This is a genomic window from Vibrio nomapromontoriensis (assembly GCF_050337205.1).
GTDB lineage: Bacteria > Pseudomonadota > Gammaproteobacteria > Enterobacterales > Vibrionaceae > Vibrio > Vibrio nomapromontoriensis.
In genome coordinates this window covers 1-57,671 of record NZ_JAKJSS010000017.1, presented here as the reverse complement: position 1 = coordinate 57,671, position 57,671 = coordinate 1, and the positions used below count along the sequence as shown (strand labels likewise).

The 57,671-nt window shown below is 41.3% G+C and carries 55 protein-coding genes (1 of these 55 running past the window's edge); 7 read left to right on the top strand and 48 right to left on the bottom strand.

All coding sequences use genetic code 11. The features are described from left to right. The 3 genes from hslU to rraA form a co-directional block, all read left to right on the top strand. Positions 1 to 798, top strand: the 3' portion of a protein-coding gene (hslU, locus tag L4D05_RS20190) for an ATP-dependent protease ATPase subunit HslU (RefSeq protein ID WP_428754067.1). The gene continues 537 nt to the left of window position 1, outside the view; 798 of the gene's 1,335 nt are visible here — the last part of the coding sequence; its start codon lies off the left edge, out of view; its stop codon occupies positions 796 to 798. 179 nt (positions 799 to 977) lie between these two features. Further along, positions 978 to 1,907, top strand: a complete 930-nt coding sequence (locus L4D05_RS20185; protein ID WP_428753975.1) for a 1,4-dihydroxy-2-naphthoate polyprenyltransferase — start codon at positions 978 to 980, stop codon at positions 1,905 to 1,907. Between the two features lie 79 nt (positions 1,908 to 1,986). After that, positions 1,987 to 2,502 (top strand): ribonuclease E activity regulator RraA, encoded by a 516-nt coding sequence (gene rraA, locus L4D05_RS20180; RefSeq protein WP_428795110.1) that lies wholly within the window; start codon positions 1,987 to 1,989, stop codon positions 2,500 to 2,502. A gap of 157 nt (positions 2,503 to 2,659) precedes the next feature. Here rraA and L4D05_RS20175 read toward each other — a convergent pair whose 3' ends face one another. The 27 genes from L4D05_RS20175 to rfbB (L4D05_RS20045) all read right to left on the bottom strand — a co-directional run bounded on the left by L4D05_RS20175 (position 2,660) and on the right by rfbB (L4D05_RS20045) (position 31,556). Next, positions 2,660 to 3,826, bottom strand: a complete 1,167-nt coding sequence (locus L4D05_RS20175) for a nucleotide sugar dehydrogenase (protein WP_428795109.1) — start codon at positions 3,824 to 3,826, stop codon at positions 2,660 to 2,662. Positions 3,827 to 3,867: 41 nt separating this feature from the next. Next, positions 3,868 to 5,766: a polysaccharide biosynthesis protein gene (locus tag L4D05_RS20170; RefSeq protein ID WP_428795108.1), complete on the bottom strand. Its 1,899-nt coding sequence runs from the start codon at positions 5,764 to 5,766 to the stop codon at positions 3,868 to 3,870. Between the two features lie 39 nt (positions 5,767 to 5,805). Beyond that, positions 5,806 to 6,357: a sugar transferase gene (locus L4D05_RS20165; protein ID WP_428795107.1), complete on the bottom strand. Its 552-nt coding sequence runs from the start codon at positions 6,355 to 6,357 to the stop codon at positions 5,806 to 5,808. A 32-nt stretch (positions 6,358 to 6,389) separates the two neighbouring features. Further along, the gene (locus L4D05_RS20160; RefSeq protein ID WP_428795106.1) at positions 6,390 to 7,322 is read right to left on the bottom strand and encodes a UDP-glucose 4-epimerase family protein; all 933 of its coding nucleotides are present in this window, start codon (positions 7,320 to 7,322) and stop codon (positions 6,390 to 6,392) included. A gap of 8 nt (positions 7,323 to 7,330) precedes the next feature. Next, complete coding sequence (locus tag L4D05_RS20155; RefSeq protein ID WP_428795105.1) at positions 7,331 to 8,461, bottom strand: glycosyltransferase family 4 protein; 1,131 nt, start codon at positions 8,459 to 8,461, stop codon at positions 7,331 to 7,333. A 103-nt stretch (positions 8,462 to 8,564) separates the two neighbouring features. Continuing rightward, positions 8,565 to 9,476 (bottom strand): glycosyltransferase family 2 protein, encoded by a 912-nt coding sequence (locus L4D05_RS20150; protein ID WP_428795104.1) that lies wholly within the window; start codon positions 9,474 to 9,476, stop codon positions 8,565 to 8,567. Then, entirely contained in the window at positions 9,460 to 10,575 is a 1,116-nt protein-coding gene (locus tag L4D05_RS20145) for a DegT/DnrJ/EryC1/StrS family aminotransferase (RefSeq protein WP_428795103.1), read from the bottom strand. The genes L4D05_RS20150 and L4D05_RS20145 overlap by 17 nt, the downstream gene beginning before the upstream one ends. Beyond that, on the bottom strand, positions 10,565 to 11,011 hold the full coding sequence (locus L4D05_RS20140) for a dTDP-4-dehydrorhamnose 3,5-epimerase (protein ID WP_428795102.1): 447 nt from the start codon (positions 11,009 to 11,011) through the stop codon (positions 10,565 to 10,567). The genes L4D05_RS20145 and L4D05_RS20140 overlap by 11 nt, the downstream gene beginning before the upstream one ends. Next, entirely contained in the window at positions 11,008 to 12,102 is a 1,095-nt protein-coding gene (gene rfbG / locus L4D05_RS20135; protein ID WP_428795101.1) for a CDP-glucose 4,6-dehydratase, read from the bottom strand. Before rfbG ends, L4D05_RS20140 begins: the two co-directional genes overlap by 4 nt. A gap of 3 nt (positions 12,103 to 12,105) precedes the next feature. After that, a complete protein-coding gene (rfbF, locus tag L4D05_RS20130) occupies positions 12,106 to 12,876 on the bottom strand; it encodes a glucose-1-phosphate cytidylyltransferase (RefSeq protein WP_428795100.1) in 771 nt (256 codons plus the stop codon). A gap of 50 nt (positions 12,877 to 12,926) precedes the next feature. After that, entirely contained in the window at positions 12,927 to 14,780 is a 1,854-nt protein-coding gene (locus L4D05_RS20125; protein ID WP_428795099.1) for a TIGR04326 family surface carbohydrate biosynthesis protein, read from the bottom strand. Between the two features lie 148 nt (positions 14,781 to 14,928). Next, positions 14,929 to 16,431, bottom strand: coding sequence for a lipopolysaccharide biosynthesis protein (locus tag L4D05_RS20120; protein ID WP_428795098.1), 1,503 nt, complete (start codon positions 16,429 to 16,431; stop codon positions 14,929 to 14,931). Then, positions 16,424 to 17,545, bottom strand: coding sequence for a hypothetical protein (locus L4D05_RS20115; RefSeq protein ID WP_428795097.1), 1,122 nt, complete (start codon positions 17,543 to 17,545; stop codon positions 16,424 to 16,426). The genes L4D05_RS20120 and L4D05_RS20115 overlap by 8 nt, the downstream gene beginning before the upstream one ends. Before the next feature lie 49 nt (positions 17,546 to 17,594). Next, positions 17,595 to 18,296 (bottom strand): acylneuraminate cytidylyltransferase family protein, encoded by a 702-nt coding sequence (locus L4D05_RS20110; protein WP_428795096.1) that lies wholly within the window; start codon positions 18,294 to 18,296, stop codon positions 17,595 to 17,597. Next, positions 18,293 to 19,357 (bottom strand): nucleotidyltransferase family protein, encoded by a 1,065-nt coding sequence (locus L4D05_RS20105; RefSeq protein WP_428795095.1) that lies wholly within the window; start codon positions 19,355 to 19,357, stop codon positions 18,293 to 18,295. Before L4D05_RS20105 ends, L4D05_RS20110 begins: the two co-directional genes overlap by 4 nt. A gap of 27 nt (positions 19,358 to 19,384) precedes the next feature. Next, on the bottom strand, positions 19,385 to 20,548 hold the full coding sequence (gene neuC, locus L4D05_RS20100) for a UDP-N-acetylglucosamine 2-epimerase (protein WP_428795147.1): 1,164 nt from the start codon (positions 20,546 to 20,548) through the stop codon (positions 19,385 to 19,387). Continuing rightward, positions 20,548 to 21,549, bottom strand: coding sequence for an N-acetylneuraminate synthase (gene neuB, locus L4D05_RS20095; protein ID WP_428795094.1), 1,002 nt, complete (start codon positions 21,547 to 21,549; stop codon positions 20,548 to 20,550). Before neuB ends, neuC begins: the two co-directional genes overlap by 1 nt. Before the next feature lie 8 nt (positions 21,550 to 21,557). After that, positions 21,558 to 22,550 (bottom strand): GNAT family N-acetyltransferase, encoded by a 993-nt coding sequence (locus L4D05_RS20090; RefSeq protein ID WP_428795146.1) that lies wholly within the window; start codon positions 22,548 to 22,550, stop codon positions 21,558 to 21,560. Continuing rightward, on the bottom strand, positions 22,550 to 23,701 hold the full coding sequence (locus tag L4D05_RS20085; protein ID WP_428795093.1) for a LegC family aminotransferase: 1,152 nt from the start codon (positions 23,699 to 23,701) through the stop codon (positions 22,550 to 22,552). The genes L4D05_RS20090 and L4D05_RS20085 overlap by 1 nt, the downstream gene beginning before the upstream one ends. 12 nt (positions 23,702 to 23,713) lie before the next feature. Then, positions 23,714 to 24,904, bottom strand: coding sequence for a UDP-N-acetylglucosamine 4,6-dehydratase (locus L4D05_RS20080; protein WP_428795092.1), 1,191 nt, complete (start codon positions 24,902 to 24,904; stop codon positions 23,714 to 23,716). A 1-nt stretch (position 24,905) separates the two neighbouring features. Further along, entirely contained in the window at positions 24,906 to 25,646 is a 741-nt protein-coding gene (locus L4D05_RS20075; protein ID WP_428795091.1) for a 3-deoxy-manno-octulosonate cytidylyltransferase, read from the bottom strand. Between the two features lie 2 nt (positions 25,647 to 25,648). Beyond that, positions 25,649 to 26,308 carry an HAD family hydrolase gene (locus L4D05_RS20070; protein WP_428795090.1) on the bottom strand — a complete coding sequence of 220 codons (660 nt, stop codon included), beginning with the start codon at positions 26,306 to 26,308 and terminating at the stop codon, positions 25,649 to 25,651. After that, entirely contained in the window at positions 26,292 to 27,911 is a 1,620-nt protein-coding gene (locus L4D05_RS20065) for an aldolase catalytic domain-containing protein (RefSeq protein ID WP_428795089.1), read from the bottom strand. Before L4D05_RS20065 ends, L4D05_RS20070 begins: the two co-directional genes overlap by 17 nt. A gap of 166 nt (positions 27,912 to 28,077) precedes the next feature. Beyond that, on the bottom strand, positions 28,078 to 28,626 hold the full coding sequence (gene rfbC, locus L4D05_RS20060; protein ID WP_428795088.1) for a dTDP-4-dehydrorhamnose 3,5-epimerase: 549 nt from the start codon (positions 28,624 to 28,626) through the stop codon (positions 28,078 to 28,080). A 12-nt stretch (positions 28,627 to 28,638) separates the two neighbouring features. Continuing rightward, entirely contained in the window at positions 28,639 to 29,520 is an 882-nt protein-coding gene (gene rfbD, locus L4D05_RS20055) for a dTDP-4-dehydrorhamnose reductase (protein ID WP_428795087.1), read from the bottom strand. An 8-nt stretch (positions 29,521 to 29,528) separates the two neighbouring features. Continuing rightward, a complete protein-coding gene (rfbA, locus tag L4D05_RS20050) occupies positions 29,529 to 30,416 on the bottom strand; it encodes a glucose-1-phosphate thymidylyltransferase RfbA (protein WP_428795086.1) in 888 nt (295 codons plus the stop codon). Between the two features lie 78 nt (positions 30,417 to 30,494). Then, positions 30,495 to 31,556 carry a dTDP-glucose 4,6-dehydratase gene (rfbB, locus tag L4D05_RS20045; RefSeq protein ID WP_428795085.1) on the bottom strand — a complete coding sequence of 354 codons (1,062 nt, stop codon included), beginning with the start codon at positions 31,554 to 31,556 and terminating at the stop codon, positions 30,495 to 30,497. 513 nt (positions 31,557 to 32,069) lie between these two features. Between rfbB (L4D05_RS20045) and L4D05_RS20040 the strand changes: the two genes are divergently transcribed. Beyond that, complete coding sequence (locus L4D05_RS20040; protein WP_428753937.1) at positions 32,070 to 32,351, top strand: hypothetical protein; 282 nt, start codon at positions 32,070 to 32,072, stop codon at positions 32,349 to 32,351. Between the two features lie 229 nt (positions 32,352 to 32,580). Continuing rightward, a complete protein-coding gene (locus L4D05_RS20035) occupies positions 32,581 to 32,811 on the top strand; it encodes a hypothetical protein (RefSeq protein WP_428795084.1) in 231 nt (76 codons plus the stop codon). Between the two features lie 188 nt (positions 32,812 to 32,999). Here L4D05_RS20035 and proX read toward each other — a convergent pair whose 3' ends face one another. The 6 genes from proX to L4D05_RS20005 all read right to left on the bottom strand — a co-directional run bounded on the left by proX (position 33,000) and on the right by L4D05_RS20005 (position 39,330). After that, entirely contained in the window at positions 33,000 to 34,007 is a 1,008-nt protein-coding gene (gene proX / locus L4D05_RS20030) for a glycine betaine/L-proline ABC transporter substrate-binding protein ProX (protein WP_428753934.1), read from the bottom strand. Further along, a complete protein-coding gene (gene proW, locus L4D05_RS20025; RefSeq protein WP_428795083.1) occupies positions 34,008 to 35,084 on the bottom strand; it encodes a glycine betaine/L-proline ABC transporter permease ProW in 1,077 nt (358 codons plus the stop codon). 3 nt (positions 35,085 to 35,087) lie between these two features. Then, positions 35,088 to 36,275, bottom strand: coding sequence for a glycine betaine/L-proline ABC transporter ATP-binding protein ProV (proV, locus tag L4D05_RS20020; RefSeq protein WP_428795082.1), 1,188 nt, complete (start codon positions 36,273 to 36,275; stop codon positions 35,088 to 35,090). A gap of 488 nt (positions 36,276 to 36,763) precedes the next feature. Continuing rightward, positions 36,764 to 38,158, bottom strand: a complete 1,395-nt coding sequence (locus tag L4D05_RS20015) for an MBL fold metallo-hydrolase RNA specificity domain-containing protein (protein WP_428795081.1) — start codon at positions 38,156 to 38,158, stop codon at positions 36,764 to 36,766. Between the two features lie 448 nt (positions 38,159 to 38,606). After that, positions 38,607 to 38,930, bottom strand: a complete 324-nt coding sequence (locus L4D05_RS20010) for a nucleotidyltransferase family protein (RefSeq protein ID WP_428795080.1) — start codon at positions 38,928 to 38,930, stop codon at positions 38,607 to 38,609. Further along, on the bottom strand, positions 38,920 to 39,330 hold the full coding sequence (locus tag L4D05_RS20005; protein WP_428795079.1) for an HI0074 family nucleotidyltransferase substrate-binding subunit: 411 nt from the start codon (positions 39,328 to 39,330) through the stop codon (positions 38,920 to 38,922). Before L4D05_RS20005 ends, L4D05_RS20010 begins: the two co-directional genes overlap by 11 nt. Before the next feature lie 513 nt (positions 39,331 to 39,843). Between L4D05_RS20005 and wecA (L4D05_RS20000) the strand changes: the two genes are divergently transcribed. Further along, a complete protein-coding gene (wecA, locus tag L4D05_RS20000; protein ID WP_428795078.1) occupies positions 39,844 to 40,971 on the top strand; it encodes a UDP-N-acetylglucosamine--undecaprenyl-phosphate N-acetylglucosaminephosphotransferase in 1,128 nt (375 codons plus the stop codon). A 232-nt stretch (positions 40,972 to 41,203) separates the two neighbouring features. Next, positions 41,204 to 42,283 carry a UDP-N-acetylglucosamine--undecaprenyl-phosphate N-acetylglucosaminephosphotransferase gene (gene wecA, locus L4D05_RS19995; RefSeq protein WP_428795077.1) on the top strand — a complete coding sequence of 360 codons (1,080 nt, stop codon included), beginning with the start codon at positions 41,204 to 41,206 and terminating at the stop codon, positions 42,281 to 42,283. 157 nt (positions 42,284 to 42,440) lie between these two features. On the opposite strand, the gene L4D05_RS19990 is transcribed toward wecA (L4D05_RS19995), so the two are convergent. From L4D05_RS19990 to L4D05_RS19920, 15 genes are all read right to left on the bottom strand, one after another. Next, complete coding sequence (locus L4D05_RS19990; protein WP_428795076.1) at positions 42,441 to 42,731, bottom strand: type II toxin-antitoxin system RelE/ParE family toxin; 291 nt, start codon at positions 42,729 to 42,731, stop codon at positions 42,441 to 42,443. Then, positions 42,724 to 42,945 (bottom strand): TA system antitoxin ParD family protein, encoded by a 222-nt coding sequence (locus tag L4D05_RS19985; RefSeq protein ID WP_428795075.1) that lies wholly within the window; start codon positions 42,943 to 42,945, stop codon positions 42,724 to 42,726. Before L4D05_RS19985 ends, L4D05_RS19990 begins: the two co-directional genes overlap by 8 nt. Positions 42,946 to 43,027: 82 nt before the next feature. Then, complete coding sequence (locus L4D05_RS19980) at positions 43,028 to 44,053, bottom strand: transposase (protein ID WP_428795074.1); 1,026 nt, start codon at positions 44,051 to 44,053, stop codon at positions 43,028 to 43,030. Between the two features lie 289 nt (positions 44,054 to 44,342). Further along, positions 44,343 to 45,431: a glycosyltransferase gene (locus tag L4D05_RS19975; protein ID WP_428795073.1), complete on the bottom strand. Its 1,089-nt coding sequence runs from the start codon at positions 45,429 to 45,431 to the stop codon at positions 44,343 to 44,345. After that, positions 45,412 to 46,521 (bottom strand): hypothetical protein, encoded by a 1,110-nt coding sequence (locus tag L4D05_RS19970; protein ID WP_428795072.1) that lies wholly within the window; start codon positions 46,519 to 46,521, stop codon positions 45,412 to 45,414. The genes L4D05_RS19975 and L4D05_RS19970 overlap by 20 nt, the downstream gene beginning before the upstream one ends. Then, positions 46,512 to 47,135, bottom strand: coding sequence for a hypothetical protein (locus tag L4D05_RS19965; RefSeq protein ID WP_428795071.1), 624 nt, complete (start codon positions 47,133 to 47,135; stop codon positions 46,512 to 46,514). The genes L4D05_RS19970 and L4D05_RS19965 overlap by 10 nt, the downstream gene beginning before the upstream one ends. A gap of 56 nt (positions 47,136 to 47,191) precedes the next feature. After that, a complete protein-coding gene (locus L4D05_RS19960) occupies positions 47,192 to 48,343 on the bottom strand; it encodes a polysaccharide pyruvyl transferase family protein (protein ID WP_428795070.1) in 1,152 nt (383 codons plus the stop codon). Continuing rightward, positions 48,321 to 49,412 (bottom strand): hypothetical protein, encoded by a 1,092-nt coding sequence (locus L4D05_RS19955; protein WP_428795069.1) that lies wholly within the window; start codon positions 49,410 to 49,412, stop codon positions 48,321 to 48,323. Before L4D05_RS19955 ends, L4D05_RS19960 begins: the two co-directional genes overlap by 23 nt. A gap of 23 nt (positions 49,413 to 49,435) precedes the next feature. Continuing rightward, positions 49,436 to 50,821, bottom strand: coding sequence for a Coenzyme F420 hydrogenase/dehydrogenase, beta subunit C-terminal domain (locus tag L4D05_RS19950; protein WP_428795068.1), 1,386 nt, complete (start codon positions 50,819 to 50,821; stop codon positions 49,436 to 49,438). A 22-nt stretch (positions 50,822 to 50,843) separates the two neighbouring features. Then, complete coding sequence (locus tag L4D05_RS19945) at positions 50,844 to 51,623, bottom strand: glycosyltransferase family protein (RefSeq protein ID WP_428795067.1); 780 nt, start codon at positions 51,621 to 51,623, stop codon at positions 50,844 to 50,846. Beyond that, positions 51,620 to 52,165, bottom strand: coding sequence for a dTDP-4-dehydrorhamnose 3,5-epimerase (gene rfbC, locus L4D05_RS19940; protein WP_428795066.1), 546 nt, complete (start codon positions 52,163 to 52,165; stop codon positions 51,620 to 51,622). The genes L4D05_RS19945 and rfbC (L4D05_RS19940) overlap by 4 nt, the downstream gene beginning before the upstream one ends. Before the next feature lie 12 nt (positions 52,166 to 52,177). Then, positions 52,178 to 53,050 (bottom strand): dTDP-4-dehydrorhamnose reductase, encoded by an 873-nt coding sequence (gene rfbD / locus L4D05_RS19935; protein WP_428795065.1) that lies wholly within the window; start codon positions 53,048 to 53,050, stop codon positions 52,178 to 52,180. After that, positions 53,047 to 53,943, bottom strand: a complete 897-nt coding sequence (gene rfbA / locus L4D05_RS19930) for a glucose-1-phosphate thymidylyltransferase RfbA (RefSeq protein ID WP_428795064.1) — start codon at positions 53,941 to 53,943, stop codon at positions 53,047 to 53,049. Before rfbA (L4D05_RS19930) ends, rfbD (L4D05_RS19935) begins: the two co-directional genes overlap by 4 nt. Beyond that, the gene (rfbB, locus tag L4D05_RS19925) at positions 53,943 to 55,040 is read right to left on the bottom strand and encodes a dTDP-glucose 4,6-dehydratase (protein WP_428795063.1); all 1,098 of its coding nucleotides are present in this window, start codon (positions 55,038 to 55,040) and stop codon (positions 53,943 to 53,945) included. The genes rfbA (L4D05_RS19930) and rfbB (L4D05_RS19925) overlap by 1 nt, the downstream gene beginning before the upstream one ends. Positions 55,041 to 55,350: 310 nt before the next feature. Then, the gene (locus tag L4D05_RS19920) at positions 55,351 to 57,516 is read right to left on the bottom strand and encodes a polysaccharide biosynthesis tyrosine autokinase (protein ID WP_428795062.1); all 2,166 of its coding nucleotides are present in this window, start codon (positions 57,514 to 57,516) and stop codon (positions 55,351 to 55,353) included. Positions 57,517 to 57,671 lie beyond the last annotated feature (155 nt).

The following is a 57,671-nucleotide window of genomic DNA, read 5'->3' as shown; positions in this document are numbered from 1 at the left end:
GCCTCGCAAATGGGCGTGGAAATCATGGCGCCTCCTGGTATGGAAGAAATGACCAACCAGCTACAGAGCATGTTCCAAAACCTAGGTGGTGATACCACTAAAAAGCGTAAGCTGAAAATCAAAGATGCCTTTAAAGCTCTAACTGAAGAAGAAGCGGCAAAACTGGTTAACCAAGAAGAACTGAAAGAACAATCCATCTATAACGTTGAAAACAATGGTATTGTTTTTATCGATGAGATCGACAAAATCTGTAAGCGCGGCGAAGCTTCAGGCCCTGACGTATCACGTGAAGGGGTGCAACGAGACCTGCTTCCACTCATTGAAGGCAGTACGGTGTCAACAAAACACGGCATGGTAAAAACGGACCATATCCTATTTATCACCTCGGGCGCATTCCAAGTGGCTAAGCCATCTGATCTGATCCCTGAGCTACAAGGCCGCTTGCCAATTCGTGTTGAACTTGAAGCACTAAGCAGCAACGACTTTAAACGTATCCTTACCGAGCCAAAAGCGTCGTTAACCGAGCAATATACCGCGCTAATGAAGACCGAAAACGTCGATGTTTCGTTTACCGAAGACGGCATCCAGCAAATTGCCGACGCGGCATGGAAAGTTAATGAAACCACAGAAAACATTGGTGCTCGCCGACTGCATACAGTAATGGAACGCTTAATGGATGAGATTTCATTCGATGCAACAGAAAAATCTGGCGCAAGCTTAGTCATTGACTCCGCTTACGTCACCTCACGCCTTGGCGAGTTTGTTGATGATGAAGATCTGAGCCGATTCATTCTTTAATCTCAAATATCGACCATGCGCACGGTATCTAAATTTATGTAGATCCCTGCAAGTGCAATAAATAAATGGAGTGAGGTTAACGGCATACTGTTAACCTCACTTTTTATTTGTCGCTGAGAATTTGGTGCTCTGCCAAAATTGCGTATACTCCTTTGTACGCGTATCAGAAATAAGCAATTATGAATAAATCAGTCCAAATCTGGCTCGATGCAGCCCGACCAAAAACACTGCCCCTCGCTTTGGTTTCCATCGTCACTGGCAGTACCCTCGCCTTTTCAACGGGTAGCATGTCTTGGAGTATCGCCTTACTGGCGCTCGTCACCGCCACCTTGTTGCAAATACTGTCGAACTTAGCCAACGACTATGGCGATGCTGTTAAAGGGACAGACAACGAAAATCGCTTAGGACCGGTGCGTGCGATTCAATCTGGTGAAGTGACACAGCAAGAGATGAAAAAAGCCATCATCTTTAATATTGTGCTCACGGTATTCGCCGGTCTTGGGCTCATCTTTCACGCCTTAGATTCACTGCAAAACATTCTCGCCTTTATCGCCCTTGGCGTACTGGCCATCATTGCTGCCATTGCTTATACCGTTGGCAATAAGCCCTATGGCTATGTCGGCCTTGGGGACATCTCTGTTTTTATCTTTTTTGGCTTGCTCGGCGTTTCTGGTACCTATTTTCTACACACAGGTCACATCGACTCGTTGTTAGCACTGCCAGCCATTGGCTGTGGGTTGCTCGCGGTCGCAGTGTTAAACGTCAATAATATGCGCGATATTGACAATGATAACGCATGTGGAAAGCGCACCGTGGCCGTTCGCTTGGGCGCACAACGAGCTAAGCGCTACCATACCTTGCTACTCAGCAGCGCCATCATTGCCTTTGCTCTGTATTTAATCGCCCAATCCCTGACACATTCTGCCCCGCTTTGGGTGATTCTGCCCTTTGCGCTGAGCGCTATCGTTGTTGGGCGCCATGCCAGTGCCGTATGGCGTGCCACTGAGCCTGCTCAGATCGCCCCCATGATGCCAGTCGTGGTAAAATGTTCACTTGTCACTAATATCTTGTTTTCTGGAATTGTTATAGCTCAAACTCTGATGACTTAATTGCGCCTTGTCATTGCATTGACTTAGTCACCCGATATACTCGAAACATACCCTTTGCTAACTGAACAGAAGAATCGCCATGGAATACAGTACTTCAGCACTATGTGATATCTACCTAGACCAAGTCGACGTGGTCGAACCTATGTTCAGCAATTTTGGCGGTCGTGCCTCCTTTGCTGGTCAAGTAACATCGGTAAAATGTTTTGAGGATAATGGCGTGATCCGCGACATCCTAGAGCAAGATGGCGTAGGTCGAATCCTATTAGTCGATGGCGGTGGTTCACTGCGTAAAGCACTCATTGATGCAGAAATTGCAGCGCTGGCGGAAGATAACGAGTGGGAAGGCATCATTGTCTATGGCTGCGTCCGTGAAGTCGATGAACTTGAAGAGATGAACCTTGGCATACAAGCCCTAGCGTCTATCCCTGTTGGTGCGGCGCAGAGCGAAATTGGCGAGATTGACGTACCAGTTAACTTTGGTGGGGTAACCTTCCTACCGGAAGATTATGTGTACGCAGATAACACGGGGATCATCCTGTCTCAAGAGCCGCTTGATGTAAATTTAGAGATAGACGAAAAAGACGCGGAAGAGTAAGCCGTAAAGCTAAGTACAAGCTGACAAGCTCCCTGCCTACGCAGAAATGATAAAAATTGAATCAAAAAAAACGAGAGCACATTGCTCTCGTTTTTTATATCAGTCGAAACTAGCCACTCATCTCTGTAGCAATAGCTAGTCGTCTCTTTAGCAATAACTAGTCGTTACCAAACAAGTCTCGCGTGTAAACCTTCTCAGCCACATCCTCAAGCTCTGGCAACATACGGTTAGAGATGATGACATCGGCCTCTTGCTTAAACGCCGCCACATCACGAATCACACGTGAATGGAAGAAATGATCTTCTTCTAACACCGGCTCGTAAACAATCACTTCAATGCCTTTGGCTTTTAACCGCTTCATGATGCCTTGAATGCTCGACGCGCGGAAATTGTCCGAACCCGACTTCATGATCAAACGATACACGCCCACCACTTTTGGATTACGCTTCATAATCGACTCTGCGACAAAATCCTTGCGGGTTCGGTTAGCGTCTACGATGGCGCCGATAATGTTATTTGGCACTTCTTGATAGTTCGCCAGCAGCTGCTTGGTGTCTTTTGGCAGACAATAACCGCCATAACCAAACGAAGGATTGCAGTAATGCCCGCCAATACGAGGGTCTAACGCCACCCCTTCAATGATTTGGCGAGTATCTAAGCCTGCCGCTTCTGCGTAAGAATCCAGCTCGTTAAAATACGCCACACGCATCGCAAGATAAGTGTTAGAGAACAGCTTAACCGCTTCCGCTTCGGTGGAGTCAGTAAACAGCACATCGATGTTTTCTTTCTGCGCGCCTTCAACCAGCAGATCAGCAAAGACTTTCGCGCGTTCGCTGCGCTCACCAATGATGATGCGAGACGGATTCAAGTTATCAAACAGCGCACTGCCTTCGCGTAAAAACTCTGGCGAGAAAATGACGTTTTCTGTGCCTAGTTCTTCGCGTACCCGCACTGTGTACCCAACAGGCACCGTCGACTTAATCACGATAACCGCGCTTGGGTTCACCGCAAGCACATCTTTAATCACCGCTTCTACGGAACCGGTATTAAAGTAGTTAGTTTGTGGGTCGTAATCCGTAGGCGTCGCGACAATGACATAATCGGCATTCGAGTAAGCCAATGTTTTATCCAACGTCGCGGTAAAATTCAGATCATCACGTTTCAGAAACGCCTCAATTTCAGTATCGACGATTGGAGACTGACCGTTACATAACAGCGCCACTTTTTCTTCATTAATATCGACTGCCACTACCTCATGATTTTGAGATAGGAGCATCGCATTTGATAGGCCTACGTAGCCAGTTCCTGCAACAGCAATTTTCATAGTTTCATCTTACACATTGGTTTGGACTACATTAAATCCAGTTATAGTTGATTCGCTTGATTCCAGACTAAATCACCAATGCCATCCGTTGGCACAAAGCCAGTGGGCGCCTCTAGCATCAAGCGTCTTAATTTTTCTTGGTCGAAATTGTCTGCGGCAAGTTGAATTTCGTCAAGTAACGCTTTGTATTGCTTGGTGTCCATAGAAACCTCTTGCGCCATCATTATTCGATCGTGACTCGTTTTGGAAACGTTATCGCCAATCAATAACTCCTCAAACAGTTTTTCGCCAGGTCTCAACCCTGAATAAATCAACTCAATGTCACCATCCGGATTTTGCTCATCTTTGACTTCAAGACCAGATAAATGAATCAGGTTTTTAGCCAGGTCAGAAATTCGAACTGGCTCGCCCATATCAAGTACAAAGACATCGCCCCCTGTTCCCATCGCCCCTGCTTGGATAACTAACTGCGCTGCTTCAGGAATCGTCATGAAATAACGGATAATATCCTTATGCGTCACCGTAACGGGCCCCCCACCTGCAATTTGAGACTTAAACAATGGGATCACAGACCCAGATGACCCAAGTACATTACCAAAACGTACCATAGAAAAAATCGTGTTATGCGATATTTGATATTCTTTTGCCAACGATTGAAGGCCTAATTCAGCCAAACGCTTAGTTGTTCCCATAACATTAGTCGGACGAACCGCTTTATCTGTAGAGATCAATACGAAAGACTCTACATCCGCTTCAATCGCAGCCAACGCCGTACGATAGGTGCCAAGGACGTTATTCTGCATCCCTTCAGCCACATTGTATTCCACCAAAGGCACATGCTTATATGCCGCTGCATGATAAACCGTTTTAACTTGATACGCAGACATAGTACGAACCAATCTAGCTTGATCTTGTACGTTACCTAGGATCGGCACAATATCAATGTGTGGCGCTAATGCACGTAGTTCACGCTCGATACGATATAAAGAGTACTCTGACAACTCAAATAAAACTAAAGCCGTAGGTTGATGCTTGACGATCTGACGACAAAGCTCTGAGCCAATTGAACCACCAGCACCCGTCACCATCACCACTTTGGTTTTATTATTTTTTTCCAAGAGATCTTGATTTGGCATAACAGGATCTCGTCCAAGTAAATCTTCAATCGCCACTTCTTTAAGCTGGTCAATTTGATACTCACCATTAACGATATCCGCAAGGTTAGGAATGGTCATCACTTCTACGGGGTACTGAGACACATTTTCAATAACACGTTTACGTTCATTTTTTGATGCCGTTGGCATTGCCAACAGTACTTTTTCAACTTTTTCCTTTTGAATGAGCTTACTCAAATACTTATGCCGAAAAACCGTTACTCCTTGGATCGTCGTCTTATGCATTTTTCGGTCATCATCGATAAATGCGACAACGCGGTACTCTTCTCCCTGCGAAATTAAATTATACAGTTGCCTTCCGGCATTTCCTGCTCCGTAGATAAGGACTGGTGTTCGCCCTCTAACAATCAAATCAGAGACCAACATTCGAACCAGTAATCGAGCGCCTCCGCTCAATGACACTAAAAAAGTCGCATAAATAATTGGCACGGAACGAGGCAAAAACGCCTGGAAATAATGGGAAAAAAGGACAATTGACAGCGATGAAATGATGGCACCAAATGCAATGGTAACAACAGCGTGTAAACTCAAGTATCGTAAAACTGCGCGGTATAAACCCGTATTGATAAAAGTTAGAACGGTGACTCCAGAAACGGCAGCTAAAACGAACCAATAGTCGGCATCAAACAAAAACTCATCGAGATAGCCCATACGGGCGTAGAATGCGCCCCAAAACGAGAGAGAAATAAACAATAAATCACAGGCAACACTCACGACTCTTTTTAATGGTCTTGGCATCGCCCATATTGGGTTAAGAGAAAGCACTGAGGCTCCTTACTATAAGTGTATAACCAAAAGTATGGTCTACTTAGAAACGCGATCGCCCATGCCTTTACCTGTTGCCGTCGCTAAAATATAACGGAAGTAATGTGATAGCGTTAAAGTATCAATCATTTCCTTATCCGTTTTAGCTAACAACTCTGGTGTCGACATATCAATGTTACTCACCTGCGCTAATCCAGTCACACCGGGCAATACCTCATAAACCCCCAAAGCATCTCGCGCTGAGATGAGCTCCTCTTGATTAAATAAATTTGGCCGTGGGCCTACTAAACTCATCTCACCTTTCACGACATTGATGAGCTGTGGTAGCTCATCAATTTTAGTTTTACGTAAAAATGCGCCAAGCTTAGTAATAGAACTACGACTTGCCAAGTGACTAGCGACGGACTTGGTTTCCAGCGACATAGTTCGAAACTTGATCAGGTTAAATGGCCTTTTATTTCTACCTACACGCTCTTGGATAAAGATCGGGGAACCTGTATCAAATAAGCCAATGATCGTAACAATCACCAAAATTGGCCATAAAAATACCAACCCAAAAAACGCGATTAAAAAATCTAAAAGACGTAACATCACTTTCTCGCAAAATGTTGTGTGCGTAATAATTAAAGGCTCTTACTCATTAGAGCAAGGCTTTGCTCCATAGAAAAAGGAGGCGTCCAGTCTAACATACGTTCATTTTTATGAATATCGACTTGTAACGAACCTGCAAGCCGCTCTATTACCGCTGACTTCCCTGTTAATCGACCTACTAATTTAAATAAACTCATTGGCACTGGAAGCATCAAAACCTTACGGCCTTGAGCACTCGCAAGTAGCTCAATCAGTGTACGAGTCGATACGTCTTGCCCGTCAGAGACTAGGAACACCTGGTTAGCTGCATTAGGGTGCTCAAGACAAACTTCAATAAAGCTCAATAAATTGTATACAGACACTAAACTACGACGATTTTCGGTCACACAACCAAGAGGTAAAGGCCAGCCTTTCCCTGCAAGTTTATATAACGAAGCAAAGTTAGCCTTCACTCCCGGCCCATAAACTAAGGGAGGACGAATGATCACAATCTCCATGCCTGTTTGATCTCCCAGCTCTAAAAGCTGAGTTTCCGCTTCTGATTTTGATAATCCGTAATCATCTTGTGGAGCTCGAACCCCATCAGCAGTAAAAGCCTCTGACGTGGTGGCTTCACCGCTCACTTTAATCGAACTAATGAAGATAAAACGCTTTACACCCTGAGAAGCGGCTTGTTGAGCAAGTTCCAGCGTGCCAACGGTATTAATCTTTCGGTATTCATCCAATGAGTTACTGGAATTGTCTTGCATGACATGAGCGCGTGCGGCGCTATGAACGACAACATCAACGTTAGTAAGTTCTAATTTTTCCGTTTCAATATCTTGCAACTGTCCTTTTACATATTTTCCTTGCCAACCGATTGGGCGCTGACGACCAAAGCAGGTTACTTCATGCTTAAGACTAAATGCAGAAAGAATATGGTGGCCAACAAAGCCACTTGAGCCTGTAAGAAAAACTTTCATCATATTCGCTATTACTCCCTAGGTTCTTCGTAAATGACGTCAAATGATGCAAGCACACTTTTATAATCAAATTTCGCTTGGGCCATGATGCGACTACGTTTCCCATACAGGCTTCTTAACGCGCGGTCTTCAGATAGTTGCTGGATAGCATCAGCAAGCGCACGGGAATCTTTGACAGGCACGAGTAAACCATTTGGTTCTCCACTGTCAATCAACTGCCGACATCCTGGTGTATCACTGGTGATGATCGCTAAGCCACATGATGCGGCCTCAATGAGCGATTTTGGCAGTCCTTCCCGATAAGATGGCAAACAAGCGATATCTGCAGCTTGATAGATATTTTTTATATCTGTTCGATGCCCAAGAAATTCAATTAAACCAGCGTCATGCGCAGCAATAAGCTCAGACTCTTTAAGTGAGGAAATGTTTTCATCGTCAACACCACCCACCATACGTAGCAGCACATCAACTTGACGCTCTTTCACCAATTGAGCTGCTTCAATAAACTCTCGAGCCCCTTTATCTTTGAGCATTCTAGCTAAAAAAACGACAACTGGTTTATCATTTTTTGAGTCAACTGGCGCAAAGTACTGGGTATCGATACCAGCTCCATTAACCAGAGCGGTACGCGACATAGGGACGATACCATCACTAATAAATAAATTACGGTCATCATCATTTTCAAACACGACGGTCGCTTGAGGCTGTGAAAGAACAAACCGATATATTGACTCTACAACGCGCCACAATACACGAGCCTTTGAGCTTTCCGCTAAAGATAGAGACCCAAGCCCGGTAATTGAAAATACGGCGCGACTTGGTCGAATACTATTGACGATTTTCGTCAAAAAGCCACTATAGAGAACCGGTTTTATTGTGAATGCATGAAGGAGGTCAGGTTTAATTTGCTTGAACAGCTTAAATAATGTCCATATGACTTTGATCTCGTTAAGTGGATTAGTGCCGTCACGAGTCACACCATAATTGTGATAACGAAAACCTAGGGCTTCATATTCTTCACGCTTTTCTTCATCACCGGTAATGATGTGAACCGTGTAGCCTTTCTCTAAATTATGTTTTGCCAAGCGGAAAAAGTGGGAATGGAAAAACCAAGAGACGTTGACGACATATACAAGCCTCATTCGTTTACCTCATGAAATTTTAAATAAATTATGAGCAGCGGAAAAATAACCACTGCCTAGCCACACATTCAAATTTACAAACAAATAGAGCACGAGTCTGCTCCTACTTTATCAAACCTGCAAATTTAAGAAGAAACAAATTACATTGAATACCTAAAAATGAAGAAATATATAAAATAAAAACTCTCGTATCTTTCAATATATAAGGCTTAAGTACTGCTCGCTTTAGCATATGTTCTTTTAATCCACCTAAATACAAATAGTATGCCGATTTCTTATCTAGAGTCTGTAGTTGCTCAACAGTTGCAAGTCCCTCATCAAACATTTTTGATGATAACAAAGCAAATTCTTGCCCCCAACGACCTGTTTTTGACCACGTCATACTCCCTGCATGCTCACGCCAAATACATACATTTTCATGGCAGTACGCTATCTGCCATTGCTTTGCAATTCTTAGGAAAAAGTCATACTCTTCAACCATTGAAAATCGAGTATCAACCCAATGTCCTAGAGTACTCAAACATTCACGCCGAAACATCACACTAGGAATCATAACCTTATAACTTTGTAGCCAGAGTTTAAAAACACTCCCAGATTGCTGAATATCGTTATAAAACAGTGAACGCTTCCCGGAGTTCTCAATCTCACCATTCGTGTAGACAAGGCCAATTGTATTATCGGTAAATGCATTTACACAAACTTCTAGACGGTTTGGAGAGTAAGCATCATCGGCATCAAGAAAAGAAACAAACTCACCTCTAGTCTTAGCTAAAGCAAGATTTCGCCCTTCCCCTAACGACGTATGAGCGGCTGCATAGAAATACTTAATTCGATCATCATCGTAACTTTTCACTATATCTGCGCTAGCATCCGTTGATTGATTATCCCAAAATATCAACTCAAAGTTTTCATAAGATTGGCTTAGTACACTTTCAATCGTCTCTCTCAAGTAGGTCGCGGAGTTAAAACAATTAATAATAATCGAAACTAAAGGTTTGTTAGTTAAAGAATTCATAAATACTATCTATTACGTAATCTTGTTCTTCATCCGTAAGATCGTTATGTATCGGGAGTGTCAGTAATTGCTCATATATGGCTTCTGTCAATGGAAGCGATGCACCCGTTGAAAACTTACTAAGCAAATGATTCGGCTTGTAATGGATGCCAACTTCAATATTTTTGGCCAGTAAAAAGTTTCGTAGCTCATCACGACGCTCTACTAGAACTACAAAAATATGTGAGACTGTATTTTCATAATCAAGCTTTAAAGGTATCATTTCTGATACGTTTTTTAACGCTGAAAGATACTTATTTGAGATGGCTTGGCGATTCGCCGTGAATTCATCAATACGAGATAGCTGCGCCAACCCTATTGCGGCATTAATGTTACTCATATGATAGCGGAACCCTGGTAGCTCAACATCAAAATCCCAACTACGCTGACCAGCATAACGTTGCTCGGTATCCTTCTTCACTCCTAAAAGGCGCATATCCTTAATATTGTTGATTGTTTTTGCATCAAATGCGACAACCGCACCGCCTTCGCCACACGTAATATTCTTTATGCCGTCAAAACTAAAGCAAATAACATCGCCAGTACTGCCTACTTTTTTCCCCAATGAGTAACATCCGAATGCTTGAGCAGCGTCCTCAATCACCCTAAGATTGTACTCTCTGGCTAAGTCGTAAACCTGTGAGATTCCAAGAGAAGAGCTCGCGTAATGGACAGGCATAATGGCTTTTGTATTTGCAGTGATCCTACTTTTGGCATCCTCAGCATCCAAAAATAGCGTATCCGGATTTACCTCACAGGCAACCGGTATAGCTCCACACGCAGAAATAGCCTGAAAAGAAGCAACATAGGTTAGCGATGGTACAATTACCTCATCACCTGGTTTAACTCCTATAGCTGCCAATGCTATATGAAGCGCTGATGTCCCAGAGTTCACTGCCGCAACATAGTCCGAATCAACCTCTAAAAATGAAGCAACCTCCATTTCAAATTTTTGTGTCTCAGCCCCCATACCTAGGTACTCTTTATCAAGAACATCAACAACCGCTGTTTTTTCAAGGGAAGACATAGAAGATTTAGATAATCTAATTTTATTCATCATCACTCCAATTAAATGGAATATCTTCAAGCGGTTTATTTTCTGCCTCTTGAGGGATATGTTCCATATTTGCAAAGTTCATTAGCAAATTAGTACCACTACCTACACCTTCAAATGCCATCCAGATCCCTTGAGGTACAGTAAGACGACAATAATTTTGCTTGTCAATTATAATCGAAAAGAAACGATGGTGAGTATGACTTGTCAAACGAGCATCATACATAACAAACTTGATCGCCCCTTCAGGAACAACAATATTCATCGTCATCTCGGTGTGTTTTTTCCATCCCTTCACTTGCTTATAGAGAATAGTCGAAAAATAAGCTTCTCCGAAACCATGAAAGCTATCTTCAGAAGCTTTAATTCCATGTAAAACATCCCCCTTGTCAACAGGAATAACCTTCAAAGGAGTAACGATAACACCATCAATTGAACTCATAACCATTGAATATTCTTCTTTTTCGCAATTTTGGCATATTCATTAATTTGTGACTTTGTGAAATCCAACGAATTTTCACCACCTTTATAGAAGTTGACATACCAATCACTCACCAACTGAGTGCATTCGACATAGTTTAAGGTAGCTTCCCACTTTAGGTGAAACAGCGCCTTATCACAGTTTAGTTTTAACAGCCCCGCCTCATGAAAAGGCAGATTATCTGTAACCGTAAACGCTTGTTCTGAATTACTAAAACCCCATTTATCACTCAGGTTAGACAGTAAATCTAACACAGTATGATTTTGTTCCGCTCGAGGGCCAAAGTTAAACTGTTCACCGTTCAGTTTTGGATTATTAGCAAGCTTTTCACCTAGCATTAAATAACCACTTAAAGGCTCCAGAACATGCTGCCAAGGTCGTGTTGCTTCTGGGCAACGAATTTCAACTTTATTATTAGAACTCCATGCGCGAACACAATCAGCTACAATCCTATCAGCCGCCCAGTCTCCACCTCCAATTACATTGCCAGCTCGTCCAGTGACAACCCGTACCTTACCACTATTTATAAAGAATGACTGATGGTACGCATGAAAGATAACCTCAGCAGCACCTTTAGAGCCACTATAAATATCTCTTCCTCCAACTGCATCCGTTTCTTTATAACCCCAAACCCACTCGACATTTTCGTAGCACTTATCACTTGTAATCATGACTACATTACATTCAAAATCGACATTTTTCAGAACATCAAGTACGTTAGCAGTTCCCATAACATTTGTAGATATCGTGTCAAGAGGATCAGTATAAGACAAGGATACTATTGGCTGCGCGGCTAAGTGAAATATAAAGTTTGGCTGGTAATCATTAATTATTTTATCGATAGCGGCTCTGTCACGAATATCAGCAAAATGATGTTGAATTTTATCTTCAATCTTAAGCTCTTCAAACATTGATGGCGATGTTGGGATACCGATAGAAATACCACATACGTCGGCTCCTAACTCCAATAACCAAGTAGTTAACCAAGTACCTTTGAAACCAGTATGGCCCGTGACCAGTACTTTTTTACCACGATAAATATCATTAAACATAATTTACCAACTTTTCCACTTTGCTGTCTGTTTTTCAAGCATGCCTTCAAGATCATTTTTGTCTTTGAGAGTGTCCATACACTTCCAAAATCCTTCATGTTTATATGAAAACAATTCACCAGCTTTCGCTAAATTTTGCAAAGGAGCTTGTTCAAAAACAGTGCTATCGCCCTCAGTAATATAGTCAAATACTTCAGGCTGGCAAACAAAAAAACCACCATTAATCCAAGAGCCATCACCTTTTGGCTTTTCTAAAAACTGAGTGATTTTGTCTCCTTCAATTTCAATGGCTCCAAACCGACCGTCAGGCTGCACAGACGTCATCGTAATAGCTTTTCCATGGCTTTTATGAAATTCTACAAGATCATGAATATTCACATCAGACACACCGTCACCATACGTCAACATAAACGGTTCATCACCAACTATCTCTTGAGCACGCTTAACGCGACCACCTGTCATTGAGTTCAAACCAGTATCAACTAATGTGACTTTCCAGGGCTCGGAGGTGTTCTTGTGAATCTGCATTTCGTTATTAGAAAGATCAATCGTTACATTACTCTGATGTAAAAAGTAATTCGCAAAATATTCTTTGATATAGTAACCCTTGTAACCAAGTAAGATTACAAAATCGTTATAGCCATACTGGGAGTACATCTTCATGATGTGCCATAAGATTGGTTTACCACCAAGCTCTACCATAGGTTTTGGCTTTAGTTCTGTTTCTTCACTCAAGCGAGTGCCAAATCCACCAGCTAATAAAAGTACTTTCATTGTTTGCTCTCAATTAAATTAAAAATATTTACTGTATATATCAATTAAGTCTAATTTAGCTCTAGAATTCTTCTCCAACACTTCAAATCTGAATCCAAACATAAATGCTCTTTCGGTAGATTCGAAGTAGTTAGATTCGATAACGCGTAACGCATTTCTTTTGGTGTTGATACAAAATGCACTCCTTCTACTCCTCTCAAAGGTGACACATTAAAAAAATTGTTATTTTCGCAAACTATCGTTGGTAGCCCCATATAACAAGCTTCTAATGAAGCTGCAGTAGCATTGCTAGCAAAAGCTACTGTTGACTCATGCCAAAGCAAACTTAATGCGCTATTGCTAATTTCAATCTGTTCTCTCGACTCCAATTTGTACTTACGCATAATATCTTTTATCGAACAAAATGGATGAGGCTTTACAATGACCTTTGAAAAATGCTCCTTAATATCATCCCAAGATTCGCTTAGCAGTTTTAACTGACTTTCTGTAACCTGAATTTCATAGTCCGTAATAACTAGCAAGGTAGCTTCTTTACAGTCATCTTTCCTCTCCCCGCCTTTGTTTTGAGTCAAGTATAGATTCCTTAGCGACTCAGCGACGAAAACTCGCTCGCTAGGATATTGATAGCATTCCATTTCAGCTTTAGCCGACACCCCATTAACAATTAGAGTGTCGGGTATAGGAGCATCGTCATAACTGAAGTTGTTATCTTTAAAGCCATCAAAAGGCCTTAAGTCGAAAAATTTTCCAGACACATGTTGAAAACCAATTAGCTCCTGATTGGAATGACCTTTCCAAAGATGACATAAAGCACGCTCCCATGCTTGGTTTTCATAAGTATATAGACCACGCACTTTATTCTTGGCAATACCACTTTTTGTAAATGCCTCCTCTAGCAAAGTGTATTGAATACAACCGCCCATAGCTACTTTTCCTCTGATGGAGCTTAACCAATCATTCTCCATCACGCTAAAAAAACAGTTATCACGAAGTATACGACCAATGCAAAAAGACTTTTTAACAAGCGAAATATAACGGCGTAAGATTCTAACTAATACTCTAAACGAACACAGCTCTTCTAAAAATACAATTCTATTGTTCCCTGACAAATTAAAATACTTATCCCTTTCTGCCATCGCAACATTCAAAGATGGTAACTCTTTTGATGGAATAAATAGCATTAACCAAATGACAAACTGGTCACCCTCACACAATAAATCATCTAACCCAGACCAGTATCCGGATCGAACCTTTCCTTTTTTAAATTCTGAATAATCAATGTTTCCAGAATAAGTTATGACGGAAAAATTGGGTTTATAATCAGACTCTAATTGTGTTTTCTTTAATATAGCCGCCCTGCTTTGATATATAAATCGTAGAAAATAGGCAGAAGCTACTACCACATTTGGAAGAGTGAATTTTAAAGTACTAATTGATAGTTTCTGACGTTTAAATTCCACTCTTAAATTTTCTCTTTCAACCTTAAACTTAAAGTACTGCTTTAGGTATATATCTGATGATAAAACAATGATCTCATCACCATAATAAGAATCCAACATGTTATCTAAAAGCAACAGTTTAAATACAGCGTGTATATCACCACTCTTAAAAATGCTTTTCTCAGACAATAAAGTCATCCACCAAAAAGAAAAGTCATCAAATACTGTAAGATGTTTTTTTACACTCTCGCCATTAACCCTACACTCGCTTAACTCATGAACTTTTGATATATAAAGGCGTTTTAATTCATCCCCATTCTCATCAATCATTTTAGGTATTGAAAGCCCTCCTTCCTCTACAGGACCATCCCAACATATTATTTGAGCATCATGACCTTCCCAGGAATCTTTCTCATCAAGAATTATCAAAGGATTTTTAGATAAAGTGGTATTAAACATTGGCATAAAACAACTTGGTTATATTAACGGATACTTATTAAAACCTTTAACAGGTCATATTTAAGAAAGATCTAGACAAAAAGCACCAACTACGTCTAAATTATTGTTATTCAATACAATCCATTCCCCCCCAGAATTGCATCCCTATGAAGTTTCATTTGGTACTAGCTGTCGTCATCTTCATTATAGTATTTATAAGTTCACTTCGAGTTAAAGAAAATAATTTTGGAAAAAGTAGTACAATTAACATTATGAATAAAGTATAGATGAAACCCGAGAGTAAAAAGTTAGTCAAAGGGCTGTACATAACAACGTAAACTGAAGAAGCATAAGCTATAAAGCTAAATGAAATAATAACACAAATTTGATGTTTTAAAAAATATATCAGCTTCAACCCTAAGAGTTTTGAGTTAAAGAACAACTGGACATTCACGCCTATGAGCTGTGTAATCAACATTTTTGCAGCTAAGCCTAAAGCACCTAAATTAAATACCCAAACAAATAACACAGTTAAAATAAGACCCAAAAGCATACTAAAAAGCCCAATATTACAATACAGCTTAGTTTGGCCTGTTGCATAAAATATGGAGCCACTCAGTTGACCATAAGTTTGATGTATTGGATAGAAGGCCATAACCATTAATACCAACTGTGCCCCTTTAAATTCCTCATCAGTAAATATAGTAAGCACATTCTCACTTTGAAAAGAAATAAATATAGAAAAGTAAGCAGCAATACTAAACAACATTGGAATGTAACGTCGAAAAGTATTCGCCATTCCAGTTATATCACTCAACTCGAAAGATCGGCTGAATTCTCTTGTAATTATTGGTGTCATTGCTCCTGTAAATATAAAACACATTGCCGCAAGTGAGTAAGATAAGCCGTAATAACCAGTCTGTAATGAACCACTGGATTTTTGCAATATCCAAATATCAAACAAACCAACCAAAAGTGTCATTGTACTATAAAAAAACAATGGTTTACAGTAAGAAAAGAACTCACTCAATGTATACTTAAACCCTTCAAAATCACATGAAAAAGCTTTACTACAAATAACACCTTCTTTTAACAGAAAAAACAAAACACAAGTAATAAAAACAATCAATGTAATCGTTTGGAAATATAAGTATATTTTTATCGTTAATGAAAAGCAACCAATCAAACCTAGAAGAGCGCACAGTGATACTAGCTTGTATATAACTTTTATACCTTCTACAGGAACAGTCAATGCAAATGCATCACCTACCTTTGTGCAAACCTGAGAAAACCAAGTAAGGAATGCAAAGCTGATACCTAAGTATATATATTCTATTGATATACCTGGGAGTACATATTCATTGAAATTAAGCAGATTAGATATGTAGAAAAAGCCAAGTAGGCTTACAAGCAGTACTAAAGAATAAAAGCCATACCAACCAATAAGTTGCTTTCGTTTCGAATTTGCAGATAGCTTTGTAAAAAATGCTATAGAGCTACTCGCATCTAAGAAACTCATTACCTTAGTGAAAAACTGCTGGATATAAACAAGCTGCCCATAAGCAATAGGGCCCACCGCCTTCGGAATTATTGCAACCATGATGATGCTAACTATTCCGCTCACAAGGCTTGCCATTAGTTTCACCAAGTATCTTTTCTTTAATGTGGGTTCAGTCATTTAGTAATTCGTTCATTAATATTTTACCATTGCTGTCATTATCAGACCGATTGCTAATATACTTAATAGTATAATCCCTGTAATTGTTTTCACCCTTATTTACACAATAAACAAAATCAATAATATCAGCATTATTAATATCAACTTCAATATCAACAATTTTCTGACAAGTTTCTTTCGCCATTAACTCTACCTGCTCAGTCATTCCAAGGCTTCTTATCTCATTTGAGCATAAGAATAATATTGGCTTATTATGAATTACGCTAAAATTAATTGCAGTGGAGTAATGCGTCATAGTAAACTTAGACTTGGATATAATGTCACTACTACTTCCAAAATAAACTTTTCGTCCATTATAATAGTCACTATAATTATCTAAGGACGTACTTCTTGGATGAGCTAAAATCACAACCTCACACTTCACTTTCGACTCTAACCTAGAAAAAAACACATCCATTTTTTTGTAATAATCAGCCCCATCTATATTATTGATTATATTATGAAATTTAAAATCAGGATGATGTGGTATCATTTGATCTATAAACACAATATAGCGTTCACTCGCAGAGTCAACAGCGCTATCGTTAAGTAATTCAAGGTTATAGTCATAACAATGACAAATTATCGTTTTTTTATTTCCTACCTTATTAACTGATATGTAGAAGTCATATCTATCCACACAAAAATAAACTTTGTTAATAAGTTTTGTTAACAAATCACGAGGTGATGCAATTATATCTTTTAGTTTTTTAAATCTCGCATTCCGACCTCGCGCTACTGGAATTGGACCTAACATTTGACATCCAAATTCCTTGCAATTACTTCTAATAGCTTGAAATAAGTTCTTGCCAAGAAAACCTACAGAAATAAATACTGCATTATTCCCATTCCTCCTAACCTCTTGTTCAACCTCAAATAAAGACTTCAATAAAAAAACTTCAACATCAAATGAATCGCTTTCACTATTATCATTAAAAGAAATGTGAGGGAATGCGATTTTAGACACATCAAATACTTTCACAACCACGTCAGACTTAGTCAGCTCTTCTATAGAGAATCGAACATAGTCTCTCTTTTGTAATGGCGAAGAAACAATAAAAATGACAGATTTCATTTTTCACCTACTCGATAAAATCACTCAAATATAAAAAACAAATTATCAACTATATGCTACCTCTATTATGTTCATATAAGAACTCAGCCATTTTGAAATCTATTTCATTGTCTATATCTATCGAGTATTCATTAGGCATCTTATATGCGTAAGTATCATCCCTAAATGCCCCTTCCCCTTCTGCTAATAATTTCTCAGTGTTATAAGCATATATTGCACCATTTAAACGGTATGACAACTGTAGATCTTGAGAGCGTTTATTATCATCAGTTCGAATAAAATTCTTCATCGAGCCATCACTTGGTAATACATTTGCCCACTGAGGAGGATGCTCGCAAGGAGTTACTGAAACAATTGAAAATGCAGATTTATTCTCTAGTAGCTCAATCGCCTCATCGATGTGTCGCCTATTACGAAAAGGGGAGGTTGGTTGCAGTAACACGATAATATCCACACTTCCTTTTAATTTTTTTATGGTATAAAAAAGTACGTCTTTAGATGTAGCAGTGTCTGTTGATAGATAGTCAGGCCTTAGTTCCGGTACTTCTACATTAAACTGGGCAGCCACATCCGCAATTTCTTGATCGTCAGTACTAACAAACACTTCATCAATATAGCTACTATTCAGTGCAGCATCAATTGTCCACCCAATAAGTGGCCGCCCTCCTAGTGGCAATATATTTTTCCTCGGTAAACGCTTACTGCCCCCTCTTGCAGGAATAAGTGCTACTACTCTTTTACCATTAATCATAAACCTAACCCTAATGATAGTATATCGACTTGAGCTCTGTTGAAGTCATCCATACGTCCTATGTCTAACCAATACTCATGAATAGGAAACATTAGGACTTTTTCTCTTTCTTTCATATGCTGCTCTAACAGAGTCGGCATATCAATATTATAGTTTTTTGGGACAGAGTTTATAATTCGAGGAGATACTACGTAAATACCAGCATTAACAAAGAATCGTTGAACGGGCTTTTCAACCATGCTTGTGATTTTATTACCTTCTCCATTAATTACACCATAAGGGATTTGATAGTCATACTCTCGAACACACATAGTTGCGTCAGCATCATTTTCTAAATGAAACTCTAGTAAACGATTAAAGTCTACTTTGGTTAACACATCCCCATTAATCATAATAATTGGCAACTCTTTAGGAAGGTCATCTGGTAACAACCCTAAAGCTCCCCCAGTACCTAAAGGCTGCTCCTCATGAACATATCGAATAGACACTCCATACTCATCGCCATTACCAAAGTGATCTTGGATTTGTTCTGGCATATAGTGTGTTGATATATAGAAGTTCACAAAGCCAGCCTTAATAAAACTTCGTATAACTGTTTCCAAAATAGGCTTATCACCAATTTTGAGCATCGGTTTAGGGCAAGTATCAGTTAAAGGACGTAAACGAGTTCCAAATCCCCCAGCCATAATAAAGACAGGGTTAGCTAGCTCGGGGTGGCTAAGTGCATGTTGAAGTGTCTCTAAACCAACAACGACTCCGTTATCATCAATTAACGGTATGGATAAAATCTCTTTAGACTCCATTACCGAAATCAGATCATAGCAAGGCGTCTCCAACTTTGCGACGATGGGCTGCTTATTCATCACCTCAACTACTTCCGTTGTTAAAGGAAGATTTTCAAGCAACCCTCTTCGTATATCGCCATCGGTCAGCACACCTAGTAGCTTCTTATTTTCGTCAACCACAACGGCAATTCTTAATGCTTCTGTATTGATCACTTTCAGAGCTTCGATCAACGTTGTTGATGGCTGAATTAGAATTTTTTTCCAACTATGGCTCATATAATTACCTAGAGTTATTTTTGCTCGTTATTTATCTATGTCATAAAACGATTTTCGAGTCAGCCCTTTCAAATCTAGCGATTTGATAATCTCGATGACCTTACCAGAGCTGTTTCCATCACCATATGGGTTAATAACATTAGGCAGTAATCGAATAAAATCATCCGAGTACACTTTGTCTAAGGCAAGTAAGAGCTCATCGGTACTCGCATCAATATTCATCGTGTTATCAGCAATGACACGACCTTTCTGCCTATCGCCGATATTAATCGTCGCTGTTTTAAAAGAAGGAACTTCCCAAATTCCACTCGAAGAGTTTCCAATCACCGCATCAACAAATTGTAAGGCCGATAAATAACGAAGCTGTCCAAGAGAAGAAAAAACGATGGCTTTATCTGTATTCTGAGCGCAGTATTCATCAATTAATTGATTTATCGCTCTTCCGCCTACATCTGCATTCGATTTCGTAAATATAATAAGTGTATCTTCTTGGCAATCAAGTGCTGACAATATCTCTTCAAAGTCAGCCAGAGTCTCTTCAATTGAGTTTGAAGTCACTGGATGGTAAGTAAAAAGTAAGTTTTTCTTCTTCAACTGACAGCCAATAGAATCTTCAAACTCGTCTCTACCTAACAACTTCATACTTAGGAGGTTATCTAAACCGATTTCTCCTACAGTGAAAACTGTACTAGGTTGCTCTCCCATTTGAATAACGCGATTTGAATATTCTTTCATTGCAGTGAAGTGAACATTTGAGAGCTTAGTCAAAGCATGACGAATTTGATCGTCAATTGCACCTTCGGTTAGCTCACCTCCACTGACATGAGCTATGGGTATCCGTGCAATATTAGCTGCAGACGCTATCGGGAGTAATTCATAACGGTCACCAACAATAATCAAAATATCAGGTTTGAGTTCATCAAATGCTTCTGCGAAGCTAATTTGAGCTAACCCCATAGCCTTACTAACACCAACAGGGGAATCTGAAGACAGTAATATCTCAATCTTTTTTGATACTTCAAAACCATCCGCTTCAATTTGATTCTGGGTATAACCAAATTCATGCGACAAATGGCTTCCAGTCGATATTAGCTGGAGCTCTAAATCAGAATCTAACTGAATTCTACGGAGTAAACATCTTAGCGCTCCGTATTCAGCTCGAGTTCCCGTGACCACACAAATCTTTTTTATCATATAAGTTCTCCAACTTTATATGACTTGCGAGCTGGAGTACCAATCACTTCATTCCAACGGCTAGGCGCTAAACCGCCACCTGGCCTCATGATAGAGAGCATGTCTTCAGTAATTGCTGTTCCTTCCATAATATCAACAGCGGCTACAATGCTCTTCCTTACTATCTTTCGATTTTCTTTCTCGATCGCAGTAGGTACCTTAAAACCATGCCCCAAAGCGACATCAACATTTCGTATCGCTCGAACCATAGCTGTTAATTGTTCAGGACTAAGGCTTGCTTTATGATCCGGGCCGGACATGTTCTGATCAAGCGTAAAGTGCTTTTCAATTATAGATGCGCCTAGCGCAACTGCAGCAACAGAAACTTCAATTCCCAACGTATGATCTGAATAACCGACTTGGATACCTGGGAAAGCTTGTTCTAATGTCTTCATCGCTTTCAAGTTTACATCTTCGGGTGCCGTCGGGTAATCGGTAGTCGCATGTAAAACAGTAATCTCAGATAGCAATACCCCCTCTTCAACTAAAACACTTAAGGCTTGCTCAACTTCTGCGAGATAGCTCATTCCGGTAGAAAGAATTACTGGCTTTTTAAATTGTGCAATATGGCGAAGAAAAGGAATGTTTGTTAACTCTCCAGAACCAATTTTGAAAATATCTTGTAGGCCATCTAAAAAGGTTGCGCTTTGCTCTTCATCAGGAGTCGACATGAATGTAATTGCTTTATTATCACAGTAGTCTTTGAGCTCAAAGAAATCATCGTAGCTCAATTCAAGACGTTTCAGCATTTCAAACTGGGTTTCTTCTCGTTGAGTATTCTCCACTTGATACTCAGCCATTTTTGCATCTTCAGTGACGAGCAGCTCTGTTTTCCAAGTTTGAAATTTTACAGCATCAACCCCAGCCTCTACCGCCGCGTCAATCAATTTCTTAGCTAGACCAATGTCACCATTATGGTTAACACCTGCTTCTGCGATAATAAAAGTCTTGTTTGTCATAGTTACCTCTAAGCTCGATATAACTGGAATAATTTCGGAGTAGTAGAACCTTTACTTTGATCAATCCACATTTGATTCAACATCTGGCGCTTTTCGGGTAAGAAATCTAACCCCGCAATATAAAATGGCATCGTTAAGGGAGAGAATTTCGACTTAAACTTGAACAGACTGTCGTCAGGAGAAGATGTTCGACCTCCACCTAGCATCATGTAACGACAACCTTGGCTTTTAGCATGTTCAAAAGCGGCATCAAGTAGCAAATAATTGCCATTTTCCTTAGCGATGCCCTGATTATTAGCAGACAAGTGGTAGTGCGCGAGCTCTTTACCACACATGAAAAAGCCCACTGAAGCGTATGTACTTTCTTTCTTTGTGGCGAGTAAAGACACACCATCTAAAGCATTCAAATCATTGAAGTAGTTTTCTTGGAAGTAAAAAAAGTCACTGGCTGAGTTTTTCTTCATTGTTTCGTAGTACATCTCCATAAAATCAGAGAGTTGTACTGATGTTGTATCGACAGATAAGTTTTTCTCTGCTTTCTTAACGATGTTTCTTGTTGTTTTTGAGTATAATTTTCGGCGCTCTTCTGTATTCTTTACTAGGTCAACAATAACGACTTGGCGCTCAGGGAAATGCATGTCAAATAACGACGGCATTTCACCGACAGTATTAAAAGGGTGAAAACGGATGAACTCGCACACAATGTTCTGAGCTTTACAATGCTCTCTGTAAGCACTAAATGCACGCTGTAAAAATAACGTATCTGAAGAGTTAGAAATTGGACCTCCGTAACCGTAAGGTGTTTCTAAGTCATACAACTCTTCAGTTATATTCTGCCCTGCAACACTTCGGATTGGACGTTTTAAAGCACTAAACCGAACATAAGAGCTATCCTCATCATACTGAAATCCAAAATGTTCACCATCGCCTTCATATAGCGCAGAGTATTCTCGCTGGTAGTATATGTCTGACGGCAAATCTGTTATGGCAATATTCGTCATCATTCAGCTCTAAGAATTGGAGTACTAGGTAAATTAACCAAATGCGCTTCAATAAACTCAGAATGAGTTAGATCGCCACACATGGCATTTTCAAACATTGGTAAACGATGCATTAACTTCCAGATTGGGCGAGTCATGACACCAGCAGCATTCGTCTCTTTCAGTATCTGTTCGCGTAGTTCAACATCAGGGCAAATAATGGCATTCAACCAGTAGTTGGATTTAGCGTACTTGGGTTCGACAACAAACTTAATGTCAGTCCCTTCAAACAGACTGATGTATTGATTAGCAAGACTGCGTTTTTGAATAAGGTATTGCTCAATCACTTCCATCTGCGCACAACCAAGCGCTGCATTCAGATTTGGCATGCGGTAGTTAAAACCTGGCTCATCATGGAAAAATTCATAAGGATGAGGAACTTTTGCTGTCGTAGTGACATGCTTGGTTCGTGCTCCTAGTTCTTGAGTTTTACATAGAACCATACCTCCACCACCAGTGGTAATGATTTTGTTGCCATTGAAGCTGACTGCACTAACATCACCAATAGTACCCGTGTGCTGACCTTTATAGAAAGAACCTAGACTTTCTGCTGCATCTTCTACTAGAACAAGATTCCATTTCAGGCAAACTGCAACCAGCTCATCAAGCTCTACAGGGTGACCAAAGGTATGCATAGGGACAACCGCTTTAATTCGTTTGCCTGTATTCTTGTGAATACACCCCGTCTTGGTTACTTCAGCATGCTCACTTAAGAATGCATCCACAGCTTTGGGGCATAGGCCCAAGCTTACTGGCGAAACATCCACAAAAATAGGCTCGGCACCCATATGATAAAGAGCGTTACAAGTTGCAACGAAAGTCAGAGCTTGTGTGATAACAAGGTCTCCTCGTTGAACATCAGCCATGTACAAGGCCGCATGTAGAGCTGCAGTACCATTGACTGTCGCTACCGCTTTAGCCGCACCTGTATACGCTTCAATCTTTCGCTCAAAGTCATCAACAAATTTACCAACGCTAGAAACAAAAGTGCTTTCAATCGTTTCCATAACATAAGCTTTTTCATTGCCATTAAACGTTGGGGCGTGCAACGGAATGAATTCATTAGTTCTATAAGTATCTCTAACAAATTCAACAATAGATGTCGCTTTCATTACTTACTCCGCTTACATCTTACTATCGAGGTATTTACCCGTTTCTTTGTGCCCGAAATCAGGGATCATGGTAAAGAATAGTTTTACAATTTGATCCTTAGTCCAAGCTTTCTCGCCTTTCATCGCTAAAATGCTGTCTTCGAATAAGGTTAGTAATTCTTGGTCATAAAGTGGGTCGTTTTTAATGATTCCAAGATTTGCAAATCGAGACATGTCCAACTCTTCTTTATCCGTGAAAAACTCCTCAAAGTCTTTCTCACCCGTTGTATCGCTAGCAGTGAACAAACATGGCCACTTTCCTTGTTCGGGAAGTGTATGAGCCAATTGTCGAGCTTCTTCTTCTGTTTCACACAAGTGAGGCTCATAGCCAAGTTGCTCTAAATATTTCACAGCAATATCAGCAAACGAAATAAGATGAAGTGCTTCACTCAACTTAGGAAAGAAAATGTCACGATTTTCACCAAAAATACAAGACATTAGACAGAGCTCACCTGACTCTTGAGGTGTCACGAAGTAACGCTTGATATCGTTTGGAGCTACAATAGGCTGGCGTTTTTGAATACGCTGGTTGAATCCATGCAGCAATGACCCGTCCGAAAAAGCAACATTGGCAAAACGGGCTGTTGAGATCGCCATCTGCTCACTTTTTCGCATTAGGAACATTTCCATAATGCGTTTAGAGGCACCCATCATATTTACCGGATTTGCAGCTTTATCTGTTGAGACACAAAAGTACTTTTTAACACCCTTATCAATCGACTGTTGAATGGTTTTATCTGTATTCAATACGTTTACATCGATCATGCGCATCAATGTATAAGGATCTTTTTCACTTCTAACATGCTTAAGTGCGGATAAGTTCAGTACATAGTCGAACTTGCCATCCGCTTTAATGAACGCATCGTACTCCAGAGAACCGATGTCTAATGCGAATGTCTGAAAGTCGCCATCGATGTAACCAAATGAGCTGCGGATGTCTCGTACCAATTCAACCGTGTTATTTTCGCTAATATCAACAACATGTAATTTTAGGGGATGACGTTTAAAAATTTCTTTGGTTACAGCCTGCCCAATAGAACCTGCGCCGCCAAGAACTAGGAATCTTGATGATGACACTGCTTTCAAAAGCTTTTCTTCATGAAGCTTCAAGTCTTGAGTGAATAAGTGCTGGCTTCTACCGATAAGAGAAAGTAAATTGTCCATTTTATAGCCTTATATTAACCAATTTTTCGATTACAGCATCAACATCACTTGGAACATCGACAGCTAGAGAACCTGAATCAACTTCAATAATATCCACCTCATAGCCTGACTCTAGAAAGCGTAGTATCTCAATATCCTCAACTTGCTCATGGTACGTTTTTTCTTTATTACTGTAGAAAAATGCCAGCTGCTCTTTTGAAAAAGCGTAAATGCACACCTGTTTGTAACCAAATTTATACTCACCTGTTTTAGTCAGAGGAATACCAGCTCGACTCATATAGAGTAACTTGCCAGACTGGCTAAATGTGACTTTAGGGACAGTAAAAGATCGAAACTCTTGTTCTGAAGTGATAGCGCACATAGCGTTAGTGACATTACCACTCTTCAAGAATGATTCAATTACAGCATTGATGTCATCCGGGTTAATAAGCGGCTCGTCACCTTGAACATTAACAATAAAGTCACAGTCAAGCTGCAAGTTCGCTTCTGCAATACGATCTGTGCCGGTCAAACACTCCGATCTTGTCATCACCACTTGACCGCCAAAGCTATCGACCGCACTTTGAATACGAGCATCATCCGTCGCTACGTATACTCGATCTTGACCTACAGCTAAGCAACAACGTTCCCATACTCGCTGTATCATTGGCTTACCACAAATATCTACCAATGGTTTACCAGGGAATCGGCTTGATTCGTAACGTGCGGGAATGACGACTGCGAAAGTTATCTCATTGCTCATTATTATAGCCCCATCATTGAGAAATCATTGATAATCAAATACTTATTAATCTCACACTGCTTAATCATCTTCTCTTTCACATTGGAATAAGGTGAGTAAAATACAAAGTCGATGCTGTTCTGCTGTGCTGACAACATATCGGATTCCGCATCACCAAACATAACTGCATTGGTGTTTTTTTCTTGCTCAAGAATACGTTGGATAAGCTCAGCTTTTGGTACTGGAGAACCAAATACACCATCAAAATGAACATCTAGACCTCGCTGAACAAACACATCTCTTAACTCATTTTGCTCAGAACCACTAGCAACATATCGCTTACCCTTGCATTGCGTTAGAAATACTAGAAAGCCGGGCGTCAACTCTGCTGATAAATATAAGATGCGACACTGTTTGGAGAAGTCAGCCAAAATTAACTGTTCAAGCTCGTCTTTTTGATCTTCTTCAATACCAAGAATAGCGTTTAGAAAATGTTCGATATGGTGAAAGCGAGACTTGCCAAAATTATGACGGAAATAATCAATACATTCAGCAATGCGCTCCTCTGCTGAAAAATGTACCTCCAACACACTTTTCATAGCTTCGACTTTCAATTGGTTGGAGTCTAAAATTACCCCATCACAATCAAAAATGTATACCTCATATTTACTTAACAGGGGCATAAATAGAGCCTTTCGCTATCGGATAACTAGTTGGGGTCAGGGATTTGATTTCTAAACTTTTCTCATGAGCGTGATAAAGATTCAAGATTTCTACCATTTCTTGTTGACGAACGTCATCTTGAGCATAGCCGTCAAAGCCAACCACTGAAATAGAGCTCACTTTAGACTCTAACAAAGCACCAAGAATATACGCTGTAGTGATGTCATACGGCGTTGTTGTGTAAGTACCCCAGGTAGTAAAAGTCTCTTTCATAACTTCTAGACCGTAGTCAATTAGATTAACACCATCAAGCTCTGTCAATTCATCTACTGTGAAACGACATTTTGGTAAGATGATAGGTTTATCTAACTCTTTATAATGTTTTGACTCTGACAAAAATTTTGAATTATGAGAAATCACATAATAATCAATAAGCTCCGGGGCTACATGAACGGTTGTATTGATTGAGATAACGATAGGTTGAACGTCTTTAATATACATCTCAATCGCTGATGCGTACTTCTCTGTATTGGGGGCTTTCGCAATGACAAGTACATCTTTACCATCGAACAAGCCTTGCATGTCTTGGCCACCAGTGACTTCTACTTTACTGTCAGTGAAGTTCAGCGCAGTATCAAGTACTGCACCGTTGTAAGATGTTGTACCTTCTAGCTTACTTAAATAGTCGATCGCGCCAATGATTTCATCTGTTCCATAGTGAGTGCTAGATAAAAGGTTCTGAATGTAAGTTGGGTGTACGTCATTCTGAGCACCTAGGAAGTAAAGCAAGTTACTACCCCAACCGTATTCTTTTTGCATAGCTTCAAAGTGACGAATAACCAATTCATAGATTGGTTTAGGTTGGTACTTAGACTCCCCTTTATCTAAGTAGGCCAGAAGACTCTCAGTTTGGGTGTTACCTGCTCCACGCCCCATACCAGTCACTGTTGTATCAAGCCAAGATACACCAACTTCCATTGCTGATAGCGTGTTATCTAGACCTTTACTCATGTTATTGTGAGTATGGATACCCATAGGGCCCGTCCAGTATTTACGAAGTGCGCTTACGATACGTCGCACTTCTTGACCATCCATATTGCCAAGTGAGTCAGCAAAGTAAAGGACATCCAGCCCTTCCCAACTTGCTACTTGGCAAGCCTTATCGGCAATCACACTGTCCGCTTTACCGCCTGCTTGCATGAGGTTGAAGCCTACGATATAGCCTAGTTTTTTAAGACGAGCAACAATAGGTGCAGAGAACTCAACTTCATTGAAGTGCGCAGCAACTCGTACTAAATCAACTTTGCTGTTGATTGCTGGAACAAAAAGCGCATCAACCGCTTCGGCGATTGATAAACTTGACTCTAGGATAGTTTTAGCATCTACCATCACACCATAAGTTGGGCCTTCAGGCAGCGTTAAAGAGTTGATGAAACTTTCAGTCGTGTAAGCAAACGCTCCCAAGAAACCAGATTTAGGAAAATTACGTAAGCCTAACTCAACGTAGTCAATATTCGCACTTGCTACACTGTTAAGGTATTGCGTTACGACCTCTGGCTCAAAGTCCCAGTTATTATAATAACCACCATCACGAAGGGTACAATCTAGAATGGAGAAATTCATATCACTTATCTCTGTGTAAATTTTCGTATTTCATCTCAGTCGTTTTAAGCCCTAAGACACTATTATTTATATGGAGGCAATCTAATTTCGCCTACAGAACACAACGGTCTGAACCTTACGAAACTCTCTGTAGCCTCTTCCGCTCTTTTCAGTAAGCGCCTTAATCTTAGAGGCGAATAGCTTTCGAAAGTAGCAAGCCTTGCTGATCCTTATGTGAAAGTAACGGTCCATCGACTAAAGGCCATTCAACCCCAACCTCCGGATCACTCCAAAGAATCGAATGCTCCGCGCTAGGGTTATAATAATCCGTACACTTATACACAAACTCGGCTTCATCACTGGTCACATAAAACCCATGGGCAAACCCTTCCGGCACCCAAAGCTGACGCTTGTTTTCTGCAGACAAATACACCCCAACCCATTGACCAAACGTAGGTGAGTCTTTGCGGATATCCACTGCGACATCAAACACTTCACCGGAAACAACACGCACTAGTTTTCCTTGGGTATTTTCAGTTTGGTAATGTAGGCCGCGCAAGATACCTTTACTGGACTTAGAATGGTTGTCTTGCACAAACGGAGTTGGCTTGCCACCAGTAACTAGCTCTTCAAATTTCTTTTGCTGCCAGGTTTCCATAAAGAAACCACGCTCATCACCAAACACTTGTGGTTCAATTATTTTTACTTCTGAAATATTGGTATCAATAACTTTCATGACAATTTACACCTAGCAGTACGCTTTTATATTTTTTAGAGCCTGATTCCAGTCACTTGGTTTAATACCAAAGACGGATTCGATTTTACTGCAATCCAAACGTGAGTTTGCAGGGCGTGGTGCTGGAAGCGGGTACTGGTCTGCGGTAATTTCATTCACAACCGGCAGGGAATTTAATGCCCCCAGCTCTCCGGCAGAAGTAAAGATTGCTTTGGCAAACTCATACCAGCTAACGTGAGGTGCACCGGAGAAGTGATACACACCAAAAATATCCGCGGCGCCACGCTGAAACTCGTCCATCATTGTGATGAGTGCCGTTGCAATATCACCCGCGTAAGTCGGACCACCGAATTGATCACCGATAATGCCAAGCTCTGAACGCTCTTTACCTAACCTCAGCATGGTTTTCACAAAGTTGTTACCATGTTCCCCAAACACCCAAGCGGTGCGTAAAATCGCATAGTTTGAGCACGTATCAGCCACAGCTTGTTCGCCTGCTAATTTACTTTGCCCATAAACACTGGGAGGGTTGGTCACGTCTGCCTCAGCGTAAGGCTCAGATTTCGTGCCATCAAAAACGTAGTCGGTTGATATGTGTAACAAGACCGCGCCACACTGTTCTGCGGCCTGTGCTAAATATCGCGGTCCGTCTCGGTTAATCGCATAACTTAGATCAACTTCGTCTTCCGCTTTATCCACCGCCGTGTGAGCGGCCGCATTAATAATGGTGTCCGGTTGAAGCGCTTGAACAACAGCGTTAACCTGATCTTCGTTGGTAATATCAAGATCCGCCCTATCATAGGCAACCACCTCGACATCCGCTCTTTGTGACAACAGCGTGACTAAGCAATGCCCAACTTGACCATGTGCGCCAGTAATTAATACCTTTTTCATCTTCAGTGTCATCGTGACGTCTTCTTACGCTTCTCTTCAACCAAACGCGCCAGATACTGACCATATTCATTTTTCATCATTGGTTTCGCGATGCTGAGCACCTCATCATCACTCAGCCAGCCATTGCGCCAAGCAATTTCTTCCAAACACGCAATCTTCAACCCTTGAATATTTTCAATGGTTTGAACAAAAGAAGACGCTTCATGCAAGCTTTCATGTGTGCCCGTATCAAGCCATGCAAAACCACGGCCTAACAATTCAACGTTCAGAGACCCGTCTTCAAGGTACATTTGGTTTAATGTGGTAATTTCTAGTTCACCACGCTCAGAAGGCTTAACTTGCTTGGCCCATTCCACCACACGGTTATCATAGAAATACAAGCCCGTAACCGCATAGTCTGACTTAGGCTGAGTTGGCTTTTCTTCAATCGATACCGCTTTCATGTTGTCATCGAACTCTACAACACCAAAACGCTCCGGGTCTTTCACTTGATAACCAAAGACACTCGCCCCGCACTCGCGGCTCGCGGCATTTTTTAGGGTTTGTGAGAATGATTGGCCATAGTAGATGTTGTCACCTAACACCAAACAAACTGAGTCATCACCAATAAACTCTTCACCAATAATAAACGCCTGCGCTAACCCATCTGGGCTTGGCTGAACCTTGTACTCAAGATTGATACCGTAATCGGAACCATCACCAAGTAGACGCTGAAAACCAGCTTGGTCTTCTGGTGTAGTAATGACCAAAATGTCACGAATACCGGCAAGCATCAGTGTCGAAATCGGGTAATACACCATTGGCTTGTCGTAAATAGGAAGGAGCTGTTTAGAGGTACCGCGAGTCAAAGGGTACAAACGAGTGCCAGAGCCACCCGCGAGAACAATGCCTTTCATGCGAAATCGGTCCTTGGTTCTTGGTGCTCGGTCCTAAGGAGGAGCCTTAATACAGAGCACTGAAATAAATGAAGTTGGTTACTTTGTGCCTAGGCGCTCACCAGAATACGAACCATCTAAAACACGAGTCCACCATTCACGGTCGTTTAAATACCATTCAACGGTTTTTCGAATGCCTGATTCAAAGGTTTCCTCTGGCGTCCAACCAAGCTCACGCTCAATTTTAGAAGCATCGATCGCGTAGCGCACATCATGTCCAGGGCGGTCAGTCACATAAGTAATAAGGTCTTGATACTGTGAAATGCCTTGTGGTTTATTCGGAACCAATTCTTCTAACAAGGTACAAATGGTTTTCACGACTTCAATATTAGCTTTTTCATTATGACCGCCAATATTGTAGGTTTCTCCCACCACGCCTTCCGTCACTACTTTATAAAGGGCGCGCGCATGGTCTTCCACAAACAACCAATCACGAATTTGCATGCCATCACCATACACAGGAAGAGGTTTACCTTCTAAGGCATTCAAAATCATGAGTGGGATCAGTTTTTCTGGGAAATGGTACGGACCGTAGTTGTTAGAGCAGTTCGTCACTAAAATAGGGAAACCGTAGGTTCGCCCCCATGCTCGTACTAAATGGTCTGACCCGGCCTTACTTGCCGAATAAGGGCTGCTTGGCTCATAAGAGGTCTCTTCGGTGAATAGATCGTCCGTACCTTCTAAATCGCCATACACTTCATCGGTAGAAATATGGTGAAATCGAAATGCCGCTTGCTGGTCACTGTTTAGGGTTTTCCAGTATTGGCGAGCAACTTCAAGCAGATTAAAAGTCCCTACAAGGTTGGTTTGAATAAACGCAGCAGGACCATCGATAGAACGATCAACGTGCGACTCTGCCGCTAAGTGCATCACGGCGTCAGGCTGATGCTCAGCAAATACGCGCTCTAGCGATGGTAAATCACAAATATCAACTTGTTCAAAGACATAGCGAGCATTGGACTCAGTATTAGGCAGAGATTCAAGGTTACCTGCATAGGTCAATACATCAACATTCACAACACTGTCTGCGGTATTCGCCAAAATGTGTCGAATAACCGCGCTGCCAATAAATCCTGCACCGCCCGTAACCAATATCTTCATATTCTACCTTATTATTAAGCACGCTACCGCCCTTGGGTTACGCTCCCAAAGGCCATATTCCTGCGATTTAATATTAAACCTTAGTGTTTAAACTACACGCTACATCTAAGGTTAAACTGCCCAAATTGTACCTGACTTCATTGTTGAGTGCGATACATTATCCCAACGCCAAATTGACGTTTAACACTAGTATCTACCTGATAAGTTTAGTTGAAAGAAGCCGCTCGGTCATTTTACTCACTCATGCCTCTTTATCCTACGTTTCACTAATCATGAAATGTCATTGCTTACGATGTTTACGTATCCAACATTAGCCATTTAACTCATATCTCTTGGTGACTAGGTTTATGGCACTGACGTTCTCTCCCTAGACAATAAAAGCCAAAGACGATACATTAACAATTACGCAACAAATCTAACACGCACAACACGAAGAATAGCCATTTCCGCATAGGCAATATAATAAAGGCTATAACGCATCGCCTCATCACAGACCGTTATCAAGGAAGATTTATGGATTGTAGCTCTCTGACTTTATGGGTAAACCTACCCGATACCCGATTTGCCCTTGCTTGGGGACCAATAGAAGATCCTAAAGCGTCTAGCGTATGCTGGAAAAGCATCGACAATGACTCAACGCCAACCACCAGCCAGTTCGTACTTGAGCTCAAAACAAAGCAGGGCCAAATCAAACAGAAGCGATTAAGCGCCCAAGACGTCTCTCAGATCATTGAGCGCTGGCAAACCATAGAGGTGGGAATAATCGCAGGACAAGACCTCGACCTGCACTGGTAACCAAGCAATGTGTTCACTCACAACCCACCTATTGTCTTGTCTGTTTATTGTGCAGCACCTCTAACTGATAGTGTTATAAATTAGAGATTCATTCCACTTTTAACGAGTTGAGTTAATGAATCGATTCTGACTGCCGTATTCTAATAATGTTACTAATTAATAATATTAATCACTCATAAAGGCTGCACCAAGGAAGTGAGCAGTTACAAACACTAGGAGTCTATCACCCATGGGATTTGCACTTACACTTCGTTATGCATCATTTCGTCACAAAAACAAAGGCGCTGGGCGCTTTATTGAACTTGCCGTAATTACCATGGCCATGGCCGCAATTGGGTCACTGTTAATGACCGACAATATCCAAATCATCCTAGCTTCACTTTGTGCACTCTTCTTTTGCATTGGATCATTTTGGTTTTTTAAAAAGTCTGACGACATGCGCCGCTCCATGCCGGACTAGGTTCCTAGGACCTAGGATAGAACGCAAACACACCACGAGTAAAAAACGACTTACGATAAACAACGCGCTAATAAGACCAGTTCTATAAGTTGTCCACAAAAAACCAGCGACCTTACGTCACTGGTTTTTTACTAAGTGGTACTTTTTATATTAGATCGCTGATTGCATTTACAGCATATAATAAAGCACTACAGTGCCGCTTTTTTCGCTTCCGCTACCCATGCATCAAATTGAGCTTGGTTGGCTTTAATCCAGCCATTCACGTGCGATTCAATATCTGCAGTGCTGTTTTTGCCATTGCTCATCATCATATTCTGCGCACTCACATCATTGATGTTGAGTTTAATGATTTCAAACAGTTTCGCCGCTGCTGGGTTTTGCTCAGCAAATTCTTTATTAGCGATAATGTTCATCGCGTTCATTTCAAAACCGTAGTTTTTGCCATTTGGTAATGTGGTATCCACGCCCTTACGCTCACCCGGTAATGCCGAGAATGGCACTTCAAGCCACACCACATCTTTATTTGGCACCAATACGCCACTTACCCAATACGGTGTCCACGTAAAGTAAAGCACTGGTTCGCCGTTCTTGTAACGTGAGATCGTATCAGCGATGATCGCCGCATAATTACCTTGGTTGTGGCTCACGGTGTCGCGTAATTTAAACGCTGTAAGTTGCTCTTCAATCACCATTTCACAGCCCCAGCCTGGGTTACAACCTGTCAGGTCTGCTTTGCCGTCACCGTCTGCATCAAACAGCTTGGCAATTTTTGGATCATTTAATTGACCGATGTTAGTAATACCGTATTGCTCAGCGGTCTTTTTATCAATGAGGTAACCTTGCGCTGCGCCACTGATGTATTGACCTTTACGGTAGAACTTTTCATCACCACCAGCTTTGGTGTACTTATCGCCATGAAGCGGAAACCAACCCACCGCTAGAAACGTTGCGTCGCCCTTAGCGATAGAGGTATACCCCACGTTGTAATCCACTTCTTTGGTGTCTTTTACATCGTAACCCAGAGCTTCAAGCGCACGGTTAACAATTAGGGTTTGAAACGTCTCTTCTGCAACCGTCGATTGTACAGGCTGGACCGTTACGCCCTCGCCCGGCAGCTTTTCAGCCCATACGTTGCTAGATACCGCTAAGGCAGACACAACGCCAACCGCTAAGCTTTTCTTCCATGAAGTCTTCATTTATTTCTCCAAAATTTCAGTGTTTTGAGTACGCTTCTGAGTAAAAATTTTCAATAAGATTGCCGCAGGTCCCGTGTGGTACCAACGCAGCTTTGTATTGCCTGCGTTAACGCCCAATACTTGAGTAATGCGATCCAGTAAAATAGCTAAAATAACAATGCCAAGACCGCCAACGGCCGCCAGCCCCATATCTAAACGGCCAATGCCGCGCAGTACCATTTGTCCTAAACCGCCCACCGCAATCATTGACGCAATCACCACCATAGACAGCGACAGCATTAAGGTTTGGTTCACGCCTGCCATTATTGTTGGCAACGCGAGTGGCAGCTGAATTCGATAAAGCATCTGTTTCTTGCTGGCACCAAACGAGTGACCCGCTTCTATTAGCTCTTCCGGTACTTGTTGAATACCTAAAATCGTTAAGCGAACCACAGGTGGCAGCGCAAAAATAATGGTCACGACCACACCCGGTACGTTACCGATGCCAAACAGCATGACGATAGGCACCAGATAAACAAAGGCAGGGGTAGTTTGCATCGCATCCAAGATAGGCCGCACAAACTTAGCCGCGGTATGACTGCGAGCCAGCCAAATCCCTAAAGGCAGGCCAATCAGCAGGCAGAAAAACACCGAGGTCATCACCAACGACAGCGTCACCATCGCCTGAGACCACGCGCCAATTAAGCCAATAAAGGTAAACGACACGGCCGTCGCAAGGCCCAACCTTAAGTTAGAAAATTGCCACGCCAATAAAAACAATAAAACCAGCATGAACGGCGCAGGCGTAGACACTAATGCCGTCTCAAATGAACTTAGAATAAAATCGATAGGCACGCGAATGGCCTGAAATACCGGACGGCCATGTTCCACCAGCCAGTTTAATCCTGATTCAACCCAGTTATCGACAGGAAGCACGGCTTCTTCAAAAGGGTTTAAGATGTCGAAGGAGGTTTCTTCTACCACTTCACTGCTTAACCAGTCATTCGCTGCTGGAGACTCCACCGTTTGACCCCAAGGATCCGCAGCGGGCTGACTCGCTGGCTGTGACCACGGATCATTACTTGTTTCTGATGACATGATTTATCCCTTATCTAACGTCTGAAGCAATCGTGATTTCGTCACAACACCAAAGTAGTGGCCACTTTCATCCACCACTGGCACCGAATACGGCACGCTTGCAACGGCACCTAGAATGTCATTGATTGGCTGATTAGGCTTAAGGGTTAACCCTGCTTCAAGCTGAGCACTCACTAACGTACGGTTTTCTTTGTGCGCTAGGCGCAAAGAATCCACAGAAACAATGCCAGAATAATGGCTGGTCTTCTCAACCACGATGCCGTAATCCCTATCGTTATCCATTAGGATCTGCAAAGCCGATGCTGGGCCGTCATGTTCAGATTTTTTAAATACTGCAGCCGGCTTTTTACGGGCAATATCTTTGGCTGTGAGCACACTAGCCACATTGACGCCTCGGAAGAAGGCTTCGACGTAATCATTGGCCGGATTATTAAGAATATCGTCTGGCGTACCGACTTGAACCACTTCACCATGCTGCATAATGGCAATCCGATCACCAATGCGCATCGCTTCATCTAAGTCATGAGAAATAAACACAATGGTGCGCTTGTCATCGTTTTGCAGACGAATCAGCTCATCTTGCATTTCGGTACGGATAAGAGGATCGAGCGCAGAAAACGCTTCATCCATTAATAAAATATCGGGATCGCACGCCAGCGCTCTAGCAAGGCCTACGCGCTGCTTCATGCCGCCGGATAATTCATCTGGGTATGATTCTGGGTATGCACCGAGCCCTACGCGCTCAAGCGCACTTAATGCACATGCACGGCGTTTATCAAGCTCAATTCCCGCGAGCTCTAAACCAAAAGCCGCGTTTTCAATCACCGTCATATGAGGCATGAGGGCAAAGTTTTGAAATACCATAGAGATGTTGTTACGGCGGACTTGGCGAAGTTCATCTTCAGAGATGTGGGCAATGTCTTTGCCCTTAAGTAGCACGTTGCCACGAGTAGGTTCGATGAGTCGATTAAGCAGGCGTACTAACGTCGATTTACCAGAGCCAGAAAGGCCCATGATAACAAAAATCTCGCCTTCATTAATGCTAAGAGAGACGTCGTTAACCCCAATGGTTAAGCCCGTTTTTTCAAACACTTCATCTTTGTCGGCACCTTCATTGATCATTGAAAATGCGCGGTCAGTGTCTTCTCCAAACACTTTGTACAGTCCCTTAACTTCCAGTATGGGATCCATATTGTTTGTCCTTTTAAGGTGTTTCCATGCAAATAAACGGTTAGTACTCTAAGTAATTTGCCTTCGTTAATCAAGGTATATCATTCACATGCACTGCATAAACCTTACCACAACAAAACATTATCTTGCATTAGTCACAATTTAAAGCATTGATTAAATGTAACTTTAATCTAACCCCTTAGCTAAATTCCCTCTATCATCCTTTTGAACAATACCGCAATAAGGGGACACACCACCACGCCATGACATTGTGCTAACATACAAGATCTCACAATAGTTCGAGCACTAACTAAATTTCTAGCGTACTGTCTTATCTAGATTAACAGAGACGTGCTACCTAAAAAGACACCGTCTACTAAATGCTTCGCAGCGCGACTCTCTGTCTTCATGCCACTTCATCAAAAATACCCCATCACACGCTAGCTAAAAAAAGCGAACAAAACCCGCTTCCAAAAAAAACAGTTAGCAAAAGACGCTAGTTGAAGGCGCTAGTTGAAGATAATTGCTGAAGGCGCTAAGTGCGGCGCAATCTGTTCCACCAGCGCGTCTTTACTCCGCTTGTCACCATGAATGAGGTGCAGCTGTTTTAAATGGCTTTTACAGCCAATAATAAACTCCAACAAATCACGCTGATCGGCGTGCGCCGAATACCCCGACATAGTGTGAATACTGGCTTGCACCGTCACTTTTTCGTTCTCTATCCACACGCCAGTATCGCCCTTTTGCAATGACCGCCCTAATGTCCCCTTGGCTTGGTAGCCGGTAAAAATCACATCGCTACGCGCATCGGGTAGCAGCGCTTGTAAGTAATCCATTACACGCCCACCCATGCACATGCCCGACGCGGCAATCACGATCGCAGGCTCACCCGTAGACGCAAGGCGATTCACTAAGGCTCCGTGCGCTTTATGGCTATCTATTACCACGCACTGACTAAAATTAAGCGGATAACGCCCCGCATTGCGCTTATTCTTCGCCTCACTCGTCCACAATTTTCGATACTGCCGATACGCCGTGGTAATTTTTGTCGCCATCGGAGAATCTATGATGATTGGCAGAGACTGAGATAACTGCCGTTGATGCAGTAATGATTCGATGTCATACAACAGCTCTTGGGTTCGACCCACGCTAAATGCCGGGATAATGATCGCCCCACCGTTTTTTAGACTCTTAGTGATCACCGTAAGTAGTCGCTCACTTCGCGCGTGCACGCTTTCATGCTGCTTATTGCCATAAGTACTTTCAATAAACAGATAATCGGCGCGTTTTGGCGGCTGAGGATCGGGCAATAATGGGGTATTCTTCGGGCCAAGATCGCCAGAAAACACCGCTATTTCATGGTTAGGGAGCTTTATTTCCACGTACGCGCTCCCCAAAATGTGCCCTGCTGGGCTAAAACGCAGGTAGGTAAAATAGCCTTGTCGCCGCGCTTTTACTGGCACCCAGGTTGCATAATCCACTGGCCGTAGCTGGCGTTTAATTCGCTCTAGAATCCGCACTCGTTGCTGGCGCGTTAAGCCTAATTGCAACTTTAAGCCATCATCTAGCATCAACGGCACTAAGTGCGCCGTCGCGTGCGTGCAATAGATCGGGCCTTGAAAGCCCGCCGCCACTAACCAAGGTAGCCGGCCTATGTGATCAATATGGGCGTGAGTAAGCACTAACGCCTGAATATGGCCAGTGTTAAACTCAATATCGAGCGAACGATTAGCCGCGTCGCGACCTTGAAATAAGCCACAATCAATCAGTAATGAATGTCCGTTTATCTTCAACTCATGACACGATCCCGTGACTGACGCTTTACCACCATGATGAATGACGCTCACCTGATCGGTAACATTTACCTGGGCTGTCAACGGCACGCCTTTGCTCGCGTGTGGCATTCCCTCTCCTTATTTATGTCGTGTTTCATAATGAGTGATTAACCTTGTCGTGTGAATAACGCGCTTGATAAGATTTCCATATACTCTCCCTTTCCGCGCCGCTCACAGAAATAAAGCCATTTAGAGATATCGGTATTTTGCGCATTAAACGAAATGGGGCGGTGCTTTCTAGAACGCGCAGATTGGATGGGAATTCGGTTGGTTATGAATAGCATGCCGCTTCCGATTGCTCTAAACATCTGCTCTAAACATCTAGAAAGCATAGGAAAAAACAGGGTATTAGCGCGAAGCTAGTCAATATTTGCGAGTGAAAGAGCACTCAAGGAGATGGAGTTACAATAACTCACATAAAGAGTGAGCGGACAACGGCGTACGCACCGTGACATACCGTGACATACCGTAGTAGTACGCCTTGAGTGGCGGTTTTTCCCACAACCGGCCAAAGGCGTTACTTTAATTTAAGCCCATGCGTTTCAATATGGATGAGTAAGGCTTTAGAACTAATCTTGTGTTTCACTAGTAAATCCACTTTAAATGGCAATGATGATTGTTCTAAACGATCTTGCAATGTCGCAATGACACTCAAAGAGATAGCCTCCCCCTCATGCGCAATATCGATATCGGAACTGTCTTTATAATTACCCATCGCCCTAGAGCCAAACACCCACGCATGAACGACTAACGTATTGTCCAAAATGACATCACTTATTAACTGATACTGGTGTGGTTTAAGACCAATAGAAGAAGGATTAAACGAATGGTTACTGTCCACTTTTCGCCTCGAGATAGTGAGTAACCTGCGCAATCACGGGAGAATAAGCCTCTAAAATGAGTTTTTGAGCTTCCAATACGTTCTCTTCATCATAAGTATGTGACAACAGATTACGTTTTATTAGCGCCTCTAACAGTGTTTCACATTGCACAGAAGATAGGTGCTTAGCCTCGAGCGCCGTGCGGATAACGCTGCGCGGAGAAGCGACATCAAACCCTTCAAACTCAAGCAAATCTTTTAGTGTTTTCCAGGTTAACTCAAACGAAAATTCAAACGTTTGCACAAGCCCCGCCAACTCGAGTTCATTGTAATGCTCTTGTGCACATGCTCTATTAAGCCTGTGCTGTACCATTATCAAATTCTGTAATCGTTGCTTCCAACGTTCTGGATTTGAGGTCATCGTCACCACCTAATTAAATAATCACATGTCATTCCACATCGAGCCTTAAATTACCTAATCGTGACTAAAATGTCATGATCTCTTTCAGCACTACCTCCCTATTTTTAGATATTGCCGCCTGCCGCCTGCAATTAGCGATACTGATCCCAAAATTTAACATTACTGCTATTTTTTACGCCCCTACCAAACTTCCGCCAATTGAAATCTTATGTGTAGCATTCCATAAGGTTAGCTCAGCCTTACCCGGTTATTCCGCCGACAGCGCCGCTTGTAACTCTAAAAATATCGATTACTATTTGAACACTATCTGCAGTGGCGAAACGATAAGATCTAAAAAACCTAAAAACGAATTATCAACATCTTTACTCAACTCGCCAGTGAGAGTACGTGCTTCCTATGGTTAATCATCGGCTGTATTCGTCAGCGATTAGCCTTGTTAAGCCCGACGACTCCAGATAGTGATTCAGCTCATAAGCAATAAGCAATAAATTTGACTCGGAAGTTGGAAAGGTTATGGCTTGGCAAATCACTAGCGTCTTCATTGGCACATTTTTAGTGCTGTTTCTAAATCACAAACTCGCCCCTGCTATTGGCTTAGTAGATAGCCCAACTAATAGAAAGCGCCATCAAGGACACGTCCCACTAATAGGCGGCCTCTCAATTGGCGTAGTGATTAGCCTTACGCTATTGTTTTTACCCAATATTATTCCTCATCAAACCTTGCTAATTATCACGATGATTGCACTGCTACTCACTGGGGTGCTTGACGACCGTTTTGATCTTTCTTGCCGTGTTCGGTTACTAATTCAAGCAAGCTTAGCAGGTAGTGTAGCGATTTTCGCCGACATACAGTTACTCACTTTCGGCAATGCCTTTGGTGTAGGCTACGTTGAGTTTGAACTACTGGCGATCCCCATGACCATCATTGCCGTCATCGGCGCGATTAATGCCTTTAATATGGTGGATGGCATCGATGGCTTATTGGGCTCTCTGGCCATCATTACCTTTTCTAGCTTAGCCATTTTGTTTTATCTAGAAGGCAACATCCCTCACCTACAGCTATGCTTGCTATTCATAGCCGCACTACTGCCTTATCTTGCCCTTAACTTGGGTGCGTTGGGTGCGCGCTACCGCTTATTTATGGGAGATGCTGGCAGCATGATGATCGGATTTGTCGTCATTTGGTTGTTGCTGACATTAACGCAGACATCTTCTAGTACTGTTGCCATCTGGGCTTATTATGGTCTTCTAGATAGCCCTAACGAATTGAGTGTTCGCCCTGTGACGGCATTATGGATCATTGCGGTGCCACTTATGGATATGGTCGCCATTATGTGTCGACGCATAAAAAAAGGACGTTCCCCCATGACGCCAGATAGAGGGCACCTTCACCATATCTTCCAACGTATCGGTTTTAGCTCGCGTCAAACATTGCTGTTAATTTCAATCGTTGCCATCTGCTATGCGTTGGTGGGAATTGTGGGCGAGGTTTCAGGGGCGGCGGAAAGTACCATGTTTTACCTGTTCATAATAGGCTTTGCTATCTATTACTGGTTGCTCAGTAAAGTGTTTAGAATCACGGCTTTTGTTCGGCTTATGCGCAAAAAAGTCCCTATTCCTAATTATGAGAGTGAGTTATAAAAACGCGACCTAAACCCATTGTGTTATAAGCACTTAAAGCAAAGAAACACCATATCAGCCCCTTAGATAACTGATGATTACTCATTATATCTACCAGTTATGAATACGTGTTTCTCTTCATATCATACGCTAAATACGGTACAATTCGCCGCGTCAGATAATCCTGACATAAAAACAGCTAAAACAGCTAAAACAGCTAAAACAGCTAAATACTAATAACTCAGTGGCTAACATGATTACAACTCTCGGCTTTGTCTTTATAACTGCGTTTTTGGCACTCTTTTTTGCCCGTCGATTAGCCAAAACCATTGGCTTAGTCGACAAGCCCAATGCACGAAAACACCATCAAGGCGTTGTCCCTTTAGTAGGTGGCATTGCTATTTGCACCACGGTAACGTTAACCGTATTACTGTTTAACGTGCCAATTGAGCATGCGCAGCTCTTTCTTTTCTCTATTTGTGCGCTTACCGTTTTAGGGGCGCTGGATGATAAATACGACATCAGCTTTAAAGCCCGTATGCTATGCCAGGCGCTACTGTCTTTGGCCATGATGCACTTCGCCGATTTAGAGCTCCACACTCTCGGGGATATGTTTGGCTTAGGCCACACAGAGTTGGGTGGCTTTGCCGTGCTGATCACCGTACTTGGCGTAATTGGCGCCATTAACGCCTTTAACATGGTAGACGGGATTGATGGTCTGTTAGGCGGGTTGGCGATTGTTTCTTTTAGCGCATTGGCTTTTTTACTGTATCAAGAAAGCCATCATGAGCTGGCGCTGCTCTGCCTGATTTTTATTGTGGCGGCTCTACCTTACATTGGAATGAACTTAGGCTTGCTTGGTCGCGAGCGTAAGGTATTCATGGGCGATGCTGGCAGCATGATGATTGGCTTTACTGTGATTTGGTTACTGCTTAGTAGCAGCCAAGGCGAAACGGGCACCATCATGCGCCCTGTAACTGCCCTTTGGCTCATAGCCTTACCTCTAATGGATATGGCAGCAATTATGATCCGACGCGTACGCCGCGGCGACTCGCCATTCAAACCCGACCGTGAACATTTACACCACATTTGCCAACGTTTGGGGCTGAGCTCTCGTCAAACTTTACTGGCTATTTGCAGCCTAGCCTCCCTTCTTACTGGCTTTGGTATTTATGGTGAAATGGTACAAATCCCAGAGCCTGTTATGTTTTATGGCTTTATTGCTTGCTTTATCGCTTATGCACTGTGCCTATCACACATCTTTAAGGTGACACGCTTTATTAGAAAAAAACTGGGAAAGCCCGAAACGCCAGCGTTTGCTGAAAGCAAATAGGTCAGCGGTAAAAACAAAAAAAGCGAGTAAAGGGAATTCACCTCTACTCGCTTTTTTGATTACTGGACTTACCTAGCATGGCTAAAGGTTAGAAGACTTCATTAAACACTTGGCTTAGCAGGCGCGTCCGTTCAACCGCCACACTCTACGGTGTAACTCAATAGAACCTTTTTACATCTCGATAAAAGTTCTCATGTGATCCCAGTGCCATAAGCTCTAACGTTACCGTATCGTCCTCATAGCTATAGCCAAGCAAGGTGAGTTGCTTAACCATTTTAAACTTATGGACACGAAGAAAAGAGAGGTCACCTTTCTTTTCTTCACCTAAATACGGATCTTTCATTAACTCTCTGATAGCGTTATCGAGATCACTTTTTTGGTTCTTGTGCAGTTTTTTTACCGCTTTCTTAAAACTAGGCGTTTGAAGTACAGTGGTAATTTTAGTCAAAGCTGTAAGCCTCTGACTTACCAGCCTCTTTTTCTGCTTTCGCAATAATTGCTTGCTTAACAAATTCATAAGGCAAGTCTGGATTATCTTCCATCATTTCGCCAATCTTCGCCCAATGCTCAATCTGCTTGGGTGTGGTTCTGTTGAGTGCTTTTGCCATAATCGCCGCTTTTTCAAAAAGCTCCTGATCGATACGAACGCTTGAAGTTGCCATAATAGAGCCTCGCCAAAAGATTTAAGTTACCACAATTGTAGTAATTTACCACGATCGTGGCAAGTGTAACCATTGCTTTACTTTAAGATTGGCAAATAACGTCCATTGAGGACTTGCCCGCCACCCATGCCCGGTTTGTATGCTGCGCATAACTCTTTAATTCTTGAGCTGACCCAACAGCGCAGCGAAATTTGCCACCAAAGCTTTCTGAAAGCTTCAACCATTCTTCGGCATTCATCGTTAACCGCTCAAGAAGCGTGTTTTGGCTTGGCTGAATGAACCCTCGCTTGTTTGGCCGCACCGCTTGACCTAATTCCTCTACTAACGCTAAATAATCCAACAAAGAAAATTCGATTCCACCTATTTTGGAAAAGACCGAGGACGGTGTTTCTCGCTCATTACCTAAAAAGCCGACAAGGCCTTTAGCTGGTAAACGGGTAACCTCTCCTCGCCCGGCATCCCCTTTACACGCGACAGAATGAATGCGCTCATAAATGGAAGTGAACTCCGACTCTTCAAGAGAACTCGCCATATCGGCGCGAACAGGATTTAAATCCACATAAGCCATGCAGCTTAGCAGTGCTTTTTCATCCAACAACGCCTGCGACTTAAAGCGCCCTTCCCAGAAGCGACCTTTACACCCTTCTTCTTTATTGGCTTCGCGAGCGACAAACTCGTTAATATTGCGCATAAACCAAGAGATATCGGTTAAGCGCTCTCGCCATTCGTCAATAAGCGCCAGTGTTTTGTTGATTTCAGCTTTGGACGTTAACTCATCACCCAGCCAGCGACTTACCAACAAAGGCGCCTTGTATAACGTTGTCCACCGCTGTGCGACCTCTTGATGGCTCCAAGACTCTGCCGAAGCCGTATTCACATGCAGCACTAAATGATAGTGATTGGACATAATGGCATACGCACACACATCAATGGCAAACACCTGGCTTAGCAAACGCATGCGTTCTACCAGCCAAAGCCGGCGATGCTCAAAGCTTTTTCCTGAGTAAGCATCTTCGCCGCACAAAAAAGCACGGCGCACACACCGTGAAATACAGTGATAGTGCGCCGTGTCTTGAAGAGATACTTGAGTTGAGCGAGCTTGCGTCATCCTAACCACCAAAGTGAACAAAATCTAAACAGATAAAGTAAGCCTAGTTGGAGATTGGGAGGACGTCAAATACATGGGTGTCCTGTATTTTCCGTATTGAAGAGATACTTGAGTTGAGCGAGCTTGCGTCATCCTAACCACCAAGTGAACAAAATCTAAACAGATAAAGTAAGCCTAGTTGGGGATTGGGAGAGCGTCAAATACATGGGTGTCCTATACTGGATGTCCTGTATTTTTCGATGATCTTAGTGTAGAAAAACAATGATAGGAATACAAAAAAGGTTAACTTCTATTTTTTCACCAGATCAATAAAAGACTCCCAACCGCCTACAGTGTAGAATTTTTCCATCACATAAGCATTCCCTTCATATTTTATTTCGCCTTTGATTGTATCTAGCATAAGTGATGCGAGCTTAGATGGATCATTTGGAGAGAAAAACGAAACTTTATCATAGTTCCCTACTGTTTCTTTTGCATAGGGGAGGTCAGCAACCAATAGTGACAAGGAAAATTCTTTTGCTTCAGAAATAGGCAACCCCCAGGTTTCTAACTTTGATGGAAAAACTAAAGTTCCTGCCTCTTCAAATATTGAAGCCACCTTTTCTCTTGAAACTCGCCCTAAGAAAGTAACAGAAGATAATCTATGGTATTTATCTATCAGCCTTTTAGTATATAAATTCTCTGTCCCGTCAATAGTGACGTAAACACGAAAATTTGAAACTCTTTTTTTCTCTAAAATGGACACAGCCTCTAACAACACTTCAAAATTTTTAAAAGGCCTAGCATAAGATGGAAAAAAGAATGTACTAGTATCTAAGCTATTTACTTTTTTATTACGCTCTAAAACGACACCTGGTTTTGTAACAATAATCTTTTCTCTCGGTACAAACTTAGAAAATTCATCTGCTATCCATTGCTGCTGTACAAAAACATATTTATTACTTGAGATATTAATCTTATAAAGCGCTCTGTAGAAAATGGTAAAAAGAAAGTACTTAGGGTCATACAATATGTCAATTAACCTCTTTTCAGCAAATGGCGTTGGGTTATGACAATAAACAGCAGACTGCACTCCTTTTGGTAACTTGGGAGAAATATCATGCAAAGATAGCCAAAAATCAGCTTTTAATTCAACTGCTAACTTCTTTACTTGGAAATACTCAAAATATATTCTCTTAAGCCAACTGGACTTAATATCTGGATACTCCAACAATGATATGTTACTAGCCAAAGCATGACCTTCAAATAGCTTCTTTGAATGAACTAAAATATAATAATGACATTCTTTAGAGAAACTAATACTATGGACCAGGTCATTTAAAATTGAAAATGTACCACCATCCACCAAATTTACCGCGCTAATTACTATTCTTTTCATAATACCACTGATTACACACCATATAAAATAGAACAAATCCACCAGAGATAAGACCAGGAGACCTTATAAAAAATTCAACCGGAAACATTAATATAGACCAATAGTATCCCTTAGGTGCCCTTCCATTTAAAACCTCAAATGAAATCATCAATAAGATAAGTGTATAAAAAACCGAAAAAATACCGAACTGATAAACTAACTTAGAGAAAATAAAAGAACCATCATACAAATTAATATAACTACCTGTTAGTTGCATTATGGTTGATTGATACTCATTATCAAAATCAACATAACCCAGGGAAGCAAAACCATTACCAAATAGTTTGTGCTCCCTAAAAACACTTAAAATATTATCGATTCCGGACAAGTAAACAAGTGATGACAAATTTTCTTCTGATAAAGATATTCGTTGGTATAACTCATTAGGCAAGAAACTAGATGCAACTGGTGTAAACAAGAACATTACAAGAACGAATGCTGGAAAAACAGCCAATAACCAGTGTTTTCTATATACTAAATGACAAACTATCGTAGCTATAACAATCAATGCCATCAAATTAGTATACAAAACTAATATTATAAAAAGACACAATACTGAAACCGATTTACTAACATGTACCTTATAGCCGACAGACAAGAAATAAACATAACCCAGAAATATAGAAAAATGTGAGGGCTCAATAAACGGAAATACAGGTTTATTAAAAACCCCCTCCCCTAGAGCATGGAACGGCGACATTAAAATAAATATAAGCATTGCTATAGAAAAATTTGTTAGCCTTTTAGAATTACAACTCAACTCTATTCTACCTAATAAAAACAGTGCACCGATAAATAAGACCTCTGAAAAAGACTTAAGTATGAACATGCCACTACTAGATGAAATAGACAAAATGTAAGCTAAGCCAACAGCAAATAATGATGCCGATGCAGCCCAATTAGCTATTGGTAGCTTGGTTTTGGTTAAAAATAGATATAACAAAACTAGCAATAGCGAAAATATTACAGGTATAGTTATTGACGTAGCACCAAAGAACATAAGCGTCTCTGGAAGAACAAAAAACATAAATAGAAATATAGTTACTTCCAATTTACTGTCAACCTTCTAACTATCATATTTTTTAGCCGTTCAAAAAGACCAAAATCTAGGTACCAAATAACACCATTATTGAACGCCACTTCACTAACAATGCGCTCATATACAACAGCATTAAACTTAGCAAGATTTTTATCTCTAGGTATAGAGCCATGTAAATAGTACTTATATATAGATATAATTTGGTCGTATTTACTCTTATCCTGAAGGTAAGCCTCACGGTAGGAATTAGCAAACGCCCTATTAAAAGCAAACAAATAGGTCGCTACAAACTCATTTTGAGTTGCTTTGAATCGATAATTACACTGCCTATAAGGACCAATTAAAATTGACTTATCTATATTTTCACTATAAATATAATCACAGCGCCTCAAAATCTCCTTGAGCTCGTTAGTATACATATGCTTGGTAAAGAATGTATCATTAATTACTAATGACACTCGATCCTTCGAGGTTGATATGATCTCATTGTATGCACCAAAATCCAGAGAATTACTATCATCATAATAGTTTAAGCTATCAATTCCTTCAGTGTCGAAATCGACCTTACTATTTAAATAATAATTAACGTTAATATTTACATTTTCTTCTTTTGCAATTTCTATCAAGAACCTATCGATCTTCGATAAGTTCTTGATGTAGTAGCAAACAACTGAGATAGTTATCATAAACTACTTAACGCCTTACTAACCACTTTATGAGCCTGATTAGATACCTCAAATTTACTATCTTCTCTATCTAAAGAGTCGGTCAGTTCAAATAACCTCTCAAAACTGAACTCACTTACATTCATGGAGTACTCATCTAAACCAAAATATCTCATCATGCCTGACATTTTAGATTCGTAGCTTAAAGATATAACTGGCTTATCTTGAGATAGAGCAAAAACCAGTGAGTGGTAACGCCCCCCAATGACATATTCACACTTTGAAATTACAGCTAGCTGTTCCTGAATAGAACTATCCGAAGGAATCACATCACAAAAACTAGGTTCATTACATTTTGACACAAGATCTAAATAGAATTTTTCATCTGAAATATGATTATCTGAGAATAACTGAGGAAGAAGAACCACATGCAAACCTCGAGAAATCAACTTATTAATAACTCGAACATACTCCTCTTCTAAATTGTTCCCCTCAAAGTCTGGATGCCAATTATGCAGTTCATTGGGGGTAAACACTACAAACTTACTATTAGAATCATATTTTTCACCTGAGTCATAAAGATTAGATGTTTGTGCATAGACAACATCAAGAGTTGGCACACAAGAAATATTATGCTTTTCCAAGTATTCTTGCGACGTTAAATCTCTGACTAGATAGGACTTGAATTTACGAAGTACTTTAAACTTTAGTTTGTCAAATAACTTTGATTTAGAGTCTCCAATACTATTACCAAAAGAACACAAATTATTATTTACCGATGCTATAGATAGCCTCCACAAATATCGCCAATCTGTGTACACACCTAGATTAGCACCACCATTAGCCAAATATATCTCGTCAGCCTGTGATACAACCAACTTAACGTCAGTTATATATTTAGAGGGAGACAAATAGTTAAACACATCAAAAATAGTAGCGACTCTATAATATAACTTCTCAAGCTTACTGGTAGTATCGTCTATCATATGAGTGATTTTTATATTTTTATACTCATCAATATCAAATGGACACTTTGTTACGTTATACACTACTGTTAAATTAACAAGTACCCCTTCATGCATAACTGAGATGATCTCTAGTTGAGATTGAAATGCAGCGTAGTCCCCTTTATTGGAACCATGTTGATTAATAAATACAATTTTTTTCATTTTTCTTCCAAAAAATAAACCTTAGTGAACAGTTTGCAAACTCAGACACTAAGTAACATAATAAAATAAATTCTGGTTTCAATTCAAAATAATCATAACACAGAAAACTAGCAGCCACCATAATTAGCAAAGAAATAAAATTGGCCGTAACTATATATCCATCCTTCCCAATAACATACAACCCATTTAGTCCATAAATGTTTTGAAAATTCATAAAAGACAAAGCTAAGAAACAAAAAGAAATAAGCTTATAAGGATATTCGACCTGCATTATAAAAACAGAAATGGCTAACAACACCAGCACAAACGACAGTACTTTAAGTATATTTAACTTCTGGCTTTCCCTTCTCCCTTGAAGCTGTTTTTTTAAAATCATTCTATGAACCGTAGAGAGAAAAATCCTAATAATCTCATTGAGCTTATCTGCAATTGTAATGAAGTAAAAAAAATTGCCTGGAGCCAATCCCATAGCCAATAGTACTGGTGATCGTTGAAGAGCGTATATTGACCATGTAGAAACAAATAATCTCCACCCATCTAGAAACAACTTAAAAACAAAAGTCTTATTAGGCGTAGACAAATTTATTTCTTTTCTTCCTCGAATATACTGAACTAATACATAACTAAATGTAGAAGCAATATAAACACCAATTGCATCAACCTCATTATTAACCAAGGTTGCCCACCCTAGGATGGTAATAGAAGCTGAGCACATTGCAGAATAAATAAGAGTCCTATTTCTTCCTAAGTAAAAATTAATATACTCCCTATCAAAAGCAACCACTAACAAAACTAGTGCCAACTGAAAGCCATATTCAAAATCAGTAAATGGGACTACTATAGTTATAGCTACGCAAATGAAAATCCACACTAATATTTTTGCACTTAAAATATTTACAAACACCCTGTTATGACACCCATTATCTTTTATAAATTTCAAACCAATAATTGGAAAAGAAAAGTTCACAAATGAAGATAAAACGCCAAAACAAAGCAAAAACGAAAATACTTTCGTTGCAATTTCTGATTCGAACCCTAATGTTACAAGCACAAAAAAAACAAAAGGCACAAATTTTATGCTAAGTTGAGATATTAGTGTTTTGATTTATTCATCCCCTTCCAAACCTTTAATAGAGCTGATTTTACATGTTGAAGCAACCTATATAACTCAACAGGAATATACTTATATTTCTTAGGCTTATAAAGATTAAAGTACTCCCTCCGAAGTTTCCACATCTTCATATCAAAAAGAAACATACTTGAAGAGGCATTATAATAAAGGGCAGATTTTAATGTCATTTCCTCCCTCATATCCCAAATTCTTTTTTGATGATAATCCCAGTTATTATCAGGAGCTACTCTTTTTTTAGGACTCCATAGATTTTTGGACTTTCTTTTATAAAGCCGATAAGAAAGACCATCAGTTCTATGACGAATAGTGGCATCTTGTGCTTTCAGAGCATCACTTTCATCGCCATCAGTTAGAAAAATCTTACCCGCTTCCATCATGTTAACCAATACATTATCTAGGTACCCATCTCGTACAACAATTATATTTGCCCCATCACCACTCTTTATATAGTCCTTGAGCCAAGCATCCCCAAACACTATATCTGCTGTTTCATTGTAAATATCATCACAATAATCACAAGAATTCATTTTAAAGTAACTTTCCCCCCAGTTAGTTCCAGGTATATTCATTACAGGCTTAGTGTCTTTACTGCCATCCTCATATAGAACACCCATGCGATATTCATTTGCTCTAGCTAGTGAATCACTCTCTCTATATATAACCCTATCAACTTTCTTGCTTGTATTTTTCTTGGTTCTATTTATTATATAATCAGCAAATAAGGTCGATTTTAAGTGACCACACACAATGCCAAATGTATATTTACAATTAGCCCTGAGACTTTCATCTTTTTGAATTATTCTGTTAAAGGTTGATACAATGCACGGTATCCCGACAAAGACAAACTTCCCTTTTTGGTTTCGTATTTCTTCAAGAACTTCATTCATAGGGCAGGGATAATAGTGTGATTTTTTATTACCTCTGATATCGCTCTCAGTCTTAGATATCTTATAGCCAAATGAACTATTAGTCGGACCAACATGAACTACATAATCTATAGTGTGATTACCTAATAGTTCAACAAGAAGCTCAGTTAATATCCCACCACCTGATGAACCAAACCTTTCCTTATAATCCAGGCCATAGCCAAGATAAATATTTTTATAGAAACCAATAGCCTTACACTCTTGTAAAGAATCCCACTTTTCTTTCTTCAAATCAACGATCTTATCTTCTGTCATAGAGCTATCAGACATGCCACAGAACTCTTTGAACTTTGATTTATCGACTTCTTGTGGAACAAAAAAACCTTTCTCATTTTCTTGCATCACAGTGTTACCACCTTTGACACATGCGCCACACCCATAGCACATATCTGAAGCCATAACTTCTTTTATGTTTTTCACATTGACACCCATTAAATAATTTTTATAACAAACTACTTTTAGTATTTAGAGCTATTTTTTTCCTCATTAAAAATCTCATCGTGCTTTTTAGGTGCCATAAAAAGTGCTTTGACAAAATGTTCCTGTTTTTATGACCCGCAAAGTGAGTTGCTACTACATCAGGGTGATAAAGTACCGATTTTCCGAGCAATTTACTCCTATAACAAATATCAATATCTTCACAATACATGTAGTATGATTCATCAAAACCGCCAATCTCGCCATAATGCTTGGATTTAAAAGCCAAGAATGACCCTGCCGCCCAATCCACTTTACTAGTAGTCGTGATTTTATTTTTATCTATTACTGAGTCATTGCCAAAACCAATAAAAGATTTAACGAAGTTGACAAATGTAGGAAATTCTCTTATGGAGTTATCATACTTTGTATTCGCTTCATCTAAATACAAATTTATAGCTGATAATGAAGAGTTATACTCAACCATTTCTTCAATTAATCTCACTACCATGCTATTTTTTATGTTCACGTCTGGATTTAAAACAATAAAAATGTCATCATCGTTCATCGACAGCTTTTTACAATAATTGTACACATAGTTATTATTAGCACCAAAACCTAGACCATAAGAGTCTTTATTATCCAGCCAATGCGTATTTTCATCTATGTAACTTGTAAAGTCATCAGAAGGAGTGTTGCTTTTTATCACTACAATATAGTCATTACTTAATTTCTTAACAGTCGATAATGATTTAATAATTTCTTCATGCCCATGTGACACTATAGATATATATACTTTCATCATAAAGCAACTACATTTGAGAAAAGAACGCCATTCAAGTCTTTTTCTGAGAGGCAAGGTACTTTATCACTAGGCCAAGATATATTTAGCACAGGATCATTCCATTTTAAGCTTACTTCATATTGTGGGTTGTAGTAATCTGTACACTTATAAACAAACTCAGCCTCATCACTAGTCACATAAAACCCATGCGCAAAGCCTTCAGGGACCCACAACTGTCGCTTATTCTCGGCCGATAAGTAGACACCAACCCACTGACCAAACGTCGGAGAATCTTTACGAACATCAACAGCAACGTCAAATACTTCGCCAGACATCACTCGAACCAGTTTACCTTGGGTATTCTCAGTCTGGTAATGCAAACCACGTAAAATCCCTTTACTCGATTTAGAATGATTATCCTGTACAAAGGTCGTTGGCTTTCCCGTTACCAACTCTTCAAATTTTTTCTGCTGCCAAGTTTCCATAAAAAAACCACGTTCATCACCAAATACTTGTGGCTCAATTATTTTTACATCTGGGATATTTGTTTCGATTACTTTCATGATGTCTGATACCTAGCCGTAGGCTTTAATATTATTAAGAGCAGCTTGCCAATCACTTGACGTAATTCCAAATACGTTTTGTACCTTAGAACCGTCCAACCGTGAATTTACCGGACGTGGCGCGGGCAATGGGTACTGGTCAGCCGTAATTTCATTAACGTTCGGTATATTCCCTAGCGCCCCATGCCGCTCTGCAGCGGTAAAAATCGCTTTAGCAAACTGATACCAACTTACATGCGGCGTACCTGAAAAGTGATAAATACCCGATTGCTCCTGGCTCTCAAACTTACCCATCATAGTCACTAATGCTTTAGCGATATCACCCGCATAGGTCGGCCCGCCAAACTGGTCACCAATAATTCCAAGCTCTGGACGTTCTTTTCCAAGACGAAGCATGGTTTTTACAAAGTTATTGCCGTGCTCTCCAAAGACCCAGGCTGTACGTAAAATCGCATAACGAGAACAATGCTCAGCAACAGCCTCTTCACCAGCAAGCTTGCTTTGGCCATAGACACCTTTCGGGTTTGGGGTATCAGTTTCCACATAAGGCTCTAGCTTATCACCATCAAACACATAATCGGTTGAAATATGCAGAAGCAACGCATCCAGAGATTGCGCGGCTTGCGCTAAGTAGAGCGGGCCATTGCGATTTATGGCATAACTCATCTCGATGTCTGTTTCCGCTTTGTCCACCGCCGTATGCGCCGCGGCATTGATAATTACATCGGGCTTGAGCTCAGTCAGAGTTATTTGCACCTGTTGTTCACTCGTGATATCTAGCTGGTCACGATCATAGGCCACCACTTCAATGTCATTACGCTCAGATAATAGATTAACCAAGCATTGCCCCACCTGGCCCTGGCTTCCGGTTATCAATACTTTCATCGCGACACTGCCTTGTTACTTTTCTCACTAACCAATCGAGTCAAATATTGGCCATACTCGTTTTTCATCATTGGCTCTGCGATTTCTAGCAATGCTTCATCACTTAACCATTGGTTGCGCCATGCTATCTCTTCAAGGCAAGCCACTTTCAACCCTTGAACATTTTCAATGGTTTGAACAAATGATGAAGCCTCATGCAAACTTTCGTGAGTACCGGTATCAAGCCATGCGAAACCACGACCTAACAGTTCAACATTTAAAGAGCCATCATTTAGGTACATCTCATTAAGCGTTGTGATTTCAAGTTCACCACGATGAGAGGGCTTGACATGCTTTGCCATCTCAACAACACGATTATCGTAAAAATAGAGTCCCGTTACTGCGTAGTTTGACTTTGGTTCAACTGGCTTTTCTTCTATCGAGACGGCTTTCATTGTTTCATCAAACTCGACAACACCAAAGCGTTCAGGATCTTTGACTTGATAACCAAATACCGTAGCTAAACCTTGTGAGGTTAGCTCACCAGCACGCTTTAGCTGCTCACTAAATGATTGACCGTAATAGATGTTGTCACCAAGTACTAAGCACACCGAATCATCACCAATAAACTCTTCACCAATGATAAATGCTTGTGCTAAGCCATCTGGACTTGGCTGTACTTTGTATTCAAAGTTAACACCGTAGTCTGACCCATCACCCAGTAATCTCTTAAAACCAGCTTGGTCTTCTGGTGTCGTAATAATTAAAATATCACGAATACCCGCCAGCATCAGCGTTGAAATTGGGTAAAAAATCATTGGTTTGTCGTAGATTGGTAACATCTGCTTTGATGTACCACGAGTAAGTGGGTAGAGGCGTGTACCAGAGCCACCCGCTAAAACAATCCCTTTCATTATTTGCTTTCCTTAGCTTCTGTTGACTCTACACCTAAGCGTTCACGCTGGTAACTACCATCTTGCACATGTTGACACCACTCGCTGTTATCCAAGTACCATTGAACGGTTTTCTTTAGCCCGGTTTCAAAGGTCTCTTCTGGCGTCCAATTTAATTCTCGTTGCATCTTGCTAGAATCAATCGCGTAACGGCGGTCATGTCCTGGTCTGTCTTGCACATAAGTGATTTGCTCAGCGTATCCAATTTCTTTTGGCACTAACGCGTCTAGAATCGAACATATGGTTTGCACCACTTCAAGATTTTGTTTTTCGTTATGACCGCCAATGTTGTAGGTTTCACCCACTTTACCTTCAGTCACAACTTTATAAAGCGCACGAGCGTGGTCTTCGACAAACAGCCAATCTCGAATTTGATCGCCTTTACCGTAGATAGGCAGCTCTTTACCGTCGAGTGCATTTAAAATCACTAAAGGAATGAGTTTTTCAGGAAAGTGGTAAGGACCGTAATTGTTTGAGCAATTGGTCACCATGGTCGGTAGACCGTATGTACGCAACCAGGCGCGAACTAGGTGGTCACTTGATGCTTTTGACGCAGAGTAAGGACTTGATGGTTCATACGACGTTGTTTCTAAGAACATTGGCAGCTCTGCACCGGCTTCCACTTCATCAGGGTGAGGTAAATCACCATACACTTCATCCGTTGAAATGTGGTGGAAGCGAAATGCTTGTTTCGCCGATTCATCCAATATGTTCCAATAGTCACGCGTCGCTTCTAGCAGCGTATAAGTGCCCACAATATTGGTTTCAATGAATGCTGCGGGGCCTGTGATCGAACGGTCTACATGGCTTTCTGCTGCTAAGTGCATGACGGCATCAGGTTGATGCTTGGCAAATACACGATCCAGTGCAGCTCTGTCACAAATGTTCACTTGCTCAAACGCATAGCGCTCACTTACCTCCACTGAGATAAGTGATTCAAGATTGCCTGCGTATGTCAGGCAATCCACATTCACAACACTGTCGGTGGTGTTCTCAATAATATGACGCACGACGGCTGAGCCGATAAAACCTGCGCCTCCGGTAACTAGAATTTTCACTGATTTAAGCCTACGTTGAAATGGTTATTTCCATGATGCAAACGCCATGGTTTGCAATGAAATGATTTTTTTAATTGGTGATTTTTGAGCTTTTTCATCTCAGTATTTTTTAGGAGCTGAGACACTTTTTATTCATTTTGAGACAGTCTATTTTGGACAATCCCATATAAAACCTAGATTTTGCTGACTTTTTAAAAACCGCCCCAATAGGTATCCCCAATTTAGTTAACTATCCGCTTTTGGAGATCCTCGCTTTCGCGAGGATGACGATATAATGGGGAAAGTAGCGTTTGAAAATAGGCTGCTACACCTATTTATCATCACTCGTATACGCATAGTTATAATACCCATAGCCGTAACCACTAGACGCCTTTTTCTCTATCGCATTAAAGATCACGCCTTTTACCTCAATACCGGATTGCTCAAAGCGCCCTTGCGCCACTTCAATCTCTTTTAGGGTATTTTGGCCATAGCGTGCCACCATTAAAGTGGTCCCGGCTAATGCCCCAACAATACTTGGATCTGTTACAGCAAGCACTGGCGGGGTATCAATAATCACTAGGTCGTAATTTGCCGAGCTCCACTCCACAAAGTCTTGAAAGCGTGGGTGCATTAGTAGCTCAGATGGGTTGGGTGGTACTTGGCCACGGGTAATGACATGTAAGTTTTCAATATCTGTAGGTTTAATGACTTGCTCGGTCGTGAGTTTGCCACTTAACAATTCAGACAAGCCGTCGTCCCACTTAAGGTTAAATTGCTTTTGTAGGTAGCCTTTACGCATATCCGCATCCACCAACAACACTTTTTGGCCGGTTTTCGCGGCCACAGCAGCAAAGTTAGTGGAAATAAAAGACTTACCAATACCCGGCGCTGGGCCAGAGATCATTAGGATGTTATTTTTCGCTTCCATCATGGCAAAGTGCAAGCTAGTACGTAGGCCGCGCAGCGCTTCAATAGAAAGATCGGCTGGGTTGCTTTCTGCTAATAGTTTGTCTTTGCCTTTGTGGCGTTTGGCTAAGTGCGTGAGTTGCAGCTGCATGTCCGATTTAGGTACGCTGGCGTAAACCGGCAGGCCAATCGCTTCAATCTCATCTGGCGATTCTACGCCTTTATGGAATGCGGCTTTTACTAGTACAAACGCCACGCTTAGCATACCGCCAAGTAGCGTTGCTAGTACCACAATCAGTGGTTTCTTTGGTTTCACTGCATTAGTGTGTGATTGCGCCGAATCGACAATGCGTACATTACCTACGGTGCCCGCCTTCATAATGCGCAGCTCTTGTACTTTATTAAGCAGCTGCACGTAGATCTGCTGGTTCACTTCTACGTCACGCGTCATGCGTAATACGGCACGTTGTGTTTTCGGTAGTTTTTGAATCTGTTTGTTTAAGCGCTCTCGCTCACCTAATAAGGTTTCGCGCTTTTCTAGTAGCGAGCGATACGCTGGGTGATCTTTGGTAAAGCGCTGGCTGACTTCACTTTCTTTAAACGTCAGCTCATTAAGTTGCGCTTCTAGCTCTACCATTACCTTTAGGGTGGATTGCGCTTCTAACCCTAAGTCGACCGACTCATTGTCTTGACGGTACTGATTCAGCGTATCTTCTGCTGCCGTTAGGCTGGTTTTGATATCTGGTAGGTGACCTTGCAAAAATTCCAAGCTCTTCTCGGCTTCTGCCGATTGGCGCGCCACGTTTTGCAAAAAGTAGTTTTGGCTAATGTCGTTAACAATGCGCTCGATGACAGGCTTGTATTCCCCTTCAAGAGACAACTGTAAAATGCCCGTTTGTTTGCCTCGCTCAGAAATAGACAACGCTTGCTGAAGCTCGGTAATCGCATCAATTTTGGGCTTTTTCCCTAAGGTATATTCTTGCCCTTGCTTACCTTGTAGGTAAGTGACAAACACGCGGTAGCCATTGCCTTCCGCAATTGCGCCTGCTTTACCCGTTAGTAATACGTTATCTTGTGCGTCACGCAGTTCAAAACCTCGATTATCATCATCGGTTTGTACTAGCAGTAGTGTTTGATCATCCAGATAGTGCCAACGTTCAGCCACCTCTAAACGGCCTACATCAATATACGCTTGCTCTCCGGTTAGTCTCGCCAAACCCTTACCAATCACTGGCAAGTACTTAGGCTCAGCGACAGTAGTTAAGTTAAGCTTGTCCACCGTTTGGCCTAATACCATACGCGATTTAATCAACTCAATTTCTGTGGTGGCAGAAGATTCTTGTGCAAACATGTCTCCCAAGCCTTCACTTAGCAAAGAAGACATGCCACCGCTCTTTTGCTCGACCTGAATTAGCGCATCGGCTTTATAGATAGGCGTAGATAACAACGCAAAAGCGATACCGAAACAGGTGAATACGAAGGTAGTGACGATGATTAGCCATTTGGCGTCTAGGAGGATGCCGAATAGTTTACCTAGATCGATTTCGTCGGAGGAAACGGAGTTTTGGGATGGTTTTTGGTTCTGCATTGGGGAATAGGTTCCGGAGTTTAAGCGATTAAAGGGTAAATGGTCCTGTGGTCCTGTGGTCCTGTGGTCCTGTGGTCCTGTGGTCCTGTGGTCCTGTGGTCCTGTGGTCCTGTGGTCCTGTGGTCCTGTGGTCCTGTGGTCCTGTGGTCCTGTGG

Coding starts and splice junctions, on each gene's coding strand:
- neuB (WP_428795094.1), bottom strand. CDS start 21,549: ATGACAAACAAGACTTTTATTATCGCAGAAGCAGGTGTTAACCATAAT.
- L4D05_RS19975 (WP_428795073.1), bottom strand. CDS start 45,431: ATGAAAAGAATAGTAATTAGCGCGGTAAATTTGGTGGATGGTGGTACA.
- rfbC (WP_428795066.1), bottom strand. CDS start 52,165: ATGAAAGTAATCGAAACAAATATCCCAGATGTAAAAATAATTGAGCCA.
- rfbD (WP_428795065.1), bottom strand. CDS start 53,050: ATGAAAGTATTGATAACCGGAAGCCAGGGCCAGGTGGGGCAATGCTTG.
- L4D05_RS20035 (WP_428795084.1), top strand. CDS start 32,581: ATGGGATTTGCACTTACACTTCGTTATGCATCATTTCGTCACAAAAAC.
- L4D05_RS20125 (WP_428795099.1), bottom strand. CDS start 14,780: ATGCCAATGTTTAATACCACTTTATCTAAAAATCCTTTGATAATTCTT.
- L4D05_RS20040 (WP_428753937.1), top strand. CDS start 32,070: ATGGATTGTAGCTCTCTGACTTTATGGGTAAACCTACCCGATACCCGA.
- proV (WP_428795082.1), bottom strand. CDS start 36,275: ATGGATCCCATACTGGAAGTTAAGGGACTGTACAAAGTGTTTGGAGAA.
- wecA (WP_428795078.1), top strand. CDS start 39,844: ATGGCTTGGCAAATCACTAGCGTCTTCATTGGCACATTTTTAGTGCTG.
- rfbF (WP_428795100.1), bottom strand. CDS start 12,876: ATGAAAGTACTTTTATTAGCTGGTGGATTTGGCACTCGCTTGAGTGAA.
- L4D05_RS20110 (WP_428795096.1), bottom strand. CDS start 18,296: ATGATTAATGGTAAAAGAGTAGTAGCACTTATTCCTGCAAGAGGGGGC.
- L4D05_RS19960 (WP_428795070.1), bottom strand. CDS start 48,343: ATGAAAAAAATTGTATTTATTAATCAACATGGTTCCAATAAAGGGGAC.
- rfbA (WP_428795086.1), bottom strand. CDS start 30,416: ATGAAAGGCATTGTTCTCGCGGGTGGCTCTGGCACTCGTTTGTACCCT.
- L4D05_RS20115 (WP_428795097.1), bottom strand. CDS start 17,545: ATGAAATCTGTCATTTTTATTGTTTCTTCGCCATTACAAAAGAGAGAC.
- proX (WP_428753934.1), bottom strand. CDS start 34,007: ATGAAGACTTCATGGAAGAAAAGCTTAGCGGTTGGCGTTGTGTCTGCC.
- rfbB (WP_428795085.1), bottom strand. CDS start 31,556: ATGAAGATATTGGTTACGGGCGGTGCAGGATTTATTGGCAGCGCGGTT.
- L4D05_RS20080 (WP_428795092.1), bottom strand. CDS start 24,904: ATGGACAATTTACTTTCTCTTATCGGTAGAAGCCAGCACTTATTCACT.
- rfbG (WP_428795101.1), bottom strand. CDS start 12,102: ATGTTTAATGATATTTATCGTGGTAAAAAAGTACTGGTCACGGGCCAT.
- L4D05_RS20155 (WP_428795105.1), bottom strand. CDS start 8,461: ATGAGGCTTGTATATGTCGTCAACGTCTCTTGGTTTTTCCATTCCCAC.
- L4D05_RS19945 (WP_428795067.1), bottom strand. CDS start 51,623: ATGATGAAAGTATATATATCTATAGTGTCACATGGGCATGAAGAAATT.
- L4D05_RS20015 (WP_428795081.1), bottom strand. CDS start 38,158: ATGCCACACGCGAGCAAAGGCGTGCCGTTGACAGCCCAGGTAAATGTT.
- L4D05_RS20160 (WP_428795106.1), bottom strand. CDS start 7,322: ATGATGAAAGTTTTTCTTACAGGCTCAAGTGGCTTTGTTGGCCACCAT.
- L4D05_RS20075 (WP_428795091.1), bottom strand. CDS start 25,646: ATGAGCAATGAGATAACTTTCGCAGTCGTCATTCCCGCACGTTACGAA.
- L4D05_RS20005 (WP_428795079.1), bottom strand. CDS start 39,330: ATGACCTCAAATCCAGAACGTTGGAAGCAACGATTACAGAATTTGATA.
- L4D05_RS20070 (WP_428795090.1), bottom strand. CDS start 26,308: ATGCCCCTGTTAAGTAAATATGAGGTATACATTTTTGATTGTGATGGG.
- rfbD (WP_428795087.1), bottom strand. CDS start 29,520: ATGAAAAAGGTATTAATTACTGGCGCACATGGTCAAGTTGGGCATTGC.
- L4D05_RS20105 (WP_428795095.1), bottom strand. CDS start 19,357: ATGAGCCATAGTTGGAAAAAAATTCTAATTCAGCCATCAACAACGTTG.
- wecA (WP_428795077.1), top strand. CDS start 41,204: ATGATTACAACTCTCGGCTTTGTCTTTATAACTGCGTTTTTGGCACTC.
- L4D05_RS20175 (WP_428795109.1), bottom strand. CDS start 3,826: ATGAAAATTGCTGTTGCAGGAACTGGCTACGTAGGCCTATCAAATGCG.
- L4D05_RS19920 (WP_428795062.1), bottom strand. CDS start 57,516: ATGCAGAACCAAAAACCATCCCAAAACTCCGTTTCCTCCGACGAAATC.
- L4D05_RS20090 (WP_428795146.1), bottom strand. CDS start 22,550: ATGACGAATATTGCCATAACAGATTTGCCGTCAGACATATACTACCAG.
- L4D05_RS20150 (WP_428795104.1), bottom strand. CDS start 9,476: ATGAATTCTTTAACTAACAAACCTTTAGTTTCGATTATTATTAATTGT.
- rfbA (WP_428795064.1), bottom strand. CDS start 53,943: ATGAAAGGGATTGTTTTAGCGGGTGGCTCTGGTACACGCCTCTACCCA.
- proW (WP_428795083.1), bottom strand. CDS start 35,084: ATGTCATCAGAAACAAGTAATGATCCGTGGTCACAGCCAGCGAGTCAG.
- L4D05_RS20165 (WP_428795107.1), bottom strand. CDS start 6,357: ATGTTACGTCTTTTAGATTTTTTAATCGCGTTTTTTGGGTTGGTATTT.
- L4D05_RS20085 (WP_428795093.1), bottom strand. CDS start 23,701: ATGAAAGCGACATCTATTGTTGAATTTGTTAGAGATACTTATAGAACT.
- rraA (WP_428795110.1), top strand. CDS start 1,987: ATGGAATACAGTACTTCAGCACTATGTGATATCTACCTAGACCAAGTC.
- L4D05_RS19985 (WP_428795075.1), bottom strand. CDS start 42,945: ATGGCAACTTCAAGCGTTCGTATCGATCAGGAGCTTTTTGAAAAAGCG.
- L4D05_RS19980 (WP_428795074.1), bottom strand. CDS start 44,053: ATGACGCAAGCTCGCTCAACTCAAGTATCTCTTCAAGACACGGCGCAC.
- L4D05_RS20065 (WP_428795089.1), bottom strand. CDS start 27,911: ATGAATTTCTCCATTCTAGATTGTACCCTTCGTGATGGTGGTTATTAT.
- rfbC (WP_428795088.1), bottom strand. CDS start 28,626: ATGAAAGTTATTGATACCAATATTTCAGAAGTAAAAATAATTGAACCA.
- L4D05_RS20185 (WP_428753975.1), top strand. CDS start 978: ATGAATAAATCAGTCCAAATCTGGCTCGATGCAGCCCGACCAAAAACA.
- L4D05_RS20145 (WP_428795103.1), bottom strand. CDS start 10,575: ATGATGAATAAAATTAGATTATCTAAATCTTCTATGTCTTCCCTTGAA.
- L4D05_RS20120 (WP_428795098.1), bottom strand. CDS start 16,431: ATGACTGAACCCACATTAAAGAAAAGATACTTGGTGAAACTAATGGCA.
- L4D05_RS20140 (WP_428795102.1), bottom strand. CDS start 11,011: ATGAGTTCAATTGATGGTGTTATCGTTACTCCTTTGAAGGTTATTCCT.